42 protein-coding genes are annotated in these 41,276 nt (G+C 45.6%); 17 read left to right on the forward strand and 25 right to left on the reverse strand.

The window, feature by feature from the left end:
* The 3 genes from JGK20_RS21110 to JGK20_RS21120 all read left to right on the forward strand — a co-directional run.
* Positions 1 to 607 (forward strand): Uma2 family endonuclease (locus JGK20_RS21110; RefSeq protein WP_293232026.1); only part of this gene is annotated, 607 nt, incomplete at its 5' end.
* Between the two features lie 549 nt (positions 608 to 1,156).
* A complete protein-coding gene (gene leuS / locus JGK20_RS21115) occupies positions 1,157 to 3,760 on the forward strand; it encodes a leucine--tRNA ligase (RefSeq protein WP_293232028.1) in 2,604 nt (867 codons plus the stop codon).
* A gap of 210 nt (positions 3,761 to 3,970) precedes the next feature.
* Entirely contained in the window at positions 3,971 to 4,867 is an 897-nt protein-coding gene (locus JGK20_RS21120; RefSeq protein ID WP_293232030.1) for an alpha/beta fold hydrolase, read from the forward strand.
* Between the two features lie 61 nt (positions 4,868 to 4,928).
* Here the strand turns inward: JGK20_RS21120 and JGK20_RS21125 are convergent, their stop codons facing one another.
* The gene (locus JGK20_RS21125) at positions 4,929 to 5,756 is read right to left on the reverse strand and encodes an SAM-dependent chlorinase/fluorinase (RefSeq protein ID WP_293195960.1); all 828 of its coding nucleotides are present in this window, start codon (positions 5,754 to 5,756) and stop codon (positions 4,929 to 4,931) included.
* 18 nt (positions 5,757 to 5,774) lie between these two features.
* Here JGK20_RS21125 and JGK20_RS21130 point away from each other — a divergent pair, with 18 nt between their 5' ends.
* Positions 5,775 to 6,623: a DUF3598 family protein gene (locus tag JGK20_RS21130; RefSeq protein ID WP_293206239.1), complete on the forward strand. Its 849-nt coding sequence runs from the start codon at positions 5,775 to 5,777 to the stop codon at positions 6,621 to 6,623.
* A gap of 391 nt (positions 6,624 to 7,014) precedes the next feature.
* Here the strand turns inward: JGK20_RS21130 and JGK20_RS21135 are convergent, their stop codons facing one another.
* The 4 genes from JGK20_RS21135 to JGK20_RS21150 form a co-directional block, all read right to left on the reverse strand.
* Positions 7,015 to 7,200, reverse strand: coding sequence for a hypothetical protein (locus JGK20_RS21135; protein ID WP_293182211.1), 186 nt, complete (start codon positions 7,198 to 7,200; stop codon positions 7,015 to 7,017).
* 28 nt (positions 7,201 to 7,228) lie between these two features.
* Positions 7,229 to 7,909, reverse strand: coding sequence for a GIY-YIG nuclease family protein (locus JGK20_RS21140; protein WP_293182209.1), 681 nt, complete (start codon positions 7,907 to 7,909; stop codon positions 7,229 to 7,231).
* Positions 7,910 to 8,079: 170 nt separating this feature from the next.
* Positions 8,080 to 8,943 (reverse strand): aldo/keto reductase, encoded by an 864-nt coding sequence (locus tag JGK20_RS21145; protein ID WP_293207877.1) that lies wholly within the window; start codon positions 8,941 to 8,943, stop codon positions 8,080 to 8,082.
* 429 nt (positions 8,944 to 9,372) lie between these two features.
* Positions 9,373 to 10,167, reverse strand: a complete 795-nt coding sequence (locus JGK20_RS21150) for an ABC transporter permease (RefSeq protein ID WP_325315485.1) — start codon at positions 10,165 to 10,167, stop codon at positions 9,373 to 9,375.
* Between the two features lie 461 nt (positions 10,168 to 10,628).
* On the opposite strand from JGK20_RS21150, the gene JGK20_RS21155 reads away from it, so the two are divergent.
* On the forward strand, positions 10,629 to 11,702 hold the full coding sequence (locus JGK20_RS21155) for a radical SAM protein (RefSeq protein ID WP_293182205.1): 1,074 nt from the start codon (positions 10,629 to 10,631) through the stop codon (positions 11,700 to 11,702).
* A gap of 178 nt (positions 11,703 to 11,880) precedes the next feature.
* Positions 11,881 to 12,159 carry a hypothetical protein gene (locus JGK20_RS21160; RefSeq protein WP_293232032.1) on the forward strand — a complete coding sequence of 93 codons (279 nt, stop codon included), beginning with the start codon at positions 11,881 to 11,883 and terminating at the stop codon, positions 12,157 to 12,159.
* Between the two features lie 64 nt (positions 12,160 to 12,223).
* Here the strand turns inward: JGK20_RS21160 and ndk are convergent, their stop codons facing one another.
* Entirely contained in the window at positions 12,224 to 12,673 is a 450-nt protein-coding gene (gene ndk, locus JGK20_RS21165) for a nucleoside-diphosphate kinase (protein ID WP_293182203.1), read from the reverse strand.
* Positions 12,674 to 13,366: 693 nt separating this feature from the next.
* Here ndk and JGK20_RS21170 point away from each other — a divergent pair.
* Positions 13,367 to 14,122, forward strand: coding sequence for a hypothetical protein (locus JGK20_RS21170; RefSeq protein WP_293182201.1), 756 nt, complete (start codon positions 13,367 to 13,369; stop codon positions 14,120 to 14,122).
* Between the two features lie 221 nt (positions 14,123 to 14,343).
* On the opposite strand, the gene proB is transcribed toward JGK20_RS21170, so the two are convergent.
* From proB to JGK20_RS21210, 8 genes are all read right to left on the reverse strand, one after another.
* Positions 14,344 to 15,453 (reverse strand): glutamate 5-kinase, encoded by a 1,110-nt coding sequence (gene proB, locus JGK20_RS21175; protein ID WP_293182199.1) that lies wholly within the window; start codon positions 15,451 to 15,453, stop codon positions 14,344 to 14,346.
* Positions 15,454 to 15,520: 67 nt separating this feature from the next.
* A complete protein-coding gene (locus JGK20_RS21180; protein ID WP_293193200.1) occupies positions 15,521 to 15,649 on the reverse strand; it encodes a hypothetical protein in 129 nt (42 codons plus the stop codon).
* 223 nt (positions 15,650 to 15,872) lie between these two features.
* A complete protein-coding gene (locus JGK20_RS21185; RefSeq protein ID WP_293182197.1) occupies positions 15,873 to 16,394 on the reverse strand; it encodes a YqeG family HAD IIIA-type phosphatase in 522 nt (173 codons plus the stop codon).
* Between the two features lie 375 nt (positions 16,395 to 16,769).
* On the reverse strand, positions 16,770 to 17,894 hold the full coding sequence (mltG, locus tag JGK20_RS21190) for an endolytic transglycosylase MltG (protein ID WP_293182195.1): 1,125 nt from the start codon (positions 17,892 to 17,894) through the stop codon (positions 16,770 to 16,772).
* A 358-nt stretch (positions 17,895 to 18,252) separates the two neighbouring features.
* The gene (locus JGK20_RS21195) at positions 18,253 to 18,828 is read right to left on the reverse strand and encodes a DUF3727 domain-containing protein (protein ID WP_293182193.1); all 576 of its coding nucleotides are present in this window, start codon (positions 18,826 to 18,828) and stop codon (positions 18,253 to 18,255) included.
* A gap of 29 nt (positions 18,829 to 18,857) precedes the next feature.
* The gene (locus tag JGK20_RS21200; RefSeq protein WP_293198981.1) at positions 18,858 to 19,100 is read right to left on the reverse strand and encodes a hypothetical protein; all 243 of its coding nucleotides are present in this window, start codon (positions 19,098 to 19,100) and stop codon (positions 18,858 to 18,860) included.
* Between the two features lie 36 nt (positions 19,101 to 19,136).
* The gene (gene ruvX, locus JGK20_RS21205; protein WP_293182189.1) at positions 19,137 to 19,598 is read right to left on the reverse strand and encodes a Holliday junction resolvase RuvX; all 462 of its coding nucleotides are present in this window, start codon (positions 19,596 to 19,598) and stop codon (positions 19,137 to 19,139) included.
* A 217-nt stretch (positions 19,599 to 19,815) separates the two neighbouring features.
* Positions 19,816 to 21,135 (reverse strand): GNAT family N-acetyltransferase, encoded by a 1,320-nt coding sequence (locus JGK20_RS21210; RefSeq protein WP_293182187.1) that lies wholly within the window; start codon positions 21,133 to 21,135, stop codon positions 19,816 to 19,818.
* On the opposite strand from JGK20_RS21210, the gene JGK20_RS21215 reads away from it, so the two are divergent.
* Positions 21,136 to 21,315 carry a hypothetical protein gene (locus JGK20_RS21215; RefSeq protein ID WP_293182223.1) on the forward strand — a complete coding sequence of 60 codons (180 nt, stop codon included), beginning with the start codon at positions 21,136 to 21,138 and terminating at the stop codon, positions 21,313 to 21,315.
* A 335-nt stretch (positions 21,316 to 21,650) separates the two neighbouring features.
* Here the strand turns inward: JGK20_RS21215 and JGK20_RS21220 are convergent, their stop codons facing one another.
* Positions 21,651 to 22,832 carry a F420-0:Gamma-glutamyl ligase gene (locus tag JGK20_RS21220; RefSeq protein ID WP_293182186.1) on the reverse strand — a complete coding sequence of 394 codons (1,182 nt, stop codon included), beginning with the start codon at positions 22,830 to 22,832 and terminating at the stop codon, positions 21,651 to 21,653.
* 80 nt (positions 22,833 to 22,912) lie between these two features.
* Between JGK20_RS21220 and JGK20_RS21225 the strand changes: the two genes are divergently transcribed.
* A complete protein-coding gene (locus tag JGK20_RS21225) occupies positions 22,913 to 23,056 on the forward strand; it encodes a hypothetical protein (protein WP_293232034.1) in 144 nt (47 codons plus the stop codon).
* An 8-nt stretch (positions 23,057 to 23,064) separates the two neighbouring features.
* Here JGK20_RS21225 and JGK20_RS21230 read toward each other — a convergent pair whose 3' ends face one another.
* Both JGK20_RS21230 and JGK20_RS21235 read right to left on the reverse strand, forming a co-directional pair.
* A complete protein-coding gene (locus tag JGK20_RS21230; protein ID WP_293207868.1) occupies positions 23,065 to 23,388 on the reverse strand; it encodes a hypothetical protein in 324 nt (107 codons plus the stop codon).
* Positions 23,389 to 23,394: 6 nt separating this feature from the next.
* Entirely contained in the window at positions 23,395 to 23,682 is a 288-nt protein-coding gene (locus JGK20_RS21235) for a type II toxin-antitoxin system RelE/ParE family toxin (protein WP_293207866.1), read from the reverse strand.
* 263 nt (positions 23,683 to 23,945) lie between these two features.
* On the opposite strand from JGK20_RS21235, the gene JGK20_RS21240 reads away from it, so the two are divergent.
* The 5 genes from JGK20_RS21240 to JGK20_RS21260 all read left to right on the forward strand — a co-directional run bounded on the left by JGK20_RS21240 (position 23,946) and on the right by JGK20_RS21260 (position 29,443).
* Positions 23,946 to 24,287 carry a XisI protein gene (locus JGK20_RS21240; RefSeq protein ID WP_293207863.1) on the forward strand — a complete coding sequence of 114 codons (342 nt, stop codon included), beginning with the start codon at positions 23,946 to 23,948 and terminating at the stop codon, positions 24,285 to 24,287.
* Between the two features lie 71 nt (positions 24,288 to 24,358).
* Positions 24,359 to 24,691: a DUF433 domain-containing protein gene (locus JGK20_RS21245; protein WP_293207861.1), complete on the forward strand. Its 333-nt coding sequence runs from the start codon at positions 24,359 to 24,361 to the stop codon at positions 24,689 to 24,691.
* A gap of 756 nt (positions 24,692 to 25,447) precedes the next feature.
* Positions 25,448 to 26,575 carry a cache domain-containing protein gene (locus JGK20_RS21250; RefSeq protein ID WP_293232036.1) on the forward strand — a complete coding sequence of 376 codons (1,128 nt, stop codon included), beginning with the start codon at positions 25,448 to 25,450 and terminating at the stop codon, positions 26,573 to 26,575.
* Positions 26,487 to 28,160: a response regulator gene (locus tag JGK20_RS21255; RefSeq protein ID WP_293232038.1), complete on the forward strand. Its 1,674-nt coding sequence runs from the start codon at positions 26,487 to 26,489 to the stop codon at positions 28,158 to 28,160. The genes JGK20_RS21250 and JGK20_RS21255 overlap by 89 nt, the downstream gene beginning before the upstream one ends.
* Before the next feature lie 11 nt (positions 28,161 to 28,171).
* Positions 28,172 to 29,443, forward strand: coding sequence for a response regulator (locus JGK20_RS21260; RefSeq protein WP_293182174.1), 1,272 nt, complete (start codon positions 28,172 to 28,174; stop codon positions 29,441 to 29,443).
* Positions 29,444 to 29,727: 284 nt separating this feature from the next.
* Here JGK20_RS21260 and JGK20_RS21265 read toward each other — a convergent pair whose 3' ends face one another.
* Positions 29,728 to 30,474, reverse strand: coding sequence for an SIMPL domain-containing protein (locus tag JGK20_RS21265; protein WP_293182172.1), 747 nt, complete (start codon positions 30,472 to 30,474; stop codon positions 29,728 to 29,730).
* A gap of 329 nt (positions 30,475 to 30,803) precedes the next feature.
* Here JGK20_RS21265 and JGK20_RS21270 point away from each other — a divergent pair, with 329 nt between their 5' ends.
* The 3 genes from JGK20_RS21270 (at position 30,804) to JGK20_RS21280 (ending at position 34,657) form a co-directional block, all read left to right on the forward strand.
* Positions 30,804 to 31,187 (forward strand): YkvA family protein, encoded by a 384-nt coding sequence (locus tag JGK20_RS21270; RefSeq protein ID WP_293193206.1) that lies wholly within the window; start codon positions 30,804 to 30,806, stop codon positions 31,185 to 31,187.
* Between the two features lie 302 nt (positions 31,188 to 31,489).
* The gene (pcrA, locus tag JGK20_RS21275; RefSeq protein ID WP_293225500.1) at positions 31,490 to 33,835 is read left to right on the forward strand and encodes a DNA helicase PcrA; all 2,346 of its coding nucleotides are present in this window, start codon (positions 31,490 to 31,492) and stop codon (positions 33,833 to 33,835) included.
* Between the two features lie 216 nt (positions 33,836 to 34,051).
* Positions 34,052 to 34,657, forward strand: a complete 606-nt coding sequence (locus JGK20_RS21280) for a hypothetical protein (protein ID WP_293211977.1) — start codon at positions 34,052 to 34,054, stop codon at positions 34,655 to 34,657.
* Positions 34,658 to 34,897: 240 nt separating this feature from the next.
* On the opposite strand, the gene JGK20_RS21285 is transcribed toward JGK20_RS21280, so the two are convergent.
* The 7 genes from JGK20_RS21285 to ilvB form a co-directional block, all read right to left on the reverse strand.
* On the reverse strand, positions 34,898 to 35,098 hold the full coding sequence (locus JGK20_RS21285; protein ID WP_265234579.1) for a hypothetical protein: 201 nt from the start codon (positions 35,096 to 35,098) through the stop codon (positions 34,898 to 34,900).
* Positions 35,095 to 35,439 carry a hypothetical protein gene (locus JGK20_RS21290; RefSeq protein WP_293211975.1) on the reverse strand — a complete coding sequence of 115 codons (345 nt, stop codon included), beginning with the start codon at positions 35,437 to 35,439 and terminating at the stop codon, positions 35,095 to 35,097. Before JGK20_RS21290 ends, JGK20_RS21285 begins: the two co-directional genes overlap by 4 nt.
* Before the next feature lie 173 nt (positions 35,440 to 35,612).
* The gene (locus tag JGK20_RS21295; RefSeq protein ID WP_293211973.1) at positions 35,613 to 36,986 is read right to left on the reverse strand and encodes an FGGY-family carbohydrate kinase; all 1,374 of its coding nucleotides are present in this window, start codon (positions 36,984 to 36,986) and stop codon (positions 35,613 to 35,615) included.
* A gap of 279 nt (positions 36,987 to 37,265) precedes the next feature.
* Positions 37,266 to 37,553 (reverse strand): DUF433 domain-containing protein, encoded by a 288-nt coding sequence (locus JGK20_RS21300; RefSeq protein WP_293198975.1) that lies wholly within the window; start codon positions 37,551 to 37,553, stop codon positions 37,266 to 37,268.
* 149 nt (positions 37,554 to 37,702) lie between these two features.
* Positions 37,703 to 37,912, reverse strand: a complete 210-nt coding sequence (locus JGK20_RS21305; protein ID WP_293182156.1) for a type II toxin-antitoxin system HicB family antitoxin — start codon at positions 37,910 to 37,912, stop codon at positions 37,703 to 37,705.
* A gap of 15 nt (positions 37,913 to 37,927) precedes the next feature.
* Positions 37,928 to 38,197 carry a hypothetical protein gene (locus tag JGK20_RS21310; protein WP_293198974.1) on the reverse strand — a complete coding sequence of 90 codons (270 nt, stop codon included), beginning with the start codon at positions 38,195 to 38,197 and terminating at the stop codon, positions 37,928 to 37,930.
* A gap of 729 nt (positions 38,198 to 38,926) precedes the next feature.
* Complete coding sequence (gene ilvB / locus JGK20_RS21315; RefSeq protein WP_293193861.1) at positions 38,927 to 40,762, reverse strand: biosynthetic-type acetolactate synthase large subunit; 1,836 nt, start codon at positions 40,760 to 40,762, stop codon at positions 38,927 to 38,929.
* Positions 40,763 to 41,276 lie beyond the last annotated feature (514 nt).

Genomic DNA, 41,276 nt, shown 5'->3' on the forward strand with positions numbered 1-41,276 from the left:
TGTAGCAGCAGATTTACTCTGGTATCCGGTTGAAGGTAGACCAGATATTTCTCAAGCACCAGATACGATGGTGATATTTGGCCGACCAAAAGGCGATCGACTTTCCTACATACAATCTCGCGAAGACAATATTGCTCCCCAAGTCGTCTTTGAGATTCGCTCCCACAACGACAGCCAAACTAAAATGAATAAAAAATTTTCATTTTACCAGCGTTATGGAGTTGACGAGTATTACGTTTACGATCCGCAAACAAATGAGCTGGAAGGTTGGCAAAGACTTGAAGGAATCTTAGAACCAATTGAACCAATGGAGGGATGGACAAGTCCCAGACTGGGAGTGCGATTTGAGTTGCCAGAAGAAGGTTTGGAAATCTATCGCCCTGATGGAGAAAGATTTCTTTCCTATTCCGAAATAAATGCACAGCGGCTATTAGAGCGACGGCGCGCAGAACAAGAATTTCAGCGTGCCGAACAAGAATCTGAGCGTGCCGAACAAGAATTTCAGCGTGCCGAACAAGAAGCTCTCAAGGCTCAACAAGCAGCTCAAAGGTCTCAACTTTTAGCTGCAAAACTGCGGGAATTGAACATCGATCCTGATAGCATCTAAGCAAAATGCTAAGAAAGCAGATTTATCAAATAAATCTGCTTTCTGGCAATTGCAGTTATTTATGCTTTTAGGAATTACCAGAAAGAATTGGTTTAAAGCCTCTACTTTTTAAGGATAAATTAAAAGAAGACTATTAATTACTCCAATCCTCTTCCTTCTTTTGTCAACTGTCAACAGTCAACAGTCAACTGAATAAAGCATTTCTGACTAAAGAAGCCGGGTTTTTTGGGGTTTTATCGACTGTAACCAAGTATTCTCGTAAAAACCCGGTTTCTGAACACCATTTTCCGACCCAAGAAACCGGGTTTTTTGGGGTTTTATCGACTGTAACCAAGTATTCTCGTAAAAACCCGGTTTCTGACCACCCGTACATAAGTCTGATTCTTTTAACCTAGAAATCGCCCCCAACTCAAAATTCATATACTACAATATATAATACAGATATTAGAGCCAAAATCCTTGGGGGTGCAAAAGAATCCTAATCGCGGCCCCATGAATGTGCAAAAATACTGAAGCCAACTTTATTAAACTCTGCACGGAGCAATTACTGTGGACTCCAGATACAACCCCCAATCCATAGAAGAAAAATGGCAACAGACATGGGCTGAGCAAAACTTAGACCAAATGCCAGAAGATACCGAAAAGCCTAAATTTTATGCCTTATCCATGTTTCCCTACCCGTCGGGAAGCCTGCACATGGGGCACGTCCGCAACTACACAATCATCGATGTAATTGCCAGACTCAAGCGGATGCAAGGCTATCGCGTACTCAATCCCATGGGATGGGACGCTTTTGGTTTGCCGGCAGAAAATGCGGCCATCGAGCGCGGAATTCCCCCCGCAGAATGGACATATCAAAACATTTCCCAGATGAAAGGCTTGTTTCGCCGCCTGGGTATTTCTTTCGACTGGACAAAAGAAGTTACAACCTGTTCTCCCGATTATTATCGGTGGACTCAGTGGCTGTTTTTGCAATTTTTAGAAGCAGGATTAGCATATCAGAAAGAAGCCGCAGTTAATTGGGATCCGATCGACCAAACCGTCTTAGCCAACGAACAAGTAGACAACGAAGGTCGTTCCTGGCGTTCCGGTGCCAAAGTCGAGCGCAAATTATTGCGGCAGTGGTTCCTCAAAATTACCGATTACGCCGAACAGTTATTAAACGACTTAGATAAATTGCCAGATTGGCCCGAAAGAGTCAAATTAATGCAAGCCAACTGGATTGGTAAATCTGTCGGCGCTTACTTAGAATTTCCCATTGTCGGCATGGATGAAAAAGTCGCCGTTTTTACCACTCGTCCCGATACAATTTATGGCGTGAGTTATGTTGTTTTAGCGCCGGAACATCCGTTAACTCAGCTAGTGACCACGGCAGACCAAAAAGCCGCTGTTGATACGTTCATCAAAGAAGTTGCATTGCAAAGTGAAATGGATCGCACGGCTGATGACAAACCAAAGCGCGGTATCCCCACAGGCGGCAAAGTAATCAACCCTTTCAACGATGAAGAAATTCCGATTTGGATTGCGGATTACGTGTTGTACGAATACGGCACCGGCGCAGTCATGGGAGTACCCGCCCACGACACGCGAGATTTCAAGTTTGCCAATCAATATGAACTACCGATTAAAGTAGTAATTGTGGATGATGATGAAGTTCCGCTGACGGAAGCTTACACCGAACCAGGAATTATGATTAATTCCGAAAGCTTCAACGGGATGGATTCAATTAAAGGCAAAGCCGCCATTATTCAAGCTGCCGAAAATTCCGGTTGCGGCAAAGCGCGAGTGCAATATCGCTTGAGAGATTGGCTAATTTCTCGCCAGCGTTATTGGGGCGCTCCGATTCCGGTAATTCACTGTCCAAAGTGCGGAACAGTCCCCGTCCCACAATCGGATTTACCTGTATTGTTGCCGGAAAATGTACAATTTACTGGCAAAGGTTCGCCCTTGGCAAAGATGCCGGAATGGGTAAACGTTCCTTGTCCGAGTTGCGGCACTCCGGCGCAGCGCGAAACGGATACGATGGATACTTTTATGGATTCATCGTGGTATTTTTTGCGCTATCCTGATGCTCAAAATCAAGCGCAAGTCTTCGATTCTGCGAAGACGAATGATTGGATGCCTGTTGACCAATATGTCGGCGGCATCGAGCACGCAATCCTGCATTTGCTGTATTCGCGGTTCTTTACGAAGGTTTTGCGCGATCGGGGTTTGATTGATTGCGACGAACCATTTAAACGCTTGTTAACTCAAGGAATGGTGCAAGCCAAAGCATACAAAAATCCTGTGACTGGCAAATATGTTTCCGCATCAGATGTAGACCCCGAAAATCCTAAAGATCCGCAAACTGGTGAAGTTTTGGAAGTCTTCTATGAGAAGATGTCCAAATCTAAATACAACGGTGTTGACCCCTTGGAAGTTATGGGGAAATATGGGGTTGATACGGCGCGGATGTTTATTTTATTCAAGGCGCCACCGGAGAAGGATTTGGAGTGGGATGACGCTGATGTGGAAGGACAATTCCGCTTTTTAAATCGGGTTTGGCGCGTGGTGACAGAGTTTGCTTCACCCCCCCCAGCCCCCCCTTGCCAAGGGGGGGAGAAAGATAATTTACCCTCTGCTATTCCTTCCCAAGGGGGGGAGAAAGAGTTGCTAAGTAAAGCTGAAAAGGATTTGCGGCGGGCGATTCACACGGCAATTAAGGAAGTGCGAGAAGATTTGGAGGGCGAGTATCAGTTTAATACTGCTGTTTCCGAAATGATGAAGTTGAACAATGCGCTGGCTGATGCTAAATGTAAGGATTCGCCCGTTTATGCCGAGGGAATTAACACTTTAATTTTGCTGTTAGCGCCTTTTTCGCCGCACATTGCTGATGAATTGTGGCATTTGATTGGTAACAGCGAATCAGTACATTTGCAAACTTGGCCTGTTGCAGATCCATCTGCTTTAGTTACTGATGAAATTACGCTGGTAATTCAAGTTATGGGTAAGACGCGCGGCACTATTCAAGTGCCTTCGGGTGCGGATAAAGCTGCTTTGGAAAATTACGCCCGCGAGTCGGATTTGGCGAAGCGCCACCTGGAGGGTAAGGAGATTAAAAAGGTAATTGTGGTTCCTGGAAAGTTGGTTAATTTCGTGAAACCCGGTTTTTGAACTCAACGGGTTTCTGATACTTGCAGTAAATGGTTCGTAGTCAGGACTTTAGTCCTTCTTTCGCTCAGTAAATGGTTCGATCGTTCGGACTTTATTCCTTCTTTCGCGCGGACTGAAGTCCTCACTACGAACCGACTTTATTGTGGTGCTTCAAGGGAGATAATAGTTGTTTTTAGTGCTATTGAATCACCGATCGCTAATTGTACCGCCATGAGCAAATTACCAAAGAAATACAGATATTTTCATAAATGGATATTATTTTTGGTGAAGTTTTGGACGATCGCCTACATCGTCTGTTGCATAATATTGTTTAGCCTGCAAACTCGTCTCATTTTTAGTCCCACACCTGCGATCGCCAAAACACCCGATGCCTTTAAAATCCCCTACGAAGAGGTTTGGTTGCCAGTTAACGGGCGATCGCCCAAAACCGCAAAAACAGACAAAATTCACGGTTGGTGGCTGCCAACCGCCAATCCACAGCCACTAGGAACCCTATTGTACCTGCACGGCAAGGGCTTTAACATCGGTACGAATATCAATCAATCTTACCGCTTTCGGGAATTGGGTTTTTCTGTATTGCTGATGGATTATCGGGGTTACGGGCGCAGTCAAGGCAGTTTTCCCAGCGAAGCGCGGATATATGAAGATGCGGAAACAGCTTATAATTATTTAGTCAAACAGCGGCAATTGTCGCCTAGCGAAATCTTTTTGTACGGCCATTCACTCGGAGGTGCTGTTGCTGTAGAATTAGCAGTTACACATCCTAAAGTTGCGGGCTTAATTGTTCAAAGTTCTTTCACTTCCATGCTGGATATGGTAGAACGCCAAAGTTTGATGCGGCTGTTTCCGGTGCGGCTGCTGCTGACGCAAAAGTTTGATTCTTTGAACAAAGTTAAATTGCTGCGAATTCCGGTTTTGTTCGCCCACGGAAGTGCCGATCCTTTGATTCCTGCTGCGATGAGTGAAAAGTTGTATGCTGCTGCTGGTGAACCCAAGCAAATTTTGCTGGTTCCTAATGCTAAGCATAATAATGGAGATGCTTTTTTTAACAGCAGCGAATACCGCAAAACTGTTGTTGATTTTGCCGAAAAATCTAAAATTAGATGAATAAATAGGTTCGTAGTAAGGACTTTAGTCCTGTCTGCTTTGATGCGGACTAAAGTCCTCACTACGAACCTGATAATATTATTTCTATTTTATCTCCAACTTCTAGCTGTAAAACGGATTGAGCGCTGCCGCCGTTAACGGCAATTTCTAGCCAACCGTCAGAACCAATTATGGCTATTAAATCACCAGGCTTGCTGTCGCTGTACGTCTTACCGCTGGGGATGCGAATTAGATCGCAACTATTGCTAATTATCACTGACCAATTGTTACCTATAATGCAATTATTGGGGATATTGGTAATGAGATTGCCGAAGCGATCGACATATTGAACGCAACCTGTCGCACCTGTGGCTGTAACGGCGCAATTTGGTATCTCTAGCTGCACTAAACTTGCAGCGCGTACCTCCCTTCCCAACTCTTCCAACGGCACCCCATTCGCCAAATGAGCGCCCGCTGTTGCAAAAATATCGCGACCGTGAAACGTGCTGCTGGGTTGATTTGTACGCCAGTATTTGGGGTTGGTGAGTTCGACAGATGCGATCCTCTTCGAGGGCTTCGCTAACGCACTTTCGCGACTCAACACCCCGCTAAACAGCCCGTTATCCGGCCCGACAAGGAAGCAACTAGCACATTTCACCGCCACCGCGCGTCTCTTGCTACCCACACCCGGATCGACGACAGCAACGTGTACAGTTTCCGGCGGAAAATAAGCAAAAGCAGTCATCAAACAAAACCTCGCGGCCGCAATATTTTGGGAGGGTATTTGGTGCGTAATGTCAATCACTTTTAACTGCGGGTTGATTTGGGCGATCGCACCTTTCATCACTCCCACATAAACATCGCTCAATCCAAAATCCGTCAGCAGAGTTATAATTCTATTTTTAGACATATATCCAAAGGTAAGAATATGGTAGCGCAGTGGGAAAACTTTCTGCAAAACTTAGGAGAATGGCACGGTTCCTTCACTCAGCTATCAACGCGGGGAGAGATACTTCAAGATACTCCCAGCATTATTTCTCTCGAAGGACTCAACGATAACAAAACTGTGCGGTTGAAACTGCGCCGTTTCTCTCCCAATCCTAGCGGTGTCGGCGAACCGGAAGTCAGCGAACTGGTTCGAGAATATCAGAGTTTGGGACGAGATATCCTGTTTTTTGAGAATGGAAATTTTTGTCAGGGAACTATTCAACTAGCGCCTTATTCTGAGTCGGGTGCCGAGTTTGGTTTTATCTACAATTATCGCCGGTTGCGCTTCGTTCAGCTCTACAATACCGACGGCAATTTATCCCAACTTACCTTAATTCGCGAAAAGCAGCCCGATAAAAATGTCCCCGAACGTCCGCCTTTAACTGTTGGGGATTTGCTGGGAGAATGGGAGGGCGAGGCTGTGACGATGTATCCAGACTGGCGTTCACCCGATCGTTATTCTACCAAACTGCAATTGGATTTGCAAAATGGCGATCGGCTCATGCAAAAAATTACTTTTGGCAGTAATCCTAACCTTATCAGTTCTAGCGGCAGCATAGATGGTTCTGTGATTAATTTTAACGAAGGTGTAACACCCGTGCAGGTTTTACTGCTTCCCGATGGAGGTTCTTGCACTTGTCCGGTGAAAGTTGAATCCAGAAAATCTATATTTTTTGAGGCCGGTTGGTTGGTAGAACCTGACTTGCGGTTTCGGATGATTCGCAGTTACAATGATAAGGGTGAATGGGTAAGTTTGACTTTAGTTACTGAACGCAAAGTTAGTCATTAATTCCGTAGGGTCTGGTTAACCAACAATCTTTGATTCCCACAGACAATCTACAAAAACCCGCCTAACCAAACCAGTAAATTCTGATTGCATAAAAGGTTGATTCGGTATCTGGGATGGGTGGGGGCGGGTTTTTTAATTCCGCGATGGGTGGGGGCGGGTTTTTTAATTCCGCGATTTGATGAGATGAATTTCGGCGAACCCGCCCCTACCAATCTTGCTATTTTCGATGTATTCTTGTATTACCAAATTCCGTAGGGGCGGGTTAACCAACCATCTATAATTACCATCCCAAATATTAATAAACCCGCCCCCACCCAACCAAAGAATTGGATGCACATTTTGGTATTTTCTATGTATTCTTGTATTACCAAATTCCGTAGGAGCGGGTTGATCAACCATCTATAATTACCATCCCAAATATTAATAAACCCGCCCCCACCCAACCAAAAAATTGGATGACAATAATCTCAGAAACCGGGTTTCTTCCTATACTTCTCGTACTTACCCCAAATTTGTCGAAGAAACCCGGTTTCTCGCCACCTACAAACATTTGATGTTCTTCCAGTTCGCTTGACAACAAACGAAACTTTATCTAGCACCGCATATTATTTTTCAGACTTTGTTTCCTGAGTTTGCGATTGAATCACCGCACTCCAATCATCATCATTATTAACAACAGATCCCAGATGCTTGTGTCCTTCCCCATCACTTTTAGCCGCTGTTTCCAACTCTTTGCTAAGAGTAGAATCTGCCATTGCTTTACGCAATTTTAGCTTCTTTTCCTCATAAGCTTGTTGCTCAGCCGCCGACATTGCCGATCGCGCTGCTTGACCCACCGTACTCGCCCACATCTCGCTCTGGGCGCCGTTTCCAGGCGGAATACTGCCGATTTCTGCGATCCAAGCATCCCGCAAACTTTCCATTTCTTCCCGTTTTGGGAATTTAAAAGTTTGCACCCGCACAAAAGCACAATTTTCCGCGCCGTTTTGGGCAATGTGACCGTTGATTGAAAGCAGAATGTTTCGCGAATAACCTACATATTGAGTGTTGCGAGAAGAGTCCGTGACAGCGTAAACACCGGCAACTTTCGCATTACTTGCTATCATCCGCCAAGTATCGATCGACATTACTTGCGTACCGTCATTTTCTAATTCAGAAATAGCAGTCGATGCGCTATGTTCTGAGTCGGAACTGTATAAAAAATTGTGCAGTCCTTCATGGGCGACAGGTACGTTTTGATGTTCAATTGCTACGTCTCGATCGGCATTCACTTGATTAGCTTCCATAAAACTCAATTCCTCACAAAGGGGTAATTTTACTAATTAAATCTGTCGTATTATAAGCTACTCTGCATTCAAATTATATATCAAGAAATTATCAAAATCTTGTGGGGCGATACTCAGAGCATCACCCCAAATATGCAACTTAAATGCGTAACAGCTTATCAGTGAAGTTTCTAACTTGCTGCAATTTGTTGCAATTCTTCATCAGTCAATTTAACTTCGATCGCCTTTACGGAGTCCTCAATGCTCGATAATTTTGTAGCCCCGGGAATCGGAACGACACAGGGCGATTTTGCCATCAACCAAGCTAATACTATACAGTAAACTGAAACGTTTTTTTCGGCAGCTAATTTGGCGATCGCAGGCATATCTTGCAAGCTAGTGGCCCGACGGCTTCCCCCCAAAGGACTCCAGGGGAAAAATGTCAGTTTTTCGGCTTCGCAATATTCCAGTACACCGTCGGATTCCGGCTGTCTGTGCCACGGATTGTACTGATTCTGCACCGAGACAATTTCTACTGTATCGCGGGCGCGTTTGATCTGCTCTACAGAAAAGTTGGAAACTCCGATAAATCGAACCATTCCTGCTTCTACTGCTTCTTTTGCGGGTGCTAGGGCTGCTTCGATTGTATAGGCTGGATCGGGCGAGTGATATTGCCAAAGGTCGATCGGCTTTTGACCGCCCAAAGCGTCAAAACTTTCGCGAATTGTCTGCCGTAAATGGTGGGGATTACCGTTGCGCGTCCAGGCACCTTGAGGGCGCATTAAACCACCTTTCGTTGCCACAGTAACAGCCCGAATATCTCCCGTATACTCTTGCAAAGCTTTGGCAATCAAATGCTCGTTGTGGTGTTTGTCAGATTCATCTTGGCAATAAGAATCTGCGGTGTCAATCAGAGTAACGCCCAAATCGAGGGCGCGGTGAATTACCGCAATTGATTCCGCTTCTGGCGGCCGGCCGCTTAACGACATAGGCATACCACCCAGACCGATCGCACTGATATTAAAATTACTGTTGCCCAGTTTTTTTCTTTTCATTCGTTGGCCCTCGTTTGCGTAGTTGATTGAGAGTTTAGATTTCAAGGATATGTAGAAATTTTACTGTTTTTTTGAGAATATAACTAGATAGGGGGAAAAATATTTATCCGTCCGCTGTACTGCATTCAAACTGTATATTTTCATGTACTATTCCCGACTGGTCAAACCTTCTCTCGTTGGGATCATCTCAGTTTTGTAAAAAGCATTTTTTTATTGTAGTGCTGTCCCCGCTCGCGTATTGTACAACACGCGAGCGGGGACAGCACTGTAAATGCAAAACTGAGATGATCCCTCTCTCGTTTTTCACCACAAATAATTGGTTTAAAACGGGAACCCCGATCGGGAGAAATCAAAAAAAGACGATTCATTACTCCAATCCTCTTCCTTCCAGCTTAAGCGCTGTCAACTGTCAACTGTCAACTGAATGAATCAACTCGAAGCGCTGGTGTAAAAGCGGAGTGCAAATTGCCAGAAGTACCGGGAGAAAAATAAAAGCCCGATCGCCAAAATTCCCGCCCCTGCGATCCAAACCATGTCACCTCTGCCCAGCATGGCTTCTGCCGGCACAGTAGTCAAGAAGGCAACGGGCACTACAAAAGTGAAGAAAAATCGATAAGCTGCGGGATAAGCTGCCATCGGAAATCTACCCGCTTCTAACAATCCTCTCAGGACTTCGGTAACGTTATAAATCTTGACAAACCAAATGCTGGTTGCACCCAGCATAAACCAAATACTGTAAAGAGTAATAGTGCCAAATAACAACGGTATTGCTGTTAAAAAATAGTTGCCTATTCCTACTCCCAATTTATTAGCAGCATACAGCAACAATACGGTGCCGAAGATTAAATCCGGGATTCCCCAAGGGGAAACTGTGTTTGCAGATAGCCAGAATTGGGAACTGATGGGTTTGAGGAGGACAAAATCGAGAGTACCTTGCTGGACTCGATCGACAATACGGCTGAGGTTGGGCGCCAGAAAAGTTGACGAAAACCCCTGCAAAACCGTAAAAATGCCGAGTACAACTAAAGCTTCTTCCCACGAATAGCCAGAAAAGCTGTAGCCAGTACGGTAAAACAGCGACAGGCCAAACCAACTACCAGCAAGGTTTCCGAGGCTGCTGAGGGTTGCGAGGACAAAGTTGATCCGGTATTCGAGCTCCGCTGCGATCGCTGCACCCCAGAACAATTTCAGTACGTGCAAATATCGTCCCATGTTTATCGCCATTTTTTTCCGTTGAAATACTTAAATTCCTTCATATTTTAAAGGTTGTGTGAAGCTAAATGCTGTACGGACACCTTATTTCATTATAACTTTAAGTTATTGGTACTGCATACTTAAGTAATTTTACTGAGCCAAATTATTAAGTTTTTTAACAAATTTTCAGTAAGATTTAAAATTTATTGATTTAAGTCAATTTCAGGCTGATACTTTCTGCCACTTATTAAGCAGGATTCATCTTTAAACACAAATAATCGCTTGATACATTTGAAATACTAATATGTTACAATGCTTCATATTATAAAATTTTAAAAATCATCTACCTATATCCCAAAGAGACGATTAGGATGGTGCATACGTACTCACGAGGAATAGGTAACGAGGAATAAGGAGAAATACGTAACCCTACTTACCAAGCTCGATTTCATAACATTGACTTAAGTAACAACACGTAAGGGAACAAAAACATGGATGCTTTAACTTTATCCAGACTGGGCGTCAAACACACCAAGAGTGCAGTAGCCGAATCGCTGCGGATCAATACAGGGCTAGACATGACAACCCCAGTTACTTTTTACGGGATTGTCAACGAGCACTGCAACGTGAAATGCCGTCAATGCGAGTATTGGCGCCTCAAAGAATATAAAGACGAAATGACGATCGAAGATTGGCAAAATGCCCTGTTGAGTGTCAAAGAATTTATCGGCGAATTTTCCATCAACTTTAGCGGTGGCGAACCTTATATTAAGAAAGGTTTTCTAGACTTGCTGACATTTGCCAACAAAAATGGCATCCACGCCGGTGTCACCACAAACGGCTATTGTATGACTCGGGAAAATGCAGCAAAAACTGTAGCGGCGCGTCCTTTTAATGTGAATATGTCCGTTGACGGGCCGAACGCAGAATTGCACGATTATTTGCGCGGTCAACCCGGATTGTTTGACAGACTTTCCAAAGGAATCGTTTATCTGCGCGAAGAACAAGAAAAACAAAACGTCCTGTTTCCAATCAACGTCAAACCAACTATCAATCGGCTCAACTTCCGCCACCTAGAGGAAATTGTAACCTGGGCGAAAGGAATTGGAGCCACGACGGTGAACTTCCAACCAGTCAACCGCTGGACACCAGAAACCTATTCGGAATTGTGGGTAGAAGAAGAAGACAGGGAAGAATTTTCACAGGTAATTGAGCGCTTAATAGATATGAAGAAAAACGGCGCACCAATTATGAACAGCGATGAAGTATTGCGTTTGATGGTTCCTCACTTCCAGGAACAAAAAGCTCCTGATTCGACTCGGCCTTGTCGTGTTGGACTCCGCAATTACTGGATTGATACGCGCGGCGATGTAAAATTGTGCGATGAATATCCGGTGATTGGCAATGTGAAAGAGACCAGTGCCCGCGAGATTTGGTACGGCGAAAAAGCTCAGGAAGTCCGCCGTGATACCTTGAATTGTGGCAAGTTGTGTCTGATTACTTGTGTGTCGCAAAAGACGATTTTGGACAAGGTGAAAATGGGCATGAAGTTATTAAAGAATTGAGGTTTGAGCAGTGTTAAAATTGCTGGTGTTCATGGTAGCCGGGTTTTGGTAAAAAACCCGGTTTTTTGTTTGATGAATTGTCTTGAGGTTTGTAGTAAAAACTTTAGTCCTCAATTTTTTAAAGAGTTATAGTTGTAGTGTGTGTGACCGCGAAAAATCCTGATACATACCAGGGACTATGAATTTTCACGCACCCTTTTCTACCATTTTTACACAGTTTTCTGGGATTTGGGTGCGTTTAATTCTCTCGCTGCGTGGCGAGAAACCGGGTTTCTCCGACAATTTTTGGTGGATTACGAGAGATAAGGGAATCAACCCGGTTTCTGGGATTTGGGTGCGTTTAATTCTCTCGCTGCGTGGCGAGAAACCGGGTTTCTCCGAAAATTTTCGGTGGATTACGAGAGATAAGGGAATCAACCCGGTTTCTGGGATTTGGGTGGTCAAAAAAAATATATAAATGCGACTTGATTATTATGAAAAATAAGAATATCTCCCGATTAACAATCGGGAGAACATCAAAACTACTCCACAGTCCAAGGACTCAAACAAGGAGTCCAAGCACTTAATTCTTCAGGTTTAAACCAGAGACTAATTTCCTGATTTGCAGTCTCGACAGCATCAGAACCGTGAATAATATTGCGGCCAACATTCACAGCCAAATCGCCGCGAATTGTTCCCGGTTCAGAATTCAGAGGATTTGTCGCGCCAATCATTTTTCTCGCCGACGCCACAACGCCGCCCCCTTCCCACACCATCGCCACCATCGGCCCGGAAGTGATGAAGTCTACCAGTCCCGCAAAAAACGGTCTTTCTTTGTGTACGGCGTAATGCTGTTCGGCTAGTTCGCGACTCGCCGTGATTAGCTTCATCCCAACTAGCGTAAAGCCTTTGGCTTCAAAACGACCGATAATTTCGCCGACGAGTCCGCGCTGTACGCCGTCGGGCTTAATCGCTAAAAAAGTCCGTTCCAAGATTAACTCCTATTGTTTTCTTAACCGATCCAAAAGACAGAGTAGCTCACAATGCACCTAAAGGCAATTCTGGGAAGAGCAAATTGTTATTTGTAGACTTACAGGACTCACGCATTAATTAGGTATTTCTGTCATGGCCAGCTACCCCTTGCGATCGCAAAATCTGTGTGTTTAATTGCAGGATCTATTTTTCATCGGTTCTGCTTAAGTCCTGACTTAGATCGTGTCCGTCTAAATACTTACCTGGGCTACGGTTATCACAGCAGAGAAAAGTAGTCTCAGACCCCTGCGTAGCCGCGTGCCTGCCCGTTGGCGAAGCCGCCCTGAAAGGGCTAGGGCTTATGCTTCACTTCAATGCCTTACGTTCGCAATGACATCTTTTCAACAGTTGACAGTTGACAGTTGACAGTTGACAGTTTGAGAGCCACCTCTACCCTTAAGTCCGAGGATTGGAGTAATGAATAGTCTGATTTTAATTTCTCCCGAGCAGGGAGAGGCTTTCAACTAATTCTTTCTGGTAATTTTCCATAATATGATGCAAATCACATTATTTTGTGACGGCAAACACGCTAAGTATACGATCTAAAATACACATATGTATGACAAGAAACACAATTACTTAGACTCACAAACATAGATAATTAATGCAGGGATCGAGATTATCTTGAGAACAGCCACTCCGAGGAAAAAGCTATGAAAGAGATTATGGCATTCATTGCACAAAAAAAAGATGAGTTTGCAAAATTGCCGTTATTTGAATTTCTAGCTAATAAACACATTCACCCGAATCAACGACTAATTTTTGCACCTGTACTCGATCCTTTGGCTATGGGCTTGAGTGATTTAAACAAGTACGTCCTCCGAGACTCTTCCAGCAATAACAAGGTTCAGGAACTGATTAACAAATATACTTACAAAGAAAACTACTACTGGTACGGGTATCTGCAACATCTAGAGACATTGGGTTTCAACAAATTAATGAGTTACGGGGACTTCAGGCTGCTTTGGGGTGAAGAAACTAAAAAAACTCGATCGCTCTGTTCGGTGCTGGAACGCTACGCTTGGAAAGCCTCTCCCATTCAGAAACTGGTGTTAGCCGAAGCCTTGGAAGGAACCGCCACAGTTTTTTGTGAGGCGGCGCTAGCAGTGATCGTGGAATTAGAGAAAATCAATAAAAAAGAATATATTTATTTGGGAGGAAGTTATGTTGGTTTGGAAAATCATCAAATTTTAAATACACCGGAGATGTTGCAAGTTTTAGCAGAGATAGAACTTTCTGATGCGGAACGCCAAGCAGCTTTAGAATTAGCACAAAATGTATTTGAACTATTTACAGAAGCGATGCACGAGCTATTTGGACACAGTACAACAAATTCTTGCAAAACTGTGCTGCAAGTATCCTCGATTTCTGCGTTCGATCGCACTCTTGACTGTTTAGACGTTTGTTAAGAAGACCGTTGAAACCGCGTCTATACAAGCACTCACCCCACGAGAGAAGACGCTCGCGAATGGAATTCGCGCCTGGGCGAATGGAATTCGCGCCTACACAAAGAAAACCCGCCTCCGCGGGTTGAAGAGCCGGCAGTTAAAATTATGTTACCTTCTTCAGTCCGCGGAGGCGGACATCGTTTGTGTAGATGCGAATTCCATTCGCCGTCTTATTTTAATGATTAAACAATCACTAAGTTATCTCGGTGTACTGCGGTTTCAACCCCTGCATAGCCTAAAATCTCAGCAATTTTATCTGATTTGCACCCTTTGATTTGTCTCAACTCTAAGCTGCTATAATTCACAAGTCCCCTCGCAATTTGTTTGCCTTCTCCGTCGCACAACTGCACGGAATCATCAGCTTGAAATTCTCCTTCTACTTGAGCAATTCCCGCAGCTAACAGCGATTTTCCGCCGTGGGAAATTGCCTTGACAGCACCCGCATCTAAATAGAGTTTTCCGGCTGGAATTAGGACGTTGGCTATCCAGTGTTTTCTAGCGTTGACTGGGCGCGGTTGCGGCTCGAATTGAGTGCCGATCGCCTCGCCGTTCAATATTTTCTCAATATTACCAGGAAAGCAGCCGTTGGTGATGACTGTGCGTACTCCTGATGCTGTGGCGATTCTGGCGGCTTCAATTTTTGTCACCATTCCGCCGGTTCCCCAACCGCTGCGGGAATCTCCTGTTTGTACGTCCAATGCTGTGAGTTGTGCCATGCTTTCTACTAGGGCGATCGGCTGTGCGTCGGGATTGCTGCGCGGATCTGCTGAATACAGCCGATCGACATCCGTGAGCACAAACAACCAATCTGCTTCTACCAAACTCGCCACCAGCGCCGAAAGCGTGTCGTTATCGCCAAATTTGAGCTCGTCTACCGCTACTGTATCGTTTTCGTTGACGATCGGAATTACGCCCAATTTGAGCAGTTGTTGAAACGTATTGTAGGCATTAACATACCCGTTGCGCTGTACTAAATCGCCTCTGGTGAGCAATACTTGGGCGATCGGCTGTTGTAGAGTAGTGAACAAGTCATCGTAAACGCGCATCAGCCGCCCTTGTCCGACGGCGGCCACAGCCTGCTTCAGAGCGATATTTCGTGGGCGTTCCGTCAAGCCCAAGCGCGCGCAGCCCACTCCCACCGCACCGGAAGAAACCAACACTACTCGATGGCCTTGTTGCTGCAAACCGGCCAAAATCTCGACTAATGTAGCAATAGTTGAGAGAGCTAAGTTCCCGGTAGTCGATCGAGTAAGTGTCGAAGTTCCTATTTTAACAACAATAGTTTGAGTCATCGGTTATTAGTTATTAGTTATTAGTTATTAGTTATTAGTTATATTATCTGCGATCGCACGCCCGCAATCAAATTGATTTGTAGTGAAAAATGCAAGTCTTCATAGGAAGCATCTCAGTTTTGCATTTGTAGTGCTGTTTGCGATCGCGATCGTTGTATAATTGGCGATCGGGGACAGCACTAATATCAACTGACAACTGTCAACTGCCAACTGTCAACGGGAGCATCTCATTTTCGCAAAAATATTTTTTTTTACAGTGCGAGCGTCCCCGCTCGCGTGCTTTGTAAAGCACGCGAGCGGGACAGCACTACTACAAATGCAAAACTGAGATGCACCAACTGTCAACTGTCAACTGTCAACTGCCAACTGCCAACTGTCAACTGTCAACTGTCAACTGTCAACTGTCAACTGTCAACTGACTACTTTCTGCTATCAAGAGAAGCACCCAAAGCTTGAGACACCCAAACTTCAAAAGAACGCACCGGATACTTGCGAAGCGCATACCCAGCATCAACCATTGGCTCAACTAAAATAGTAAACATACCCAAACGATTGCCGGCCAAAACATCAGTAAAAAGTCGATCGCCCACCATCGCCACCTGTTCCACCGGCAAATTCATCGCCGTCACCGCTTTTCGCAACTTGCGCCGCGACGGCTTAGCCGCACCAGTGATGTAAGGTAGATTCAAAGACTCAGCAATTCGACCGATCCGAGTCTGACTTAAATTATTGCTCGCCAACCACAGCGATACTATAGGTTTAATTTCTGCCACCCACAGGCTGAGTTCCTCAGAAGCATTCATTGCTGTAATGGGAACGAGAGTTTCATCCACATCCAACACTAATCCTTTAATATGATATTTCTCAAGAATATCAGCCGTTAAATTTACGACCGAATTGCCTAGAACTAAGTCTGGCTGTAGTAGTTTTCCCCAAGTCATAATGATTTTAGATTTTAGATTTTAGATTTTAGATTGAGAAATAAGAAGCGGGAAGTTAAACATTCAAAAAGTCAAAAGTAAAAAGTCAATAATTATGGCTTTTGCTTTGTAATATCGTTTTCGTTTGCATCCGAATCAGCATTTTCGGAGTGTAGTGCTGTCCCGCTTGCTCATGAGAAGCCTCAAACGCTCGGTATAATTCCGATGTAGCCGAATCCAATATAACTTTTGACTTTTTACTTTTAGCGGTTCTCAAGCGTGGTGAGGTATGCCCACGGAGGCTGCCCTATGCCCTATGCCCTATGCCCTATGCCCTATGCCCATGAGTACCTCATATGAAAGCTCGAAAGGCTATATGTATTAGTCCTTGGCCATCTATTGACCCGATCGCACTTTCTGGTCAACTTGAGCCACAGCAGCATCGTGTTCCGCCTGAGTGCGGCTGAAAATGTGAGTGCCGTCGTATCGAGCCATAAAATACAGGTATTCTGTATTTTCAGGAGCCAGAGTCGCTTCCAGACTTGCGATTCCCGGAGCTGCGATAGGAGTTGGCGGCAGCCCTACATTCATATAGGTATTGTAGGGAGAAGGCGTTTCCACCTGCTTAAAAGTCAGAGGTTTCTCCTTGGTTTGTCTGATGCCGAGGGCGTATTCCACCGTCGGATCGGAACCCAATTTCATGCCCTTATTCAAGCGACTGGTAAATACCCCAGAAATGCGATGGCGTTCGGAAGCAACCACAGCTTCTTTTTCTACAATACTCGCCAGCGTCACCCATTCTTTCAAAGAAAGCTTAGTATTGTTCTGATTTTTTTGAAAGACCGGTAAAGCTATCCGCTCGAAACGGCCGAGCATTTGTTTGATCACAGCTTCCGGGCTGACTGCATCGCCGTCTAACTGATAGGTATCCGGGTACAAAAACCCTTCCAAATGAGGCAAGCCACTGGGTAGCCAAGGGTAATCAGCGTAGGGAACTTGACTCGCCGCCGCCATAAAATCCTTAGCCGGAAAAAAACCTTGGGCTTCAAAATAAGTGCTCATTTGTTGCAATGACCACCCTTCGGGAATCGTGAAACTCTGCTGTACGACTTCACCTTTCCAAATTTTTTCAGCAACCGCACTCAGAGGCTGAGTCGGTGAGAGTTGGTAAGTTCCGGCTTTAAAACCTCCGTCGCGGTTTTGCATAGTCAGCCAGCGGGCCCACATATTCCATGCTCCTGCCGATCGAATTAAGCCCGCCGCTTCCAAATCCTGCCCGATTTTTTGACTGGAAGTACCGGGGGGGATTTGAATCGAAACAGCAGCATCCTTGGACGGGGGAGTTGACTCGGCGGCTGTTTTAGGAGGGGCAGAAGCCCAGCTCCACCAAGCCCAGCCCTGCCAAGCGCCAACTCCCCAAATTGCAGGCAGCAACGCCAGATAAAACAACCATTTAGAGACTTTCGGGGATTTTTTTTGGCCCTCGCGCGCGCTGCCTTTGGTCAGTTGTTCTTTACTCATAATCCGTTGTCCTCGATAAGCGGCGATTAAGTAGCGACTAATGAGTGATGACCTGCGATTGATGACCGAAAAGTTACGGATACCAGCCCTTGAAAATATGCCCTTCACGCTGCCCAATTCTATAGCCCGAGCTGACAGGAAGGCGGAATCAGGGAAAAAGTTCGATCGACCTAGCAGTTGACTTTTGTCTAAAATAGTCAAATATTCTGCTTTTTGCCCTCATGCCTTCTGCAATTAGAGATTGCAGGTCGATCGAGTATACATCATCAACCCGAAGCGGGCGGCCACTCTTGACACCGCCCCTACTCTAAACCAGTTTCTTTGCACTTCACAAGCCCAGCAAAACTGAACTCAATATCTAATCAAGCTCATCAAAGAACTGATCTTCTAGCATCGGCAACATCGGTTCCAGCCTTTGGAACTCTTCTTCCGAGAGCAATTCAGGCTTGCCGTCATCATTCATTCGAGCCAAGATAAAAAACGGGTCTAGAGGTGTATAAATGGCATATTCCTGCTCTTCGTGATAGAAGCTGGTCAACCACATTAGTTCCTCGAACTCTGACTCCTCATCGGGATCGGCATTAGGCTCCAAATCCTCGTCAGGAAATTCCGGCAATTCACCAACTACAGTCAGTGTCACCGCCGTGCGCCGGAGTGTCAAGTTCTGCTCTTGCAGGACAACTTTAGCAGTATCAAAAATTGTGTCTATTTCGGTCTCGTCTTCTACAGGAATTGCTGCTTCGTCGGTATCGTCTCCGTGCCAAGTAAAAATTTCTACAGGAGAGTCGATCGGCAACAGCAAGGCGTATTCTTGACCTTCTAGGTTCATCGAATATTCTATGTTGCAAGTTAGCGATCGCCCAAATTCATCCGTCAGGGTGACGGACGTTTCGTGGGAATTACCATTCTCTTTGCGGTATGGGGATGAGGACATCGCGTGTATCTTAATTTTCCGTCAATAATTCAGTAATCTTTGCTTGACAATTGGGGATTTTCGTGGCGATATTGGGCCTCTTCGGGCGATCGCCAGTCCACAAACTTAAACCGCGAGACTCGCGGCATTTTCCACAGGCGAGGAGTGCAGCGTTTAAATCTCAGCCGAGTCCAGAGCGACACTGAGGACAAATCACAGTTATGTGCTGCTTCAGTACCGAGGTTCTGGGGATTTTTCTCCCATGTGTCAACGCTTACAGGTGTGCGTAGCAAACTTGCACAACTAGGATATCACGCCTCTGTTACTACCTATGAGGATTGGGAATTGCGCTTTTGCTTTTGTCTGCGCTCGTCTAGCCACTGCTGCAAAATCAAGGCCGCTGCTTTGCGATCGATCAAACCCTTATGGCGCGACGGGGACATCCCTTGGGCTTGGATCAGTTCCTCGGCGCCCACAGAAGTCAGGCGCTCGTCGGCGTATTCTAGGGGGAGTTCTAAGGCGGTGGCGATGCGAGTGGCGTATTTCTGGACTTTTCGGGCTTGAGTGCCCACTTCTCCGTTGAGGGAGTAGGGCAGGCCAGCCACCAAAATTTGCACTCTTCGCTCTTCCACGAGTTCTCTGAGACAAGCTACATCTCGATCGAAGGACGATCGTACCAGAGTAGTAATCCCCGTAGCGATTAAACCAGTGCCGTCACATCCGGCGATGCCGACTCGTTTGCTGCCGATATCTAATCCGAGGGCTGAAATCCATAATTTTTCGTTGAACATCAATCAATTTTAGATTTTAGATTTTAGATTTTAGATTTATTTGTTTCTGAGCCGGATATTTTTTTACGAACCGCGAAGACGCGAATAACGCGAAGGAAGAAGGGAAGAAGTTGGGTTTTTTCGGTTTGTAGTGAGGACTTTAGTCCGCATAAATAAGAGGACTAAAGTCCTCACTACAAACCCTTAATTTAGCCGACATTATATCAGAAATTAAGTTCTACTCTGGGGCGTCGCCGTCGATCGGCAATTCCGGCAAATTCAGAGGCAAAATGCTGCTAGCATCTGTTGCTCCAGATTCAGGATTTTGGCTGTTCAAAGGGTTAACTTGATTAGCTTGATTTTTTCCGGAGTCCAACAAAAAGGGCTTAATCTCAGACGACGCGGGCCCTGTTGTGGCTTCTCCAGCCATCGGGCCGAGCCAGGACATCCTACCCGGTACGGGTTTGCGAGTTGGCTGGAAGCTTTGCAGCATTTCTGATAGCTGGAGTCCTTCGAGGGAGACTAACTTGGACTCGCGCAATTTGTGCCACACCGATCGCGACATCAGCAAGCTGTGTTCCAAACGCACGGCTCCAAATTGCTCTAAATAAGCTTCCCGTTCCGGCTGATAGTCGGCGGAAGCCAGTTGCAGGCTTTGGACTGGGAAATCTTGAACGAGGCGCGCCATTTGGGATAGCAGTTCGGGGTACAACCAAGTGTAGGCCGGGTGCACTGTCAGTTGGGCGACGTGCGGCTGTTGGCCGTTGCGGGATAGCTGTATCTGAAAATAGCCGATCGCAGCTTTGCGCTGCGGTTCAAATACGTAGGCGCTGACTACCTCTGTTTTGCTCAGCCACTGTTTGACACCTTCAAATAAGGCGCCGAAGAAACTGGTTTTGAAGTCTTGAATGTGCCGATCGAATACTTGACGTACTAACGGCGGCATAGACGCGGTATCGAGTTGATATAAAAATTGAGCGTCAGCGTTGCTTACGGGCAGCAGGTTGGGCAAATCTGGCGTCGCGGAGGCCATTTCTTGGAGGCGTTCCGGGGCGATCGACCAATAAGTCATCTGGGCCAACGGCTGAAATCCGTTCTGGCGGTACAAAGCCAGGGAACTTTTATCGCCAACATTCACCTCCAGCAGCCACGTCCGCGCCTCCCAGACTGCCTCGAAGCAGTACCGCATCAGCATCGAACCAATGCCTTTGCTGCGGGCTTCTGGATCTACCCCGACGCGATCGATCCGCCAAGTGCTGCGGGTGCGGTTGAAAGGAGAAATCTGAATTATGCCCTTAACTGTCCCCTCTTCTTCGGCAACATGGGCTCGAAACAGCGACTGACCAGGGTTGGGAAACAAGCTAAACAGCTTTAGCAGCCCGTACCAGCGACGAATCTGCTGAAACTTTTTACCTAGTACCAAGTCGCAGCTTGCGCCCTTGCGTTTTTCTGGTTGTTCGGCTGTTTCCACGCACAATTGTTCCATCGCCTCGATGTCGCGGTACTGAAACGGGCGAATCACAACCTGGTTTTGGTTTTGGGAGGGAAATGAAGTCATATAGAAATTCTCAAGTGGTTAGTGGTTATTTGTTATTTGTTATTGGTTATTGGTTATTGGTTATTGGTTAGTGGTTATTGGTTATTGGTTATTGGTTATTGGTTATTGGTTATTGATGTCAACTTAATGTCAAACGTACTGCTGGTCTTCTGTTTACCGCTGAGGCCAGATCCCCCCTAGCCCCCCTTAAGAAGGGGGGGACAGGAGCATTCTCAAAGTCCCCCTTCTTAAGGGGGATTTAGGGGGATCTGGCCTCAGCGGTAAACAACATATACAAAGGCTTTTAGCTTTAACTTGACAGGCTTTGGTTGGCGAGTCACTCACGAAAGTTGAGAACCCTAATAGCACGAAACTGGACAAGAAAATTAAAAAATCAAATATCTTTAAGAAAGGGGAAGAGTTACGGAAGTTTTGAGTTCTCAACTTATAACTTTTAATTCTTCACCCTTTCTCGATCGATCTAAAATTAAAAATTTCAAATCATTAGTTTGATTTTTTAATTTTCAGTCTTCAACTCAAGATTTCTGTGGTAGAGGTCGAATTAACACAACCGGTGTTCGCTCGTCAGCATTCCCGGCGGGGTTGCTGCGTAACGCTTGCTCTAAAAATGTTACCGATAAATCGGAGGTCGCTGCTAATATCTTAACTGCTTTTAAGTCATTAGCGTCTACGATCGCCGCCGCAAGTCCAGTTTCTCGTTGAATTTCCTCTACAACTTGCTGGGGATTGTCCGGGCCAAGCACGATAAATTGGTCGAAGGGAGGCAAAGTTCCCGTAACATCGTCGATTAGCCTGGCTTGTTCCCCTGCAAGTTGGTAAAAGACTCCCGGTTTACCGAATATTTTAGCTATAGAGCCGATCGCAAATGCGGCCACTACACGCCAAGGCCCAACTACATCAACCAATGTCTGCATTCCGCAAGCGGTGGCCAAACTCGACATCGGCAAGAAAAACAAGCAGACTCGCTTGGCTACCCATCCGGGTTTGACTTCACTGGGATGGCGGTAGCGTCCCTGCATCAAGGCTAAGGGAGTTTCGGCGAGGGCGACAATATCACCTTTGTTGGCGCGCGGTAACACGTAACGCTTGACAATTTCGACGGGATTGTCGAGTTCGGCGAGGATGTGGGTGCGAATTGGGAAGACTTCTGCAACGCCGACATTGCGGGCTGTGGGTACGGTGTCCGAGTTGGGAAATTGCAGCGGGACTACTACGTTGCGGACTCTGGGGATGCGCCCGCTTGGGCCGTAGGTGATGAAATGTATTTGCACCCAAGCTGACTGCAATTTGTTTAAATCTTGCCCTTGAATGTCTACGGAAACTTTAATTTTCGTGTTTTTTTGGGCTTTAACAATATAGCCGAACCAGTAATCGTCTGCTCTTGCTTCTGCGTCTTCGTGACCAGGAATGACTTTTGTCTGGGAAGTCACGCCGTCTAAACTTCCGTCTGACAGCAGTTTCACCTGTGCCCGCACATCTGGCAACATAATCTCGAACCGCTGTGTCAGATTGCGGAATTCCATTTCGCCAACCAACAGATAGCGGTTGGGTTCGTTTATGGCTAAGTGCCATTCTCCGGCTGTAAGTTCTAGTTTATTTGCACTCCCAGTCCGGCGATAGTTCAACTCTAGGCCCAATCCGCCCAATGCCAGCAGCGAACCGGCTGCTGCGATTCCTGTTGCTAAAGTCTCAATCACTCAAATCACCGCCAATAATATTTTGTGTTTACTGTAGTCGATCTCGGGTACTTCGAGATCCGATCCGGCAGTAATTGCATTTGCTGGGTTTGCTGGGGGGATGCCAGTTAGTAAATTTTGCTGTCAGCGGTTTGGATGTTGGCGGGCTGTGGGGATGGGATGTGCGATCGCACTTTGGGATGCAGCGAAGGTCGAGATCCCTTGAGTTAGATCGCACATCTTAGCATCTAACCTAATTAATTAGCTCGCGCTCATTATCATCCCCAAGAGCTAATTCGGAAATCATCTGCTTCAAAGAAATATTTCGACTGCGATCGGATTTCGGTTTTGGGGGCTGCGCCGCCATCTTTGCCTCAACTTCTTCTAGCAATAAAACTGGTAATTCAAAAGCTTCTTTGAACCATTGAACCAGTTTTATCAATTCTTCCAGTGAGCTACCAATTGCTACAGTAGCAGCTTTGCCACAATCAATAATTGTGCCATCTTGCTCGTAAAAAACCTCACGAATTGAGTAGCGCCCTTGGCTGTCACAAAATACGCGATAAGTCCAAATCATAAATTTTCAACCTTCTTTTCCTCGAAAAAACACACTATTATTTGGCTTTTCACCGATTCTTTCAATGCTGACAATCTCCACGAGTTCATCAACGTTGTAGAATACCCGGAACACACCAGTCCGCAATTCCCATTCTGCAATATCCGGTGGAGAACGTCGGAAACGATTTTTTGTTTCTACCGTTGGTTCATAGGTTAATTGCGTTTGAATCGCATCGATCAGAATTTTCTGCTCGAATTTCCTAAAATATTGTAAATCCTTAGCAGCATCAGGCGTAAATTCAATTTCGTACATTCGTGACTTAAGCAATAGACATAGCTAGCATAAACTCCTTCATCTTAACCTGCGAGGGATTGAGTTGAGCGACAGTCGATTTCCCTGATTATAGCCCGCGCAGGCATCGCCCGTCTGTGGCCGCGAGGTACGGGATTGGATGTGCGCTTCCAGCGGACGATAGCTTCGCCACCGCGCGTGCTTGGGATGCACTTAAGGTCGATCGCCTTCAGTTAAAATGTAGAAGATCGAATTACCTCGTCTCGCGGGAAGGTGGTTGAGCGATGGATAAATTAGAGTATTATCGTCATTTGATTCGGAAAGTTTTAACCGAGTATTATGAGTTGGGGGCAAAATCCAGCAATTCAACGCTAGAAAGTGCGCTGATTTTTGACGAAAGGCACGACCATTATTTATTGGTAGTAATGGGTTGGGAGGGACAAGAACGGATTAAGGGAAATACTATTCACGTGCGATTGCGGGATGGCAAAATTTGGATTGAGGAGGATTGGACAGAAGATGGGGTGGTGACAGATTTTTTGCAGGCTGCGGTGCCACGGGAGGATATTGTATTGGCGTTTCATCCACCGCATTTACGGCAATATACGGAGTTTGCGATCGCTTGATTGTGCGATCGCCAATCCAACCATCTCACCTAATTCGTTTAAAATCTAGATAAAAAGCAGTGATTAGCCCTATGACACTAGCCATCACCCCAAGCAAGCAGTATATCGAACAACGCAACGGAGGGTATTGGATTCAAGGAACTCGCATTTCCTTCGATTCAGTCGTTTATTCCTTCTTGAATGGAGAAGCACCGGAAAGCATTGTCCCAAATTTTCCACTTCTTTCGCTAGAACAGGTTTATGGTGCGATCGCCTTTTATCTTGCCAACCGAGAAATCGTGGATGCGTACTTAGAAGAAGGTGAAGCAGAATTTAAGGAATTGCAACAGTCTCTGAGACAAAAAAGTCCACTTCTGTATCAACAATTGATAACTGCTCAAAATCGGAAAAAAGGCGCATTATGACGAAAATTAGATTAAAAATTTGCGTTTTCGTATTTGTAGAAATCGCCACTCTCACTATATTATATACGATCTGGTGCGGGAAGCATTTTTAGCGTTGTAGGCACTGTATCGGTAGGAAATCTAGTCATTGTCGCTAATGATGACCAAAATAAAAGTGCTGTCGTATCTCCACTCAGTCGCAAAGATAGTGAAGGAAATGTCTGGTATTTGACGACAAGATTGAGAGCAAGTGAGTACAAAGGTTGGATCAAAGCAGACTTTTTGAAACTCAGATGTCCTAATCCCTAGGTGTGGCGCTCAAAAAGAGGAGGCACTCTGCACGGACTTTCTCTTTTATTTTACTTTAAATATGCGATCGCCCAAACAACTCTCGATCGCACTTATCCGATTCTATGTACTTAAGTATTTGCCACCAAACTTCAAGTATCAATTCGGCACAACTCCTACGAGAATTCCCTGATATTTATTTACCAGGACAGTGCGAACAACACCTCAACAACGCCCTTACCTCATTAACCTCGTTTCTCCGAGGAACTTAGAGAAACTTCTAGAAGTGCTGCTGTGCGGGCGAGGTATTAAATTCATTGTGAAAAATATTAGCTTAAACCATTTTTGGGTTAATATCGATACATAACCACAAATTAGGTGATACTCAAATAAAGGCGATCGCCCGATCGATGTCTCTTAAAAAAACAGCTTGCCTAAGTGTAGTCGAGCAAAAAGAATATCCGCATCGCTGCAATAGCGAATTGTCATATGCCATCATCCCAGGCTTCAATCTTTAACAAACTCATAGGTAGCGCCCCGCTGCGAGCTGTTTTGATTGTCCCCTTCGTGTTACAAATCATGGGGGCGGTCGGCATTGTTGGCTACTTATCTTTTCGCAACGGACAGAAAGCAGTCAACGATTTGGCATCTCAACTGCGGACAGAAGTCAGCAGCCGCATTGACCAGCACTTAGACAGCCAACTCGACACAGCGCGCCACCTTGCTCAAGTTAATGGTGATGCCTTCGATGTGGGATTGCTCGATCCCAAAGATTTAGATAATATGGCTCGTTTTTTCTGGAAACAGATGCAATTGTTTAATGTCGGCTCCATAGGCTTTGGTGCTCCAGGAGGCGAGTTTGCAGTTTCTGGATATCAAATAGATCAAAATATTATTTCTGGCTTCAGCAATCTAAAGCAACGTGGCAATCGAGATTATTACTTTTACAATACAGATAGTCAGGGCAACAAAACTACGCTTGTTGATATATACAAAAATTACGAATTTGACAAAGAACTGTGGTATTCAAACACGGTAAAAGCTGGAAAACCGACATGGGTTTTATACCAGTGGGAAACCGCGCCGTTTCCTCTGGCTGTTTCGGCAAACCGACCGGTATACAATAAAAATAGGCAATTAATTGGCGTAATTGGAGTTGACCAACGCCTCACACAAATTAGCGATTTCTTGCGTAATTTAAATGTTAGTCGTTCCGGTAGAATCTTCATCATCGAACGCAGCGGGCTGATTGTTGCATCCTCCAGTTTAGAGAAACCTTTCACAATTGTCAGCGAAAAAGCGCAGCGACTACCCGCTATTAACAGCAGCGATTTGTTGATTTCTAATACTGCTCAGTACCTGAAGAATCGCTTTGATAATTTTTACAAAATTAAACAAAGTCAGCAGATTGAGTTTATGTGGAAAGGCCAGCGTCAGTTTGTCCAAATTTTACCCTGGAAAGACGAGTGGGGATTGGATTGGTTGGTAGTTGTGGCGGTTCCTGAATCGGATTTCATGGGGCAAATTAATGCTAATACTCGCACCACGATTCTATTTTGTATCATCACAGGATTTCGCCTCTGGGAAGTTCGATCGCACTGTGGAAGTCTCCGGTAAGAATGAACTGGGCGTGCTTTCGGAATCCTTCAACGACATGGCGCAGCAACTGCGCGACTCTTTTACAGCCCTAGAAAATACCAACCTCGAACTCGAACAGCGCGTCGAAGAACGCACCGTAGAACTCAAAATTGCCAAAGAAATGGCAGACGGCGCCAACCGCGCCAAAAGCGAATTTTTGGCTAACATGAGCCACGAATTGCGAACTCCCCTCAACGGCATTTTAGGCTACGCACAAATTCTCCAGCGCAGCGAACCGATGACGCAAAAAGGACGCAGCGGTGTTGATATCATTTATCAGTGCGGTTCGCACCTGCTAACGCTGATTAATGATGTGTTGGATTTGTCGAAAATTGAAGCCCGAAAACTCGAACTGCATCCCGCAGCTTTTCACCTACCTTCATTCATCCAAGGTGTTGCGGAAATCTGCATGATTCGCGCCCAGGAAAAGGCAATTACCTTTGATTTGCAGATTGATTCGCAACTCCCGACAGGGGTTTGCGGTGATGAAAAACGTTTGCGCCAAGTGCTGCTAAATTTGCTGGGAAATGCAACTAAGTTTACGGAAAAAGGCGGAGTAATTTTTCAGGTTGATGTAATTAAAGATGCTGAGTTTTCCGATTCAAGTTCTCAGTTAAATTTAAATCAAAAAATATATAAAATTCGCTTTACAGTTGAAGATACAGGCCCGGGAATGACCGCAGTACAAGTTAAGAAAATATTTTTACCTTTTGAGCAAGTAGGTGATGTGAAAAAACAATCGGAAGGTACTGGATTGGGACTTGCGATCAGTCAAAAGATTGTGGGCTTAATGCAGAGTGAAATTGCGATCGACAGTCGTGCAGGAGTTGGCAGTATTTTTTCCTTTGAAGTGTCACTCCCGGAGGCGCAAAATTGGGCTGATAGTTCGAGAATCGTCGAACAGGGCGCTGTTTTGGGTTACTTGGGTGAAAAACGCAAAATTCTGGTGGTGGATGACAGGTGGGAAAATCGTGCGGTGCTGGTGAACTTGCTAGAACCGATCGGCTTTAAGATGATTGAAGCGGCTGATGGTAAGGAAGGACTCGATATCGCTTTAGCCACCAAACCCGATTTAATCCTCACCGATTTAGCGATGCCGGTGATGGACGGATTCGAGTTTTTGCACCAAATCCGCACTCATCCTCAACTGCGAGATGCGATCGTGCTAGTGTCGTCTGCAAGCGTGTTTGAGATCGATCGCCAAAAGAGCCTGGATGCAGGCGGAAATGATTTTTTGCCAAAACCAGTACAAGCAGATGTATTGCTAGGCTTACTTCAAAAATATTTGCAATTGGACTGGGTATATGACGACACAGTAACTGCGCGTAAAAAAGCGCAAAATGCGATGCCAAATGAAATGCAGATTCCGGCGATCGAGATTTTACAGTTATTAGATGAACAAGCTCAATCTGGCGATTTAGATGCGGTAATCGAGATTGCGGAGGAAATCCAAACAGCGAATCCAGAACACGCGCTTTTTGCCCAAAAAATACTCGTTTTGGCAGAAGGTTTTCAAGTCAAAGAGCTGCGGGCATTGATTCAAGAACATTTATCAAAAGTTTAAGGGGAAAAATCATGCTTGAGTCTGATAAAAAATTTATTTTGATAGTAGATGACAGTGCCACCAATTTGTCTGTGCTGTCGCAAGCCTTAAAAACAGCAGGCTACAAAGTGCGGGTAGCCGTGGACGGAGAATCGGCGCTCGTTATGCTAGAAAAATGTCCGGTCAATCCGGCAAAAAACTTTTTTCCAGAACTAATTTTGCTAGATGTGCAAATGCCGGGAATCGACGGCTTTGAAACCTGTCGCCGAATTAAAGAGAACCAGCTAACAAAGGCAATTCCAGTCATTTTTATGACTGCTTTAGCAGATGCCGAAAGTAAGATGAAAGGATTGTCATTAGGTGCGGTGGATTACATCACAAAACCTTTTGAACAAGACGAAGTAATTGCGAGAGTTAACATTCACTGGCGGCTCAAAGAGTTGACCGACAATCTGGAACAGCAAGTTACAGAACGCACTTGCGCTTTACAAAAAGCCCAAGTCAAGGTAGTGCAGCAAGAAAAACTGTCCGCCCTGGGACAACTCGTGGCGGGAGTCGCCCATGAAATTAACAACCCGCTGAGTTTTATGGTCAGCAACATTGCGCCTGCAAAGGAATATCTTACTGAGATTACAGAACTTCTTAGCCTTTATCAAAAATATTATCCTGAACCTCCATCAGATATCGCTAGCAAGATTGAAGACATAGATTTGGAGTTTGTGATCGAGGATTTTTCTCACTTGTTAGATTCCATGGAAGTAGGCACTGAGCGCATTAAAGATATTTCGCTGTCGCTGCGAAACTTTGCTCGTTCGGATGGAGATACTGTGAGCGCGATTGAGCTGCACCAAACTCTAGATAGTACGCTGTTGCTGTTAAAACACCGACTCAAGGATCAAGGATGTCGCCCGGCTATTGAAGTTATCCAAAACTACGGTGAATTGCCCCTAATTAAATGCTATCCCGGCCCGATGAACCAAGTGTTTATGAATTTGCTAGCAAATGCGATTGATGCTGTGGAAGAGGCTTGGGAAAAAGACCAGCGTCCTCTGAATATTACGATTAGTACGGAAGTTTTGCGCGAAAGTGCGATCGTCCGAATTGCGGATAACGGGTTGGGAATGACGGAGGAGATTCAACAACATTTGTTTGAACCTTTGTTTACCACGAAAGCGGTTGGTAAGGGCACGGGGCTGGGATTGTCGATCGCTAAGCAGATTGTGAGTGATAAGCACGGCGGTCAATTGTTCTGCAAGTCTATCGCCGGGAAAGGTACTGAATTTGCGATCGAACTTCCTATTTAATTTTATAGAAGAAGGAAGAAGGAAGAAGGAAGAAGGAAGAAGGAAGAAGGAAAGCAATGGTTTCAGCTATTAATAACTTCCTAACTGTGTCGGCTTGAAATCAAAGCCGATGATATCGGAATTATAGCCGAGTGCGAGCGTTCCCAATCGCGATCGATCGCGAGAGTGCGAGCAATTATTCTGAACCCTTACGAGGGATTATTCTGAACGCGAGCGGGGGGTTATTCTGAACGCGAGCGGGGGGTTATTCTGAACGCGAGCGGGGACGCTCGCACTGCACAACATCAATAGCTAATTTGCAAAGTCACAGAAGCATTTACCTGCTGTTCCCCTCCTATCACCGGTGTTGGAAGAGCAATATCACCAGCAGCACGAACACCACCAAAATTCTGGTACACAGGAGGCGGTGCGGAAGCACCGTTGACTTGAATGCTGAGAATTTCTCCCCGCTTGAAGTTGAGCGCGTTTAAGACTGCATCTGCTTGCGATTGAGCGTCTTGAGTTGCTTTTTTGAGTGCTTGTTTTTGAGCTTGGGCGATCGCACTTTCGGTAGCTACAAAGCTCACACCTTGAATTCGGGTTGCTCCGGCGCTCACTGCATCGTCTAGCAAAGTGCCAGCAGATTGAGTATTGATACGAAAACTGACGGTATTTGTAGCAGTATACCCTATTAATAAGCGCTGTTGGTTGTTTTCGTAGCTGTAATTCGGGTTGAGGGAGATGCCGGTAGTTTCGAGTTTTTGTACTTGGCGCGATCGCAGTAACTCTACCACAGCGGACGATCGCTTTGCCGCTTCCTGCTGCACCTCGGCCGCCGTTTTTCCCTGCACCTCAACCCCCAAATACACGAAAGTTTGAGTTGTCGGAATCGCTTCCACACCTCGCCCAGTAACCGTTAGCGTTCTGATCCGCTGTTCTTGAGCCTGTACCGGATCTAATCTCACAAAACTAACGAGAGTTAAGGTTAAACATAACGCTGTTAGCAGACTGCGGAAATTGATTCTAGTATTGCGTTGCAAATTTGAATTCATAAACTCGATGCTCCTCACATACAACAGATGATATACTTGACCTTCGCACTGGAATTGCTAAAGATTCAGCCTGTTACGTTTTTAGCAACTAAAAATTTTAGTCATTAGTCATTAGTCATTAGTCATTGGTCATTAGTCATTAGTCATTAGTCATTGGTTCATCTGGGTTTGGCAAATATATCTGTAGGGGCGAAGCATGACCGCAGTGAATATGAAATTATAACTAATAACTTATATGCGGTCATGCTTCGCCCTCTTCAAAACCCAGATGCACCCTTGGTCATTAGTCATTAATCATTGGTTATTAGTCATCAGTCATTATTTTTTATATGCAATCCTTAAAACAAGCTGCCCGCCAACTCAAAAAAGAAACTTACGCTGTTTATTTAGCAAGTACAGACCAGAGAGTACCTTGGTACGCGAGAGTTTTAGCAGGTGTTACAGTTGCCTATGCCTTTAGCCCGATCGACTTAATTCCCGACTTCATCCCAATTCTCGGCTACTTGGACGATTTAATAATTGTACCATTAGGAATTTGGTTGGTAATCAAGATGATTCCGCCACAAGTTTTAGCCGAGTGTCGGGAAAAAGCAGCCGCGGAAATAGAGCGAGGAAAACCGATAAATAGGACAGCCACTGCTGTAATTATTGCCATCTGGATTAGCTTGGGAATATTAGCTGCTATTTTGCTGAAACAAATATTGAAACGTTAGAATACCCGGCGGTTGAAACCGCGGCTATACAGACAAAACCCGAGCTCAGAGGGGTTGAAGAATAAGCAGTGAAAATTATCTTATTTTATTCAGTCCGCGAAGGCGGACATGGTTTGTGTAGACGCGGTTTCAACCGCCGTCTTATGGCGGACATCGTTTGTGTAGGCGCGGTTTCAACCGTGCGTCCGATATTCATGATATTATATTGTAGGGCGATCGCGCCTGACCTTAAAAAAACTCCCCGTATCAAACACTAAGTATTATTTATCCCTTAAAAAAATCCCAGAACTAACTATCCAACTATGACTCAAACTACCGATCACCTCAGCCACCTCAACCCATCCCAGCGCCAAGCAGTCGTCCATTACAACGGGCCGCTGTTAGTAGTAGCAGGCGCCGGTTCCGGGAAAACCCGGGCTCTAACTTACCGCGTAGCTAACTTAGTTCGCACCAACCGAGTCGATCCTGAAAATATTCTAGCGGTGACATTTACCAATAAAGCCGCTAGGGAGATGAAAGAAAGAATTGAGAAATTGCTGGCGACTCAGCAAGCTGAAGCGGAATATGGCAAACCTTTGGCAGATTTAGCGCCGGAAATACAGACGAAATTGCGATCGCAAATTTACCACAGAATTACCAAACAGATTTGGATGGGGACTTTCCACTCTCTGTGCGGCCGAATTCTCCGCTACGACATTGAGAAATATCAAGACGAAAAAGGCCGCCAGTGGAAGAAGAATTTTTCGATTTTTGACGAGTCAGATGCTCAAACTCTCGTCAAACAAATCGTTACCAAAGTCCTCAACCTCGATGATAAGAAATTTGACCCGCGCAAAGTTCGCTACGTCATCAGCAATGCTAAAAATAAAGGTTGGTCACCTCAAGAATTCCTCGCCGCCGAACCGGATTACAGAGGGCGCGTAATTGCCGATGTTTACAGTCGCTACCAAGATGCTTTAGCAGCTAACAACGGCTTAGATTTTGACGATTTAATTCTCGTTCCAGTTAAACTATTATCCCAAAATGAGCAAGTATTAAATTATTGGCATAGAAAGTTTTGCCATATTTTAGTAGACGAATACCAAGATACTAACCGCACTCAATACGATTTGATTCGGATGTTAGTCACGAATAACGTTGACCCGAAACAGTTTGATAAATGGCAAAATCGCTCAATCTTTGTCGTGGGTGATGTCGATCAATCAATTTACAGTTTTCGGATGGCAGATTATACTATCTTGCTGGAATTTCAAGAAGATTTTGGCGATGGTTTGTCGGACGAGAAGACTCAGACAATGGTAAAATTAGAGGAGAATTATCGATCGCGCGAAAACATCCTCGAACTCGCCAACCACTTGATAGAACACAATACCGAACGCATTGATAAGGTTCTGCGCCCGACTCGCGAACCCGGAGCTCCGGTTGTGGTGTGGCGCGCTGACAACGAAATAGATGAAGCGCAATTTGTAGCTGGTCAAATTCAAACGCTGAAGCGCCAAAACTCCGAATACGAACACGGTAGCAACTTTGCAATTCTCTACCGCACAAACGCTCAATCTCGCTCCTTTGAAGAAGCGTTAATGTACTTAGATATTCCCTACAATATTGTCGGCGGGCTGAAGTTTTACGATCGCAAAGAAATCAAAGATATCTTAGCATACCTGCGAACGATCGCCAATCCCGACGATAGCGTCAGCCTCAAACGCATCATCAACACTCCCCGCCGCGGCATTGGCGACACCACATTTGGTAAAATCGAAGAGGCTGCAACTCAGTTGGGGATTCCGTTGTGGGAAATTCTCAGCGATGAGTCTTCTGTAAATACTCTCGCAGGGCGATCGGCAAAAGCGATCGTTAAGTTTGCCCAAATGATCGGTAATTGGCAACAAAAACTTGAAACTACGTCCGCGTCACAAATTGTCCAAGGAATTATCGAAGATTCCGGTTACATTGACGATTTGAAAAACCAAGGAACCGAAGAAGCCGAAAATCGGATCGAAAACGTTCGAGAATTGTACAATGCGGTGATCCAATTTGAAGAACAAAACGAAGAACCGACCCTCACATCATTTTTAGCAAAAGCATCTTTAGCATCCGATTTAGATGACTTGAAAGAAGACGATTCCCGCGTATCGCTGATGACGCTGCACTCAGCCAAAGGGTTAGAATTTCCCGTAGTCTTTCTCGTCGGAATGGAACAGGGTTTATTTCCCAATTTCCGCAGTTTAGATGACCCAAAGGCGATCGAAGAAGAACGCCGTTTGTGCTACGTCGGCATCACTCGCGCCCAGGAATTGCTATTTCTCACTCACACTCGCGAACGCCGCCTCTGGGGAGGATACCGCGAACACTGCACGCCTTCGCTATTTTTGGGAGAATTGCCAACACATTTGTTGGCTGGAACTACGAAGAAAACTAAGACTGGTAAAACGGCTGGATCCCAGGGAAAAACTAATAATTCAGCAGCCCATTCTGGGAGTTCTCCATCAGAGTGGAAAGCTGGGGAACGAGTTTTTCATCATGCTTTTGGAGTCGGAGAAATTACCCACGTTTTGGGAGTGGGCGATAAAACTAATCTGGCAATTAAGTTTACAGGTTTGGGGCGGAAAATCATCGATCCGAGGACGGCGAAGTTGCAGCGAGTGTGATAGAAAATTCGTGTCGGCGGGTTGAAGAAGACCCGGCGGTTGAAACCGCGTCTATACAGGCAAAACCCGCCTCCGCGGGTTGAAGAATGGACGGTAAAAATGCGATAAAAATTACGTTTTTGTCTTCAGTCCGCGGAGGCGGACATCGTTTGTGTAGACGCGGTTTCAACCGCCGGATTTTCTAAGTAAAAAGCAGAAATCAAAACATAAACTCTTATGTCTTACAGTCAATTTACAACGATCGGCAAAGTTAAAGAAGCCTTCAATCTCACAGTAGTGGAAGGAATCAGATTTTTGCCGGAAATTGAGCCGATCGCACCTGCAACAGCCTTGCAGACCATGCTGGAGACAAATTTGCCTTGGGCGATCGCCACCAGCACCGAAAAAGCCCGTTCTGAAGCCATTATCAACCCTGTCTTGCTGGAAGTTCGCAGGATTCTCAACCAACAAATCAGCGTGTTTTCGGGTGAGGAATTCAATGTCGATGCTGCTGTTGGACTTACAGGAGTCTGCGATTTTCTGATCAGTCGTTCCCCCGAACAATTAGACATTGAAGCCCCAGCCATTGTGATGGTAGAAGCTAAAAAAGGAGATTTGAAAGTAGGTTTGGGGCAGTGTATTGCGGAAATGGTGGCGGCCCAGAGGTTTAATGAAGCGAAAGGGCGATCGATTTTAGCCATCTACGGCAGCGTTTCCAGCGGCACAGCTTGGCGATTTCTCAAGCTGGAAGGGCAAATAGTGACGATCGATCTTACCGACTATCCGCTACCTCCCGTCGATCGAATATTGGGATTTTTAGTGTGGATGGTACGCCAAAATTAGCATCATATCAAATCTGTGTTGAAAATCTGCGATCGGAGTCGGCAATTTCAACCATTACTAAACAACCAAAGTCCGAACAGAAGGGGACTCAAAAGAAATAATTCAAAGCTATCGCGTAGGAAACCTTCTGGCTTAACAGTCAAGATGCCTGTTCCACAATAAAATTTACTCTTTGTGGAACAGGCATCTTGACTGTTCATAAAAAACTTATTAAGAATCAATGATGCAACATCTCATATCTTATTCGACTACCTGAGATTCCACACGCCTGTATTTACCCGCCAAACGTTCTCGACGCTGGCGGCGGTTGTCAGCTTCAAATATAGCGATTAATTCATCCAGGTTTAGAGTCAAAGCGTCCAACTGTTGGCAGACTTCACGCATCTTGTCAACGTGTCGCTTTCTGGTTTCAGCATCGGGGATTCTAGGTTGTTGATTCATGGCAAATTCCAATCGATTTTAATTTCTCGGATAGTTGCTTCTGAGGCATCGACAGTCGCCTCTGTTTGTTCTATCGTTCTATACAGAAAGTTTAACGTATCCGCAGTCGCAGCGGGTTGAGATTCTGCCACTTGCTGCAAAAGCCTGTACAAACGATTGTAAGGGTTTCTCAACCTTTCTTTAACATTATCCAGGGATTCAAGTTCGGGGAGTGTCGCTTCTGTCTCGCCAAACTGCTGCATTAAAATATATTCTGTGGCAGTTGTCTCGTTGAGGAGTTCCACTAGCCGTCGCTGTAAACTGAAAATTGTGTTCAGGATGTCATCAGGTAGCTTTGCCATTGTCCTTGATTTTTAGGGATAACAACTTAACACAATATATCAGAATCTTTGCTTGCTCCCATTTCATTTTTAATCAAGAGCGATCGCACTCCTAATTTACCACCTTTTAACCTAACTAAAAGCATCCAGGTTACAATCTATAGCATCGATCCGTGAGGTCGCTTTCTTCAATCCTAAAATCTAATATCTAAAATTGATTCACTTCCCTGCTTCGCCAATAATGCACTTCCATAGGCAGCAGCAGTATGAACGGGCGTTTCCACAGGCACTTTCAAATAACGATGACGAATTGCACTCCAAACTGCATTTTTGGCGCCGCCGCCAGCAGTATAAACTTTTGTCAAAGGAGTCGCACCCAACTCCTGCAATAATTGATATCCCCGCGCTTCAATCCGCGCGATACTTTCTAGCAAACCGTGCAGGAATTCCACTGAATCAGTCGGACGCGGTTCGAGTTTCGGCGGCAAATTCGGGTCATTAATTGGAAAGCGATCGCCATTTTTCAACAACGGGTAATAATCCAGCAAACTCTCTTGCTCTGGATCGATTTGTGTGCTATAATTATCCAATTCAGCATCTGTAAAAAAGTGTCGCAGCACCGCACCACCCGTATTAGAAGCGCCTCCAACTAACCACAGATCCCCCCCCGCCCCCCCTTCAAAAGGGGGGGAGAATATATTAGAGAATCTGTGACTGTAAATCCCGTATCTAGAATCATCTACGCGGGTATGACTTAACAGTTTCACAGCTAAAGTTGAACCGAGAGAAGTTACTGCTTCCCCCGGTGAATTGACACCGCTTGCTAAAAATGCTGCAATGCTATCGGTTGTCCCAGCATAAACTGTACAATGACGGGGAAATCCGAAGCGATCGCCCAATTCGACTTTAATTTCCCCTACAGGCGTACCCGGTGCGACAACTTCCGGCAATTCAGGAGTTGCAGCGCCCGCAATTCCCTCGATCAGCCAATCGGGATAGCACAAAGTATCAACATCGAAACCGAGTTTTAAAGCATTGTGATAGTCGCTAATTCCCAATTTTCCGTGCAGCAAAAACGCCAACCAATCGGCTTGATGCAGGAAATAAAGCTTCTCAATAACAGGCAAGATGCCTGTTCCACAAAGACTGAATTGTGTTGTGGGGTGGGCTTCTAGCCCGCCCTCCTGCCACCAGAGGAGTTTGGCGAGGCTGGATGTGGCGCTTAAGACTGTGTGGTTGGCTGGTGCGATCGCCCGTAACCTCTCTGTCACCGCTGCACCGCGCCCATCGTTGTATAAAATCGGCTCACATACGGGTATACCTTGCGTATCGCACAGCATGACTGTGGAGGATGTGCCATCAAGGGCGATCGCGCTTACCTGATTGCGGATGGTTGCGGGGATTTGCTCAATTACAGCCGAGAGTGCATTTTGCCACACCGAGGGCAATTCCGGCTGTTGTGCGTCGGCAAAAGTGTATTCTGTTTCACAATGGATTGTACCCTGGGAGTCGATGATTGTCGATCGAGCGCCCGTAGTACCGAAATCTATTCCCAAATAAAGATTCATTTATAGCAGTTGACAGTTGACAGTTGACAGTTGACAGTTGTTGTAGGGTGTGTCGCCATTGAAAATCCCTCAACACAAATCGACAATCGAGCGAGCGACGCACCTGTGCATAGACGTAAAGTAGTTGTAGGGTGCGTCGCCCTTGAAAATCCCCCAACACAAATCGACAATCGAGCGAGCGACGCACCTGTGCCTAGACGTAAACTAAGCAAACCAAACAATTCTTTTGTAGCCAAACTTTTTCTAAATCATCTAAATATAAACGAATTTGGCTCAAGATTAACTCTCCCCTTTGCATCCATTAGCTAAGCGATCGTACTCAGCTTCTTCCGCCGCAATATCAACATTTATCTGCTCTTGATTTGCGTAGTAGTAAGCGAGTGCTCCATGAACTTGGGCTAAATTTAAGTGAGAAATTTCAGCAATAATTTCTTCTGGACTCATCCCCATCTTGTACCAAACGGCGATTCGCTGAACGGTGATTCTAGTTCCTGCGATGCGGGGGCGATTTCCACAGGTTTCTGGTGTGGAAATTATCAGAGTGCCAATATCAGTTAAAGTTGGCATATATTTGAATCTGAGGTTAAAAATGTCAACTTAATTATAGCATAGGTTTATTATCATTTCAAGGCTTAGGTATGGGGGCGAGAAACCCGGTTTCTACGACTTTTGTGTTGAGTGACGATAAATATAGCAAGAAACCTGGTTTCACCAGATTATCGTGCTTCGACATATTCACATAGCGTAGTTGGTTCGGGAATGGGTAAACCTTCCTCTCGCAATCCTTCTAAGTGAAATTCGATCGCTTCTTTAATTTGCTGCTGTACTTCTGCAAGGGTTGCGCCTGTGGCTGCACATCCGGGTAAATCGGGCGCGTAAGCTGAATAGTTATTCGGTGTTTTTTCGATCAGAATGGCATAACGCATTATTCAGCCTCGACTTTAGAGTAGATTATCTTTGAGAAGTTGAGCTTTGACATCCTCTAGGCTAATGCCTTTTCCTTCTCGAAATTGCTGGCGAGACTTCCTAACTCTTTCTTTAAATAGGGGATGATTTTCTAAATCGTAATCAAAGGCATCATCTTCATCAGAAAAACCCCGCAATACACCGATCGCCTTTCCTTCTTTCAAGATGATAATGTCTTCTGCTTCGGCAAGTTTCAGGTATTTTGAGACATCTGTTTGTAAGTCGGTCAAAGTGACTGTTTTCATTATCTATTCCTCCGTTGGTTCAGTAGTTTTTCCTTCACGCAACAGCCATTGGGCCGCTTGTGTTCTAGGAACAATTACGATAATTTATACAATATTGTACCGAACGTCATAGAAAATACGAATTTCATCAACTCTCAGGCGATATTGCGGTTTATCCATCTCCCGCAAGCGTTTAATTCTGCTTTTGCTTTCTTGGCTGGGATTGTGTAGGAGATGGGTTTCAATTGCATCGATTACTTTACTACGATCGGTTTATCTGAGACGTTTTAGGTCTTGCAAAGATTCGGTTGTAAACTCTATTTTATAGGGCATATCTAAGCTGTATGTATTTTAATTTGTATAGCCAGACGGGTTTTGGAATAGGCAATCAGGGTTTAGACACTGGCTCATAAAATATGCTTAGAGATTACAGATTAAAGCTCTCGATGCGATGCCAGCGGACATGGTGTTAAATGTCAAATAGCAGAGCCGGGTAAGGACACAGCATTGCCGATATGTGTCAACTTAACCCCAAAACCTTTGTATCTCTCGCTTTTATCCGAGGCCCGATCCCCCTAAATCCCCCTTAAGAAGGGGGACTTTGAGATCGCTCCGGTTCCCCCCTTCTTAAGGGGGAGTAGGGGGCAAGCTAAGGGGGGATCTGGCCTTAGGAATAAACAGCAATCTCTGACTACGTTTGACCTTAAGTTGAGACTAATAAGCAATGCCTAAGTCCCCACTCAAAACTCCTTAAACTTTTGTCCCGCACTCAGGACAAAACTTATTACTCGAAACATTCTTCGCGCCGCAACTCGGACAATAAATCAACTCCGCAGATTCCAATTTACTCCGTTCGGGTAAACCAACCATTTGAGCATTACTCTTACCTGGAACTACCATCGGATAGCAGTTTTCGTCCCTCGTCACCTTCACGTTCATCAGCACTGGGCCGTCGTGAGCAAGCATTTGCCCGATCGCACCCTCCAACTCATCCGGCCCTGAAACCAGCATCCCCTTCACGCCGTAAGCCTCAGCCAGCATCACAAAATCCGGCATCCCCACAGTCATGTTCGAGGACGAATAACGCTCCCCATAGAACGCTTGCTGCCACTGCCGCACCATTCCCTGCCAACCGTTATTTACAATCACAATCTTGACATTAATGCCGTATTGTGCTAAGGTTCCGAGCTCTTGAATATTCATTTGGATGCTAGCGTCGCCAGCAATACAAATCACTTGCTCGTTGGGTAGCGCCATTTTCGCGCCCATCGCCGCCGGCAGCCCGAAACCCATTGTTCCCAAACCAGCGCTGGAAATCCAGCGGCGCGGCCCGTTGTTTAAGAATTGAGCCGACCACATTTGATGTTGACCTACATCCGTTGTGTAGTAAGCATCCGGCGCTTGAGTCGCCAACTCCGAAATCACCTGCTGGGGAGACAAAATATCGGGGTAGTGAGGCACAACTAACGGATAATCCTGTTTCCAGCGATCGATCCTGTGCAGCCATTCCCCAGTTTGTCCGGCAGTTCCCGAAACACCAGTTTCCCGACAGCGGCGCAGCATATCCATCAAAACTTGCCGGACATCTCCGACAATCGGCACGTCTGGGCCGCGATTTTTGCCGACTTCCGCCGGATCGATATCGATGTGAATCACCTTCGCCCGCGCGGCAAACTCGTCTAGTTTTCCCGTTACTCGATCGTCAAACCGAGCTCCGACAGCAATCAACAAATCGCACTCGGTAACGGCAAAATTAGCATAAGCAGTGCCGTGCATCCCCAGCATTTTCACAGACAGAGGATGGTTTTCATCAAATGCACCTTTGCCCATCAGCGTTGTCGTGACAGGTAATTGGAACATCTCGGCGAGTTCCTTAATTTCCTCGTGGGCCCCGGCTGCGATCGCCCCGCCGCCCACATACAGCAAAGGACGCTTCGCTTCCTTCAGCAACTCAATCGCTTGATTAATCTGCCGAGGATTTCCCTTGACTGTCGGGCGATAGCCAGGAATTCTCACCGATCCGGGTGTCACGGGGAGATAGTCAAACTCTTCTAAACCAACATCCTTGGGAACATCAATCAACACCGGGCCCGGGCGTCCCGTACTCGCGATGTGGAAAGCTTCAGCGACAATTCGCGCCATATCTCTCGGATCGCGCACTACATAGGAATGCTTGACAATTGGCAAAGTAATGCCGTAAATATCAGTTTCCTGAAACGCATCAGTGCCGATCGCCGGACGGGGCACTTGACCGGTAATAATTACCATTGGGATAGAATCCATGTGCGCCGTCGCAATCCCCGTCACCAAATTAGTTGCACCCGGCCCGGAAGTCGCGAAACAAACCCCAACTTGTCCGGTAGCGCGGGCATACCCATCGGCTGCGTGGGCTGCTCCTTGTTCGTGCCGCACCAGAATGTGTTTGATCCCGCCACTTTCTTCAGCGCGGTAGAGTTCGTCGTAAAGCGGCAGAATTGCGCCGCCGGGATAACCAAAAATATGCTTGACACCGTGGCGGATCAAGCTGTCAATCAGAGCAAATCCACCAGTTGCACGTTTAACGGCGACTTTAGTTTTTAGTTGCACAGAATTTCTTTCCTCAAACTAATTATGTTTTTTAATGAAAGCTTTTATAACACTTTAATCTCAATAATCAAACTCTGAAAATTTAACTGCTAATATTTTACAAAAAGTTTCGCGAGCGATGTGCGATCGTCGGGAAATATTGCTAGTGCGAAGTGTGGCTTCAGCCCCTCAACGTAGTATCCGTTTAAAATCCCCTCGCCTTTAGGCAGAGGGATCAGTCAAACTTTTAACTAATACGAGTGGGAAGTCCGGCACTCTATCCGCTTACAGGATGAGTGACGGGATGAAAACGAGCAGCAAACAAATTGAGCGATAGCGAATCCATGATAGGATCGAAATAAGCGGGGATGATAAGAGTAGCCGTGGTGGGCGAACTTTCCGTTGTATAAAGGCTAGACACCACCTATCAGTTTCAGACTGGTAGCCCCAAAATCCCTTTCTTGCCGTAAAAGAGCTGATGGATGGGTGAAAAAATCAACAATTCTACTCCTTGGGACACAGGGAGTCTGCCGGA

Origin of the sequence: Microcoleus sp. PH2017_05_CCC_O_A (assembly GCF_020738785.1) — a bacterium.
In the GTDB taxonomy this organism is placed as follows: domain Bacteria; phylum Cyanobacteriota; class Cyanobacteriia; order Cyanobacteriales; family Microcoleaceae; genus Microcoleus.

Excerpts from the sequence above, each read along its gene's own strand:
- JGK20_RS21120 (WP_293232030.1), top strand. The coding sequence starts at position 3,971 with ATGAGCAAATTACCAAAGAAATACAGATATTTTCATAAATGGATATTA.
- JGK20_RS21125 (WP_293195960.1), bottom strand. The coding sequence starts at position 5,756 with ATGTCTAAAAATAGAATTATAACTCTGCTGACGGATTTTGGATTGAGC.
- JGK20_RS21130 (WP_293206239.1), top strand. The coding sequence starts at position 5,775 with ATGGTAGCGCAGTGGGAAAACTTTCTGCAAAACTTAGGAGAATGGCAC.
- JGK20_RS21140 (WP_293182209.1), bottom strand. The coding sequence starts at position 7,909 with ATGGAAGCTAATCAAGTGAATGCCGATCGAGACGTAGCAATTGAACAT.
- JGK20_RS21145 (WP_293207877.1), bottom strand. The coding sequence starts at position 8,943 with ATGAAAAGAAAAAAACTGGGCAACAGTAATTTTAATATCAGTGCGATC.
- JGK20_RS21150 (WP_325315485.1), bottom strand. The coding sequence starts at position 10,167 with ATGGCGATAAACATGGGACGATATTTGCACGTACTGAAATTGTTCTGG.
- JGK20_RS21155 (WP_293182205.1), top strand. The coding sequence starts at position 10,629 with ATGGATGCTTTAACTTTATCCAGACTGGGCGTCAAACACACCAAGAGT.
- JGK20_RS21160 (WP_293232032.1), top strand. The coding sequence starts at position 11,881 with ATGAATTTTCACGCACCCTTTTCTACCATTTTTACACAGTTTTCTGGG.
- JGK20_RS21170 (WP_293182201.1), top strand. The coding sequence starts at position 13,367 with ATGAAAGAGATTATGGCATTCATTGCACAAAAAAAAGATGAGTTTGCA.
- proB (WP_293182199.1), bottom strand. The coding sequence starts at position 15,453 with ATGACTCAAACTATTGTTGTTAAAATAGGAACTTCGACACTTACTCGA.
- JGK20_RS21185 (WP_293182197.1), bottom strand. The coding sequence starts at position 16,394 with ATGACTTGGGGAAAACTACTACAGCCAGACTTAGTTCTAGGCAATTCG.
- mltG (WP_293182195.1), bottom strand. The coding sequence starts at position 17,894 with ATGAGTAAAGAACAACTGACCAAAGGCAGCGCGCGCGAGGGCCAAAAA.
- JGK20_RS21195 (WP_293182193.1), bottom strand. The coding sequence starts at position 18,828 with ATGTCCTCATCCCCATACCGCAAAGAGAATGGTAATTCCCACGAAACG.
- ruvX (WP_293182189.1), bottom strand. The coding sequence starts at position 19,598 with ATGTTCAACGAAAAATTATGGATTTCAGCCCTCGGATTAGATATCGGC.
- JGK20_RS21210 (WP_293182187.1), bottom strand. The coding sequence starts at position 21,135 with ATGACTTCATTTCCCTCCCAAAACCAAAACCAGGTTGTGATTCGCCCG.
- JGK20_RS21230 (WP_293207868.1), bottom strand. The coding sequence starts at position 23,388 with ATGATTTGGACTTATCGCGTATTTTGTGACAGCCAAGGGCGCTACTCA.
- JGK20_RS21235 (WP_293207866.1), bottom strand. The coding sequence starts at position 23,682 with ATGTACGAAATTGAATTTACGCCTGATGCTGCTAAGGATTTACAATAT.
- JGK20_RS21240 (WP_293207863.1), top strand. The coding sequence starts at position 23,946 with ATGGATAAATTAGAGTATTATCGTCATTTGATTCGGAAAGTTTTAACC.
- JGK20_RS21245 (WP_293207861.1), top strand. The coding sequence starts at position 24,359 with ATGACACTAGCCATCACCCCAAGCAAGCAGTATATCGAACAACGCAAC.
- JGK20_RS21250 (WP_293232036.1), top strand. The coding sequence starts at position 25,448 with ATGCCATCATCCCAGGCTTCAATCTTTAACAAACTCATAGGTAGCGCC.
- JGK20_RS21255 (WP_293232038.1), top strand. The coding sequence starts at position 26,487 with ATGCTAATACTCGCACCACGATTCTATTTTGTATCATCACAGGATTTC.
- JGK20_RS21260 (WP_293182174.1), top strand. The coding sequence starts at position 28,172 with ATGCTTGAGTCTGATAAAAAATTTATTTTGATAGTAGATGACAGTGCC.
- JGK20_RS21265 (WP_293182172.1), bottom strand. The coding sequence starts at position 30,474 with ATGAATTCAAATTTGCAACGCAATACTAGAATCAATTTCCGCAGTCTG.
- JGK20_RS21270 (WP_293193206.1), top strand. The coding sequence starts at position 30,804 with ATGCAATCCTTAAAACAAGCTGCCCGCCAACTCAAAAAAGAAACTTAC.
- pcrA (WP_293225500.1), top strand. The coding sequence starts at position 31,490 with ATGACTCAAACTACCGATCACCTCAGCCACCTCAACCCATCCCAGCGC.
- JGK20_RS21280 (WP_293211977.1), top strand. The coding sequence starts at position 34,052 with ATGTCTTACAGTCAATTTACAACGATCGGCAAAGTTAAAGAAGCCTTC.
- JGK20_RS21285 (WP_265234579.1), bottom strand. The coding sequence starts at position 35,098 with ATGAATCAACAACCTAGAATCCCCGATGCTGAAACCAGAAAGCGACAC.
- JGK20_RS21290 (WP_293211975.1), bottom strand. The coding sequence starts at position 35,439 with ATGGCAAAGCTACCTGATGACATCCTGAACACAATTTTCAGTTTACAG.
- JGK20_RS21295 (WP_293211973.1), bottom strand. The coding sequence starts at position 36,986 with ATGAATCTTTATTTGGGAATAGATTTCGGTACTACGGGCGCTCGATCG.
- JGK20_RS21300 (WP_293198975.1), bottom strand. The coding sequence starts at position 37,553 with ATGCCAACTTTAACTGATATTGGCACTCTGATAATTTCCACACCAGAA.
- JGK20_RS21305 (WP_293182156.1), bottom strand. The coding sequence starts at position 37,912 with ATGCGTTATGCCATTCTGATCGAAAAAACACCGAATAACTATTCAGCT.
- JGK20_RS21310 (WP_293198974.1), bottom strand. The coding sequence starts at position 38,197 with ATGAAAACAGTCACTTTGACCGACTTACAAACAGATGTCTCAAAATAC.